Annotated in this window: 47 protein-coding genes (1 of these 47 running past the window's edge); 21 read left to right on the plus strand and 26 right to left on the minus strand. The window is 64.7% G+C overall.

Translation table 11 applies throughout. The features are described 5' to 3' along the window. On the plus strand, positions 1–1,931 hold a 1,931-nt coding region (locus tag AC1DUN_RS21570), incomplete at its 5' end, for an O-linked N-acetylglucosamine transferase, SPINDLY family protein (RefSeq protein WP_477715775.1). 119 nt (positions 1,932–2,050) lie between these two features. Next, positions 2,051–3,907, plus strand: a complete 1,857-nt coding sequence (locus tag AC1DUN_RS21575) for an O-linked N-acetylglucosamine transferase, SPINDLY family protein (protein ID WP_477715776.1) — start codon at positions 2,051–2,053, stop codon at positions 3,905–3,907. A gap of 182 nt (positions 3,908–4,089) precedes the next feature. Here AC1DUN_RS21575 and AC1DUN_RS21580 read toward each other — a convergent pair whose 3' ends face one another. The 9 genes from AC1DUN_RS21580 to sucC all read right to left on the minus strand — a co-directional run bounded on the left by AC1DUN_RS21580 (position 4,090) and on the right by sucC (position 17,072). Further along, positions 4,090–6,495 (minus strand): GspE/PulE family protein, encoded by a 2,406-nt coding sequence (locus AC1DUN_RS21580; protein WP_477715777.1) that lies wholly within the window; start codon positions 6,493–6,495, stop codon positions 4,090–4,092. Beyond that, positions 6,492–7,283 (minus strand): 3',5'-cyclic-nucleotide phosphodiesterase, encoded by a 792-nt coding sequence (locus AC1DUN_RS21585; protein ID WP_007870228.1) that lies wholly within the window; start codon positions 7,281–7,283, stop codon positions 6,492–6,494. Before AC1DUN_RS21585 ends, AC1DUN_RS21580 begins: the two co-directional genes overlap by 4 nt. A 35-nt stretch (positions 7,284–7,318) precedes the next feature. After that, the gene (locus tag AC1DUN_RS21590; protein WP_477715778.1) at positions 7,319–9,568 is read right to left on the minus strand and encodes a CHASE2 domain-containing protein; all 2,250 of its coding nucleotides are present in this window, start codon (positions 9,566–9,568) and stop codon (positions 7,319–7,321) included. 62 nt (positions 9,569–9,630) lie between these two features. Beyond that, the gene (locus tag AC1DUN_RS21595; RefSeq protein WP_477715779.1) at positions 9,631–10,290 is read right to left on the minus strand and encodes an FHA domain-containing protein; all 660 of its coding nucleotides are present in this window, start codon (positions 10,288–10,290) and stop codon (positions 9,631–9,633) included. Positions 10,291–10,328: 38 nt separating this feature from the next. Next, positions 10,329–11,114 (minus strand): Stp1/IreP family PP2C-type Ser/Thr phosphatase, encoded by a 786-nt coding sequence (locus tag AC1DUN_RS21600; RefSeq protein WP_074578987.1) that lies wholly within the window; start codon positions 11,112–11,114, stop codon positions 10,329–10,331. Between the two features lie 13 nt (positions 11,115–11,127). Next, positions 11,128–13,875: a CHASE2 domain-containing serine/threonine-protein kinase gene (locus tag AC1DUN_RS21605; RefSeq protein ID WP_477715780.1), complete on the minus strand. Its 2,748-nt coding sequence runs from the start codon at positions 13,873–13,875 to the stop codon at positions 11,128–11,130. A 315-nt stretch (positions 13,876–14,190) separates the two neighbouring features. After that, positions 14,191–14,892, minus strand: a complete 702-nt coding sequence (locus AC1DUN_RS21610) for a TerC family protein (protein ID WP_477715781.1) — start codon at positions 14,890–14,892, stop codon at positions 14,191–14,193. Between the two features lie 107 nt (positions 14,893–14,999). After that, entirely contained in the window at positions 15,000–15,893 is an 894-nt protein-coding gene (gene sucD / locus AC1DUN_RS21615; RefSeq protein ID WP_007870244.1) for a succinate--CoA ligase subunit alpha, read from the minus strand. An 18-nt stretch (positions 15,894–15,911) separates the two neighbouring features. Continuing rightward, on the minus strand, positions 15,912–17,072 hold the full coding sequence (gene sucC / locus AC1DUN_RS21620) for an ADP-forming succinate--CoA ligase subunit beta (protein ID WP_007870246.1): 1,161 nt from the start codon (positions 17,070–17,072) through the stop codon (positions 15,912–15,914). A gap of 287 nt (positions 17,073–17,359) precedes the next feature. Between sucC and argC the strand changes: the two genes are divergently transcribed. Beyond that, on the plus strand, positions 17,360–18,271 hold the full coding sequence (argC, locus tag AC1DUN_RS21625) for an N-acetyl-gamma-glutamyl-phosphate reductase (protein ID WP_477715782.1): 912 nt from the start codon (positions 17,360–17,362) through the stop codon (positions 18,269–18,271). Positions 18,272–18,273: 2 nt separating this feature from the next. On the opposite strand, the gene recX is transcribed toward argC, so the two are convergent. Together recX and recA are read right to left on the minus strand one after the other, a co-directional pair. After that, positions 18,274–18,762 carry a recombination regulator RecX gene (recX, locus tag AC1DUN_RS21630; protein WP_477715783.1) on the minus strand — a complete coding sequence of 163 codons (489 nt, stop codon included), beginning with the start codon at positions 18,760–18,762 and terminating at the stop codon, positions 18,274–18,276. Between the two features lie 71 nt (positions 18,763–18,833). Further along, entirely contained in the window at positions 18,834–19,967 is a 1,134-nt protein-coding gene (gene recA / locus AC1DUN_RS21635) for a recombinase RecA (RefSeq protein WP_477715784.1), read from the minus strand. A gap of 192 nt (positions 19,968–20,159) precedes the next feature. On the opposite strand from recA, the gene AC1DUN_RS21640 reads away from it, so the two are divergent. The 3 genes from AC1DUN_RS21640 to AC1DUN_RS21650 all read left to right on the plus strand — a co-directional run bounded on the left by AC1DUN_RS21640 (position 20,160) and on the right by AC1DUN_RS21650 (position 23,041). Next, complete coding sequence (locus AC1DUN_RS21640) at positions 20,160–20,642, plus strand: MarR family winged helix-turn-helix transcriptional regulator (RefSeq protein WP_477715785.1); 483 nt, start codon at positions 20,160–20,162, stop codon at positions 20,640–20,642. Positions 20,643–20,752: 110 nt separating this feature from the next. Continuing rightward, the gene (locus tag AC1DUN_RS21645; protein WP_007870259.1) at positions 20,753–21,427 is read left to right on the plus strand and encodes a response regulator; all 675 of its coding nucleotides are present in this window, start codon (positions 20,753–20,755) and stop codon (positions 21,425–21,427) included. Between the two features lie 207 nt (positions 21,428–21,634). Continuing rightward, positions 21,635–23,041 (plus strand): sensor histidine kinase, encoded by a 1,407-nt coding sequence (locus AC1DUN_RS21650; RefSeq protein WP_477662171.1) that lies wholly within the window; start codon positions 21,635–21,637, stop codon positions 23,039–23,041. A gap of 4 nt (positions 23,042–23,045) precedes the next feature. On the opposite strand, the gene AC1DUN_RS21655 is transcribed toward AC1DUN_RS21650, so the two are convergent. From AC1DUN_RS21655 to AC1DUN_RS21685, 7 genes are all read right to left on the minus strand, one after another. Continuing rightward, positions 23,046–25,454: a GcvT family protein gene (locus AC1DUN_RS21655; RefSeq protein WP_477715893.1), complete on the minus strand. Its 2,409-nt coding sequence runs from the start codon at positions 25,452–25,454 to the stop codon at positions 23,046–23,048. Further along, a complete protein-coding gene (locus AC1DUN_RS21660; RefSeq protein ID WP_477715786.1) occupies positions 25,454–26,212 on the minus strand; it encodes an FkbM family methyltransferase in 759 nt (252 codons plus the stop codon). Before AC1DUN_RS21660 ends, AC1DUN_RS21655 begins: the two co-directional genes overlap by 1 nt. Before the next feature lie 19 nt (positions 26,213–26,231). Beyond that, the gene (locus AC1DUN_RS21665; protein WP_477715787.1) at positions 26,232–27,089 is read right to left on the minus strand and encodes an EamA family transporter; all 858 of its coding nucleotides are present in this window, start codon (positions 27,087–27,089) and stop codon (positions 26,232–26,234) included. Continuing rightward, positions 27,079–27,648, minus strand: coding sequence for a phosphonate degradation HD-domain oxygenase (locus AC1DUN_RS21670; RefSeq protein WP_477715788.1), 570 nt, complete (start codon positions 27,646–27,648; stop codon positions 27,079–27,081). Before AC1DUN_RS21670 ends, AC1DUN_RS21665 begins: the two co-directional genes overlap by 11 nt. Before the next feature lie 16 nt (positions 27,649–27,664). Further along, positions 27,665–29,086 (minus strand): phosphonoacetaldehyde dehydrogenase, encoded by a 1,422-nt coding sequence (gene phnY / locus AC1DUN_RS21675; RefSeq protein ID WP_477715894.1) that lies wholly within the window; start codon positions 29,084–29,086, stop codon positions 27,665–27,667. A gap of 69 nt (positions 29,087–29,155) precedes the next feature. Beyond that, positions 29,156–30,394: a phosphonoacetate hydrolase gene (phnA, locus tag AC1DUN_RS21680; RefSeq protein WP_477715789.1), complete on the minus strand. Its 1,239-nt coding sequence runs from the start codon at positions 30,392–30,394 to the stop codon at positions 29,156–29,158. After that, positions 30,381–31,202 (minus strand): phosphonate utilization associated transcriptional regulator, encoded by an 822-nt coding sequence (locus AC1DUN_RS21685; protein WP_477715790.1) that lies wholly within the window; start codon positions 31,200–31,202, stop codon positions 30,381–30,383. The genes phnA and AC1DUN_RS21685 overlap by 14 nt, the downstream gene beginning before the upstream one ends. Before the next feature lie 188 nt (positions 31,203–31,390). On the opposite strand from AC1DUN_RS21685, the gene AC1DUN_RS21690 reads away from it, so the two are divergent. The 4 genes from AC1DUN_RS21690 (at position 31,391) to AC1DUN_RS21705 (ending at position 36,493) form a co-directional block, all read left to right on the plus strand. Beyond that, a complete protein-coding gene (locus tag AC1DUN_RS21690; protein WP_477715791.1) occupies positions 31,391–32,440 on the plus strand; it encodes a putative 2-aminoethylphosphonate ABC transporter substrate-binding protein in 1,050 nt (349 codons plus the stop codon). Between the two features lie 122 nt (positions 32,441–32,562). Then, a complete protein-coding gene (locus AC1DUN_RS21695; RefSeq protein WP_477715792.1) occupies positions 32,563–33,615 on the plus strand; it encodes a putative 2-aminoethylphosphonate ABC transporter ATP-binding protein in 1,053 nt (350 codons plus the stop codon). Next, the gene (locus tag AC1DUN_RS21700) at positions 33,615–35,330 is read left to right on the plus strand and encodes a putative 2-aminoethylphosphonate ABC transporter permease subunit (RefSeq protein ID WP_477715793.1); all 1,716 of its coding nucleotides are present in this window, start codon (positions 33,615–33,617) and stop codon (positions 35,328–35,330) included. Before AC1DUN_RS21695 ends, AC1DUN_RS21700 begins: the two co-directional genes overlap by 1 nt. Before the next feature lie 44 nt (positions 35,331–35,374). Continuing rightward, on the plus strand, positions 35,375–36,493 hold the full coding sequence (locus AC1DUN_RS21705; RefSeq protein WP_477715794.1) for a 2-aminoethylphosphonate--pyruvate transaminase: 1,119 nt from the start codon (positions 35,375–35,377) through the stop codon (positions 36,491–36,493). A gap of 113 nt (positions 36,494–36,606) precedes the next feature. Here the strand turns inward: AC1DUN_RS21705 and AC1DUN_RS21710 are convergent, their stop codons facing one another. Further along, the gene (locus tag AC1DUN_RS21710) at positions 36,607–37,572 is read right to left on the minus strand and encodes a helix-turn-helix domain-containing protein (RefSeq protein WP_477715795.1); all 966 of its coding nucleotides are present in this window, start codon (positions 37,570–37,572) and stop codon (positions 36,607–36,609) included. Positions 37,573–37,761: 189 nt separating this feature from the next. On the opposite strand from AC1DUN_RS21710, the gene AC1DUN_RS21715 reads away from it, so the two are divergent. The 8 genes from AC1DUN_RS21715 (at position 37,762) to AC1DUN_RS21750 (ending at position 46,725) form a co-directional block, all read left to right on the plus strand. Beyond that, positions 37,762–39,252, plus strand: a complete 1,491-nt coding sequence (locus tag AC1DUN_RS21715; RefSeq protein ID WP_477715796.1) for an amino acid permease — start codon at positions 37,762–37,764, stop codon at positions 39,250–39,252. Positions 39,253–39,271: 19 nt separating this feature from the next. Continuing rightward, positions 39,272–40,657: a glutamine synthetase family protein gene (locus tag AC1DUN_RS21720; RefSeq protein ID WP_477715797.1), complete on the plus strand. Its 1,386-nt coding sequence runs from the start codon at positions 39,272–39,274 to the stop codon at positions 40,655–40,657. Positions 40,658–40,678: 21 nt separating this feature from the next. Next, positions 40,679–41,188, plus strand: coding sequence for an N-acetyltransferase family protein (locus AC1DUN_RS21725; RefSeq protein ID WP_477715798.1), 510 nt, complete (start codon positions 40,679–40,681; stop codon positions 41,186–41,188). Between the two features lie 40 nt (positions 41,189–41,228). Further along, complete coding sequence (locus AC1DUN_RS21730; RefSeq protein WP_477662165.1) at positions 41,229–42,362, plus strand: iron-containing alcohol dehydrogenase; 1,134 nt, start codon at positions 41,229–41,231, stop codon at positions 42,360–42,362. A 226-nt stretch (positions 42,363–42,588) separates the two neighbouring features. Then, positions 42,589–43,389 carry a gamma-glutamyl-gamma-aminobutyrate hydrolase family protein gene (locus AC1DUN_RS21735; RefSeq protein ID WP_477662166.1) on the plus strand — a complete coding sequence of 267 codons (801 nt, stop codon included), beginning with the start codon at positions 42,589–42,591 and terminating at the stop codon, positions 43,387–43,389. Next, positions 43,386–44,759, plus strand: a complete 1,374-nt coding sequence (locus AC1DUN_RS21740; protein WP_477715799.1) for an aldehyde dehydrogenase family protein — start codon at positions 43,386–43,388, stop codon at positions 44,757–44,759. The genes AC1DUN_RS21735 and AC1DUN_RS21740 overlap by 4 nt, the downstream gene beginning before the upstream one ends. Next, positions 44,756–45,415 carry an HAD family hydrolase gene (locus AC1DUN_RS21745; protein ID WP_477715800.1) on the plus strand — a complete coding sequence of 220 codons (660 nt, stop codon included), beginning with the start codon at positions 44,756–44,758 and terminating at the stop codon, positions 45,413–45,415. The genes AC1DUN_RS21740 and AC1DUN_RS21745 overlap by 4 nt, the downstream gene beginning before the upstream one ends. An 89-nt stretch (positions 45,416–45,504) precedes the next feature. Next, on the plus strand, positions 45,505–46,725 hold the full coding sequence (locus AC1DUN_RS21750; protein ID WP_477715801.1) for an MFS transporter: 1,221 nt from the start codon (positions 45,505–45,507) through the stop codon (positions 46,723–46,725). 28 nt (positions 46,726–46,753) lie between these two features. On the opposite strand, the gene AC1DUN_RS21755 is transcribed toward AC1DUN_RS21750, so the two are convergent. Both AC1DUN_RS21755 and AC1DUN_RS21760 read right to left on the minus strand, forming a co-directional pair. Next, positions 46,754–49,717, minus strand: coding sequence for a DNA topoisomerase III (locus AC1DUN_RS21755; protein WP_477715802.1), 2,964 nt, complete (start codon positions 49,715–49,717; stop codon positions 46,754–46,756). After that, positions 49,714–50,235, minus strand: a complete 522-nt coding sequence (locus tag AC1DUN_RS21760; RefSeq protein ID WP_477715803.1) for a TlpA family protein disulfide reductase — start codon at positions 50,233–50,235, stop codon at positions 49,714–49,716. Before AC1DUN_RS21760 ends, AC1DUN_RS21755 begins: the two co-directional genes overlap by 4 nt. 174 nt (positions 50,236–50,409) lie before the next feature. Here AC1DUN_RS21760 and AC1DUN_RS21765 point away from each other — a divergent pair, with 174 nt between their 5' ends. The 3 genes from AC1DUN_RS21765 (at position 50,410) to AC1DUN_RS21775 (ending at position 52,627) form a co-directional block, all read left to right on the plus strand. Next, a complete protein-coding gene (locus AC1DUN_RS21765) occupies positions 50,410–51,024 on the plus strand; it encodes an SET domain-containing protein (RefSeq protein ID WP_477715895.1) in 615 nt (204 codons plus the stop codon). 62 nt (positions 51,025–51,086) lie between these two features. Further along, a complete protein-coding gene (locus AC1DUN_RS21770; protein ID WP_477715804.1) occupies positions 51,087–51,965 on the plus strand; it encodes a biotin--[acetyl-CoA-carboxylase] ligase in 879 nt (292 codons plus the stop codon). Then, positions 51,959–52,627, plus strand: coding sequence for an SPOR domain-containing protein (locus AC1DUN_RS21775; protein ID WP_477715805.1), 669 nt, complete (start codon positions 51,959–51,961; stop codon positions 52,625–52,627). The genes AC1DUN_RS21770 and AC1DUN_RS21775 overlap by 7 nt, the downstream gene beginning before the upstream one ends. Before the next feature lie 21 nt (positions 52,628–52,648). Here AC1DUN_RS21775 and AC1DUN_RS21780 read toward each other — a convergent pair whose 3' ends face one another. From AC1DUN_RS21780 to AC1DUN_RS21800, 5 genes are all read right to left on the minus strand, one after another. Beyond that, positions 52,649–53,704, minus strand: a complete 1,056-nt coding sequence (locus tag AC1DUN_RS21780) for a hypothetical protein (RefSeq protein WP_477715806.1) — start codon at positions 53,702–53,704, stop codon at positions 52,649–52,651. A gap of 26 nt (positions 53,705–53,730) precedes the next feature. Then, positions 53,731–54,984, minus strand: a complete 1,254-nt coding sequence (locus AC1DUN_RS21785) for a vanadium-dependent haloperoxidase (RefSeq protein WP_477715807.1) — start codon at positions 54,982–54,984, stop codon at positions 53,731–53,733. Positions 54,985–55,025: 41 nt separating this feature from the next. After that, on the minus strand, positions 55,026–56,300 hold the full coding sequence (locus AC1DUN_RS21790) for a vanadium-dependent haloperoxidase (protein ID WP_477715808.1): 1,275 nt from the start codon (positions 56,298–56,300) through the stop codon (positions 55,026–55,028). Between the two features lie 125 nt (positions 56,301–56,425). After that, on the minus strand, positions 56,426–57,265 hold the full coding sequence (locus AC1DUN_RS21795; protein WP_477715809.1) for an ABC transporter ATP-binding protein: 840 nt from the start codon (positions 57,263–57,265) through the stop codon (positions 56,426–56,428). 23 nt (positions 57,266–57,288) lie between these two features. Further along, positions 57,289–57,671, minus strand: partial view of an ABC transporter permease gene (locus AC1DUN_RS21800; protein ID WP_477715810.1) — the 3' portion only. 445 nt of this gene lie beyond the right edge of the window; the window shows 383 of its 828 coding nt (coding positions 446–828); the start codon falls outside the window, past its right edge — the gene reads right to left on this strand; it ends in the stop codon at positions 57,289–57,291.

The following is a 57,671-nucleotide window of genomic DNA, read 5'->3' on the forward strand; positions in this document are numbered from 1 at the left end:
GCGATGCACAGGATGCACTAGGGGCTTTTGCCAAGGCTGTGCAATATAAACCGGACTCGGCCGGCGCCCACTTCAACATCGGGGCCGCCCACGCACGGCTGGCTCAGCATGAGGCGGCCGCGCAGGCCTATCGACGGGCACTCGCACTCAAGCCAGAGTTCGTGGAGGCGGAAGTCGCCCTGGGGGCGGCGCTGGAAGAGATGGGGCAGGACGAAGCAGCCGTGGAGAGCTACCACCGCGCCTTGAAGATCAAGCCCGACCATGTCCCAGCCCTTGAAAAACAGGCCGACCTCCTGAAACGGCTTGGGCGCTCCAGCGAGCTGGTGATCGCTTACCGTCAGATGCTGGAACTCGAGCCCGACAATGTGGACATACTCTACAGCCTGGGTTTGGTCTTGCGCTCACTGGGCCAGTTGCGTGATGCCATGCCCGCCCTTCAACGCGCAGCGGAACTCAAACCTGATTTTGTCAACACCCATTGCCATCTCGGCGACATCTTCATGGGGTTGCAGTTATTCGACGAAGCTGCGGCAAGTTATAGCAAGGCGCTCGAACTCGAGCCCCAGAATGCCGAGGTGCACCACAACCTGGGTGCCGCCTTCAAAGAACTTGGCCAATTCGACGATGCGCTGAAAAGTTACCGCAACGCGCTGGCCATCAAGCCTGATTTCCCTATCGCGCAAAGCAACCTTTTGTTGACCCAGCATTTTTTACCGGACCTTTCACCCGACCAGTTGCGGGATGAGGCCCGGCGCTTCGGCACGATGGTTGCCGGATTGGCCCCGCCCCCCGTCAGCCTGAGGAACCACGCGGATCCCGACAGACGCCTGCGTATCGGCTTCGTCTCGGCAGACTTGCGCTCACATCCCGTGGGTTACTTTATCGAGAACGTGCTGGCGGCTTTATCGACCGAAGCGGCCGGACGGCTGGAACTCTTTGCCTACTCCAACTCGCCGGATGCCGACGATGTCACGGAGCGGCTCAAGGCCCACCTGCAAGGCTGGTACCTGACGGTGGGGCAACCCGATGAAGTCCTGGCCAAGCGTGTCCGCGACGACGAGATCGATATCCTGATTGACCTCTCCGGGCATACCGGCAAGAACCGCCTGCCGTTTTTTGCCTGGAAGGCCGCCCCCGTGCAGATCAGCTGGCTGGGTTATTTCGCCACCACGGGTGTCGCGGCCATCGACTACCTGATTGCCGATCCATGGACCCTGCCGGAAAGCGAAGAGGGCAATTTCACGGAGAAGATCCTGCGCCTGCCGGAAACCCGGCTGTGCTTCACGCCACCCGCGTTCGACGTGGGCGTCACGCCGCTTCCCGCTCTGAGTAATGGGTACGTGACCTTTGCCTGCTTCAATGCTCCGTCAAAGATGAACGATGCCGTTGTTGCACTGTGGGCTCGCGTGCTGCATGCCGTGCCTGGAAGTCGCTTGCATCTCATGGCGCCGCGCGACCACGAAGTCCGCGTGCAGCGCAGCGTTGCCGAACGTTTCGCCGTGCACGGCATCACTGCCGACAGGCTGATCGTACAGGGCGCGGTGCCCCGCGCGGCCTATCTTGCGACCTACCAGCAGGTCGATATCGCCCTGGATCCATTTCCTTACACGGGTGGAACCACCACGGCTGAGGCCCTGTGGATGGGCGTGCCGGTGCTGACACTGGCGGGCAAGAGCTTTCTGGCCCGCCAGGGTGTTGGATTGCTGATGACCGCCGGCTTGCCGGACTGGGTGGCTGACGATGCCGATGATTACGTGAGGAAGGCGGTCTCACATGCCTCCGACTTGCTGCGCCTGGCATCGCTGCGCGCCGGCATGAGGGAACAGGTGCTGGCCTCACCCCTCTTTGATGCGCCGAGGTTTGCCCGCCATTTTGAAGACGCCTTGCGAGGAATATGGCGAAAGTGGTGTTCCCATACCAATGACCGTTAACACTATCAGAGCCGATGGGATCACGCCCAAAACCCTGCAGGACCAGGCCGGGACGAACGCGCCGGCGTATCTACCGTGATAAAAGTGGTCGATCCCACTAAAAACCGAAAAGGCGAGAAATGAGGCTATTTGGTCGCTGGCTGAAAGCGGAAACTCACGATTCCAAAAGCGATCCCGGCACGATGGAGTTTGCGCAGGCAAACGCCGAGCGCAAGCTCGAAGAAGGCATGACCCTGGAAAAGCTGGGCCAGATTGACGAGGCCCTGCGCTGCTACGACTCGGCGATCGACCTGATGCCAGAGCTGGCAAGAGCACACTTCAACCGCGGCAATATTTTTTTAGATCGAGGCGATTCAGCAAAGGCGCTGGAGGCTTATGAAAAAGCCCTGGAATTCAAATCCGACTCGGCAGCCCTTCACTACAACGTCGGAAATGCGCACCTTCGGCTGGGACAGACAGATGCGGGAATCGCGGCCTGTCGGCGAGCCATCGCGTTAAAACCGGACTTTTCGGATGCGCATATAACGTTAGGCGTTGCGCTTCGGGAGCTTGGAAAGCCCTACGATGCACTTGCCTGTTACCAAACTGCGATCAAGATCACGTCAGATTCCGCCGAAGCCTACAACAATCTGGGTGCCATTCTCTGCATTCTGGGCCAACCTGAAAAGGCGCTTGTCAATTTCCGGGAGGCCTTGCGGGTCAATCCGAATTTTGCGGGAGCCTGCAGCAATTTGCTCCTGGTGCAAAATTTCCTGAGTGAACTTTCGGAAGATGAGCGGCTGGCCGACGCCAAGCAGTACGGCGAGCTGGTCATGCGCCTGGCTCACCCCTTTACGGCATGGGACCGCTCTCCCGACCCGCAGCGATGCCTGCGGGTGGGCGTTGTGTCGGCAAACCTGTGCGCGCATCCGGTGGGGTACTTTTTTGAGGCGGTTATCGCCGCATTCAGAACACAGACAGCCGGCAAATTTGAGCTGTTTGCGTATCCTGTTGTTCTCAATGCCGACGACACCACCACGCGAATCAAAAGCTGCTTCCACGGATGGCGTGAAATCACCGGGCTACCCGACGAAGTAGTAGCCCAGCAAATCCGCAATGACGGAATAGATATCCTTATCGATCTCTCAGGGCACACCGCATCGAACCGTCTGCCCGTGTTCGCATGGAAGCCGGCTCCGGTACAGATCAGCTGGCTGGGATATTTTGCAACCACGGGGGTTCCCGCAATCGATTACTTCATTGCCGATCCATGGACATTGCCGGCAAGCGAGGAATCCAACTTCACCGAAAAAGTCTGGCGGTTGCCGGAAACCCGGCTGTGCTTCACGCCACCCGCGGTCGATCTATGCGTCAACCCGCTTCCGGCAATTTCTTCGGGACGGCTGACTTTGGGTTGTTTCAACAATTTGACGAAGATGACAGACGCCGTAGTGGCCCTGTGGGCCGAAATTCTGCTGTCACTACCCGAGAGCCGCCTCTTCCTGATGGCCCCGCAGTTTACGGAGGTCTCCATACAAAAAGAGGTTATTGAAAAATTTTCGATACATGGCATCGACGCCGAACGCCTCACACTGGCCGAAGCGGTTCCACGCACAGAGTATCTGGCGGCCTATCACCGGGTGGATATCGCCCTCGACCCTTTTCCATACACCGGTGGAACCACGACGGTGGAAGCGCTGTGGATGGGCGTTCCGACGGTAACCATGGCCGGCAAACACCTCCTGGCACGCCAGGGCGTCGGCGTGATGATGAATGTGGGCTTACCTGACTGGATTTCCTCCGATCCTGAGGACTATGTTCGCCGCGTGATATTGCATGCCGGTGATCTGCAGAGCCTGGCATTGCTGCGCAGTGGTTTACGGCAGCGGGTTTTGGATTCGCCCATTTTTGACGCTCCCCGCTTTGCCAAACACTTTGAAGTTGCGCTCCGGGGGATGTGGCAGACATGGTGCGCAACACAGTCGCCTCAGGCATAAGCCACCCAAAGCAACCATTCCAAACTCCGCCGCTCAAACTATCAGGTCTAGGCCGCCCCACTTGAGCCTTGAACTATTCGTCTACAGATCCCACGTATTCCCAAGCAGCGCGTATTGCTCCTCAGCAGGTTCATCCTTAAACGCAATTGCATGGGCCGCAAAACATCGTTGAGCCCTCCTCGTCATTTGATGCAGACCGAGCGAACCATCTTCAAGTCAGTCAGGCCCATCAGCACTTTCTCCATGCCGTCCATCTTCAGCGTGTGCATGCCGCTGCTGACCGCGCTGGCGAACAGTTCCGCGACACGGGCGCGCTCCTGGATCAGTTTTTTCGCGGCGTCGTCGGCGATCATGAGTTCGTGCAGGCCGACACGGCCTTTGTAGCCGGTCTTGCCGCATTTATCGCAGCCCACGGCGCGGTACACGGTGAGCTTGCCGTCCTTGCCGTAGCGCTCCATCCAGTCTTCAAACAGCTTTTGCGACTCGCCGCCCTCATCGGCCTTCCAGGCGTCGGTGTGTCGCAGCTCTTCGGAATATTCCTTGATGAAATCCTTGATTTCCTGCGAACTCAAGACATGAGCCTCCTTGCAGTCGCATAATTTTTTGGCCAGGCGCTGCGCCAGGATGCCCAGCAGCGCGTCGGCAAAATTGAAGGGGTCCATGCCCATGTCAAGCAGGCGCGTGATGGATTCGGGCGCCGAGTTGGTGTGCAGGGTCGAGAACACCATGTGGCCCGTCAGCGAAGCCTCGACGCCCATGGCCACCGTTTCCTTGTCGCGCGACTCGCCGACCATGATGATGTCGGGGTCGGCCCGCAGGAAGGCGCGCATGACCAGCGCGAAGTCGATGCCGGCTTTGCGGTTGATCTGCACCTGGCGCAGGCCTTTCTGGGTGATTTCAACCGGGTCCTCCGCCGTCCAGATCTTGGTGTCCGGCGTGTTGAGGAATTTCAGGATGGAATGCAGCGTCGTGGTCTTGCCCGAGCCGGTGGGGCCGCAGACATAAAAGAGGCCGTAGGGCTTGGAGACGGTTTTTTCCAGCCGCTCCTTGTTATGGGCCGTCAGCCCGAGCTTTTCCAGCGGAATCGGCTCGCCCGCGGCCAGGATCCGCATGACCACGTCTTCCACGCCACCGGCCGAGGGAATCGTGGCCACGCGCAGCTCGATGTCGAGCGGGCCGTATTTCTTGAACTTGATCTTGCCGTCCTGCGGTTTGCGCTTTTCGGAAATGTCCAGGTCGCACATGATCTTGAGCCGGGTGACCATGGCCTGGCGGAACTGCGCCGGCACTTCGATATAGGGCTGCAGAGTGCCGTCCACGCGGAAACGGATGCCGGTCTTTGCCTTGCCGGGCATGGGCTCAATGTGGATGTCCGACACCTTCTGGTTGTAGGCGTCGATGATGACCTTGTTGACGAACTTGACCAGCTCGTTGTCGGCCGCCGCGGATTCCAGCGAGGAATCGTCGGCGGATTCGCCTTCCAGCGGCGAGTCCATGTCCGCCAGCAACTGGTCGATGGAACTGCTGTCCGCGCCGGCGCCGAACAGCTGGTTCAGCGTCTCCTCAAACTCGGTCTGGGTGGTGACGCGGTAGGCAAACTTGGTGATGCGTGGAAACACCTGCGGCACGACGCGCGCCCCGCGCACGGCTTCCGGGTCCATGCACATGATCACCAGGCCTTCGGTGGTTTCCTCCAGCGGCATCCAGCCTTGCTGCTCGATGAACTCGCGTTTGAGCGGGCCGTGCAGCATTTCGGAGCGTATGCGGCCGGTGTTGAAGGGCTCGTAGCCCACGCCGAAAAACTTCGCCAGGGACTGGCCGATCTGGTTGGGGCGGATGCGGTAGTTGGCCATCAGCACATGCTCGACCGACTTGCCTTCCTCGCGCGCCTGCTGGATGCATTGCTGCAGTTCGTCCTGCGACAGCACGCCTTCGGCAACCAGCCCGTCGTACTTGGTCGCCTTGCGGCGCTGGCCGTCCTCCGCCCTCTGCATGCGCTGGCGTATTGCGATACCCAGCGTTTTGCAGAGCTGGCGCGCGCCGTCCTCCTCGAGCTTGCCGAAGGGCTGGTCGCTGCGGTTGTTGATGACCTGAAGCACGCCGTACAGCGTGTCGCCGTCCATGACGGGCGCCACCAGCATCTGCTTGGTCCTGTAGCCCGAGCGCTTGTCGACCTCCTGGAGGAAGCTCAGGGCCGGGTGGATTTTCTTGAGGGCCTCTTCGTCGTAGACATCGGCGATGTTGACCATCTGCCGGGACATGGCCACATAGCCGGCGATGCTTTGCGCGCTGACCGGAAGCTTCAGGTCGCGGCTGGTGTTGAGGCCGGTCTTGACCTTGGAGACGATGGATGTGCGGTCCTCGTTGACGGCGTACAGGGTCAGCCGGTCGGCGTTGAAGAGCTTGCAGATGTCCTGGCTCGCCTCCAGCATGATCTGGTCGATGTTTTCGGTCTCATGGATGCGGTTGGTGACCAGCTGCAGCTGCCGGAAGTACAGTGCCTCGAAAGTAACGCCGCGCTCCTGCGGCGGCAGCATCTGCGAGTCGAAAAATTCGTCCTGGGGATCGCGTTGCAATACGGCGCTCATAGTTCAAACTCCTGGCCTGCCCGCAACCACCGGATGTCGTGCGTCACATTGGGGCCAAACGGCCGTGTCTGGTCGAAACGCTGTATCTCGGCCATGATGAGGTCGGTCTCGGCGGGCTTGGTGTGGGTGATGTAAATCGGATAATTTTTGCCGCGCTCTATGCAGTCGAGCTCGTTGGCCAGCGCATGGGGCGACAGATGCAGGCTGCGCTTGGCAAGGTCACGCTCGCGGTTGCTGAAGGCGGTTTCGATGACCAGCATGGCCACGTTCATCTGGTTGATGCGGGCCCACAGCGCCGGGTTCTGCTCGGTGTCGCCGGTGAATACCCAGCAGCCCTTGCCGGTGGCCACGGCGTATCCCACGGCCGGCACGGTGTGCACGGCGGGCAGCACTTCCACGTGCTTTCCCGCCAGCAGCAGGGTCTGCCCCACATCCAGGGGGTGAAAGCTGACGAACGGCGCCTGCGGCGTGGGAATCCTGGAAAAATCCGGCCAGATGGTGTTGTTGAAGATATGCGCCTTCAGCGCGTTGATCGTGCCTTGCAGTGCGTGTATCTGTATCGGCGTGGTGCGCCGCGCCGCGATAGCGTCCACCATCAGCGGCAGCGCGGCGACATGGTCCAGGTGCGAGTGCGTCAGCAGCACGTGGTCTATGCCGGCCATTTCGTCGAGCGTGAGGTCGCCCACGCCCGTGCCCGCATCGACCAGCAAATCATGGTCCAGCAGAAAAGACGTGGTCCGGCAGTCCTTGGCGATGGCTCCCGAGCAGCCTAGTACACGTACTTTCATGTGGTTTTCCGGTTGGCCCTGAGTTGGTCTTTGTATTATTTGGTCTCAAAATTGGTTGCGCCATCCCACTCCGGATCAAACGGCAGCAACCTCATCGAGGCTACACGCTCCGCATACAGCCGGTAAAGGAACTTTTTGCCATTTGCTCGCTGCAAATTTAGTAACTGCACGTCACATTGGTCCCAATCCTGGGCCCGGTAGGCCTTCAAAGCCAGGCCCCAAGTCTTCAATTCGTCGGCATTGTCCTTGTCAATCCGGTCCGCCGGCGCCAACGGCCAAAAAATGGCCACAGCCTGATCTTTGCCCTTCACGCGGACTTTGTCCAGCTCCTGCCATGCAAAGTCCCCAGCCAGTTTGCGGGTGGACTCGCTGACCACGATATCGACACCATAGGTTTTGGACAAGCCCTCCAGGCGCGAGCCCAGGTTCACGGCGTCGCCGATCACGGTGTAGCTGCGGCGGATGTCCGATCCCATATCGCCCACGCACATGGTGCCGGTGTTCAGGCCTATGCCGATGCCGATCTCGGGTAAACCCTTGGTCCTGTGCTCTTCATTGATCCTGCGCACGGCGTTTGACATCTCGAGCGCGGTTTTCACGGCCAGCGCGGCGTGGTCGGGCGTGTCGACAGGGGCACCCCAGAACGCCATGACGCAGTCGCCCATGTATTTGTCGATGGTGCCGCGGTTGCCGCGTATCAGGTCCGTCAGGCGGCTGAAGACGCTGTTGAGCAGCGCCTGCAGCTGGGTCGGCTCCATGGTCTCCGACATCTTGGTGAAGCCGCGCATGTCGCAGAACATGACGGTCAGCTCCTTGGTGGTCGCCTTCATGTTGTAACTGTCGGGGTCTTTCACCATCTCGTCGACCAGCTCGGGCGGTACATAGGTGCCGAACAGGTTGGCCAGCTCGCGCTTGGAGCGGCTTTCCACGAAATAGCCGTAGCTCATGTTGAGCGCGAAGGCCGTCAGTGCCATGACCAGCGCGCTGGCCAGCGGCAGCACCAGGCCGTAACCCGCATACAGCCAGAAATTCAGCCCGCCGATGGCGGCGATCACGGCCAGGCTGACCCCGACCGCACGGGAAGCCGAGAGCATGGGCAGCGCGAAAGCCAGCGTCAGGCCCGACAGCAGCAGGATGACAATCTCAAAGCCGACGGCGTAATCGGGCTTGACGAAGACCTTACCGTCCAGGAAACCCGAGATCACGTTGGCATGGGTTTCCACGCCGGGGTAGGTCTCCCCGACCGGCGTCACCCGCAAATCAAGCAGGCCGGGTGCCGTGGTGCCTATCAGGACGATTTTGTCCTTGAGCGCGCCGGGCGCCAGGCGCTTGCCCAGCACGTCGGCCGCCGAGATGTAACGGAAGGAGCCGCCGTTGGCACCGCCATGGCCCCGGAACGGCACCAAGGTGGCGACCCGGTCATCAACCGGAATCGCCAGGGTCTTGCTACCCTGCTTGAGCAATATGCTTTCCAGCCCCTGGTAATTGCGCGTAAGGAATTTTTCCGGCGGGAACCCGGGCTCGACCCGGGGCAGGCCCGCCAGCATGCGGAACATGGCCAGCGCCAGCGATTCGTAGTATTGCCCCTTGTATTCCGCCAGCAGGGGGATGGAGCGCACCACGCCGTCGCCCTCGGTGATGGAATTGAAAAAGCCGCCCAGCGGCGCGGCTTTGGCCAGTTGTTCGATGTTGGCGCCGTAGCCGTTCCAGCTGGTGAACTTGATGGGGCGGCCGGCCAGCGCATCGCGGCCCATGACTGGCGCCGGCAGGACGCCGTTGACGCGCCCGTCGCGGTCGCTGGTGAAGTAATAGCCCATCACGACGGGCCGCTTTTCGATCGCCTTGGCGAACACCGCGTCATAGTCCAGCCCGGCCTGCAGCTGGTTGAGTTTTTCAGCGAAACCGGGCTGGTCCTTGAGCTCGGCCAGCGCCAGCTGCTTGAGCCGTTTCAGGCCCGAGCTTTCATCGGCCTCGGCGAACACCACGTCAAAGCCCAGCAAGGCCGTCTTCTGGCGGTCCTGCAGTTCCTCGACCAGCTCCGCGAGCTTGTTGCGTCCCCAGGGCCAGCGGCCGACCTCGGCCAGGCTTTTTTCGTCGATGTCGACGATGACGATGCGTTCATCGAGCGTGCGCGGCATCGTTGCCCGAAGCCGCGCGTCGTAGATGATGTCGTCCAGCCGCTGCAGCACCCCGAGGCGCATGACTCCGCCGGCATGCAGCAGGGCAAACACAAGCGGGATCAGCGTGACAGCGATGCGGGGCCAGTGCCTGGAGAGGAGTCTCATGAGACCTCGGGTGTTGGGTGCTGACGGTCCGCGTTACGGCGAAGCCCGGGCGGGCACCCGGGTCAATGTTGGACGAACTGCATCTGCGTTCCGGCCAGCTCAAGCATGTCGCCGTTTTTCAGGACGACAGGCTCGGCCCCGATAGGCGCACCGTTGAGGGTCGGCTTCCCGGCCCCTTCCACGTGGGCCACGACAAAGCCCTGGGGTCGTTTGGTGATCGCGGCCACCGCGACGCCCGGCTTGCCGATGGTGGTCACCACCTTGACCAGCGCCACTTCGCGGCCGGCAGCGGCCCCCGACATGACCTTGATGGCGGCGCTGATGTTGCCGCCCACGTCGGCGGCGGGCGCCGCCGCCGGCGCACCGGCGGCAGGAGCGACCAGGCCCGCGGAGCCGGCCTTGATGATCATGGTTTTCTCAAAACCGGCAGGCTGGGCCTCGTTCACGTACTTGATCTTGTACTTGCCGATTTCCACCGTGTCGCTGTTTTGCAGCAACAGTTTTTTCACGGCCTTGCCGTTGACGTAGGTGCCGTTGGTGCTGTTGAGGTCTTCAAGATACACCTCGTTGCCGGACATCTGCAGGACGGCGTGCTCCCCGCTGACAGCGAGGTTGTCAATGACGATATCGTTGTAGGGCCTGCGGCCCAGGGACGTCCTGTCTTTCGTCAACTGGACTTCCTTGATCACAACGCCGTCAATAGAGACGATCATTTTCGGCATGGCCGACTCCTGTCTGTTTTTAAATTTTCAGTCACCGCTTATTTTCCCAGCATTCTCGACAAAAGGCCGCGCTTGGCCGAGTCTTCTTTCGCATAAGCCAGCAAGACGGAAATATTATCGCGTCCGCCGGCCTCGTTCGCCGCCGCAATCAGCTGCTTTGACTTCTGCTCCAGCGTCCCGGCGCCCGTCAGGATGGCGGCAATACCCGGGTCCACCACCATGTCCGACAGGCCGTCGGAACACATCAGGTAAAGATCACCCGGCTCCACGCGGTGCTCGTTGACCTCCACCAGCACGGTGTCTTCCACGCCCAGGGCGCGTGTCACCAGGTTCTTGTTCAGGGAGGTCAGCGCCTGCTCGGGCGTGATCAGCCCGGCGTCGATCTGCTCCTGGAGCAGCGAATGGTCCTTGGTGATCTGCTGGAGTTCCTGGCCGCGCAGGCGGTAGCAGCGCGAATCGCCGATATGGCCCAGCATCAGGCGCCCGTCCTGGAAGACGCCCACGACCAGCGTGGTGCCCATGCCCGTGTACTGGGGGTTGGAGTTGGCCGCGTTGAAAATCGAATGGTTGGCGTTTTCCACGCAGATTTCCATTGCCCGGCGCACTTCCTTGGCATTCGCATGCCGGCCGGCCTGGGACAGCCAGCGTCCCATTTCCGACTTGATGAAGGCCACGGCCATGCCGCTGGCGATTTCGCCGGCGTTGTAGCCGCCCATGCCGTCCGCCAGGATGCAAAGCCGCGTCGCCGGGTCAAACGCCACCGCATCTTCGTTGTTGTCCCGCGTCAGCCCTGGGTCGGTATGTGTACAAATCTCGTAAATCATCTTGTTCGTGCTGTCACTGGGTATCTTTGTCGGCGGCGGGCGGCCTGGAGACAACGGTTTTTTCGAAGGTCTGGGCGCCGCCGGCATTCAAGGCCTGGGTGGCATCATAGGCCCTGGGCTCGGCCGCCTGTGCGGCGGGGGCGGATTGCACCACCGTGGCGTCGAATGTGGCCGCGGGCGCGGCCGGCGGGGCGGAATGGGGAGACGGCGCGGGGGCGGACAGGGGTGCGCCGCCGTCCATGGCCGCGATGATTTCGCGCAGGTCGGCGGCGAAACGGTCGCCGTCCTGGTAGCGAAGCTCGGGCTTTTTGGCCAGCGACAGCGCGACCACCTCGGCCAGCCGGGCGGGCAGCTCCTTGCGGATGATGCGGATGTCCGGCGCCTCTTCGTTGGCGATCTTGTACATCAACTCGGCCATCGAATCGCCCCGGAAAGGCAACACGCCGGCCAGCATCTGGAACAGCATGACCCCCAGCGAATACAGGTCCGAGCGCCCGTCGACCTTCTTGCCGGCGATCTGCTCGGGCGACATGAAGCTGGGCGTGCCCAGCACCAGGCCGGTCTTGGTCTTGCTGGAGTCGGTGATGCGGGCGATGCCGAAGTCGGTCACCTTCACCGTATCGCTGTCGATCTCATACATGATGTTGGCCGGCTTGATATCCCGGTGCACCACGTTCTGCTTGTGCGCATAGGCCAGGGCTTCGGCCACCCGCGCCACGATGGACAGGACCTTGGGCACCGGCAGCAGGCTTCCGTCCTTGGTGACGTCGGCCAGGTCCTTGCCCTTGAGGAATTCCATTGCGATGTAGGCCAGGTCATGCTCCTCGCCCGCATCAAAAATCGTCACGATGTTCTGGTGCTGCAGGCGCCCGGCCGTCTCGGCCTCGCGGAAGAAGCGCTCGCGCGCGTCGTCGAGTTCCTCGCCCTCGAACTCCTGGCTCAGCGCCATGGTCTTGATGGCCACGACACGGCCTATCTTGGGGTCCTTGCCGAGATAGACCACGCCCATGGCGCCCTTGCCCAGCTCTTTTTCCACCTGGTAGCGGCCCAGCATGGGTTTTTCGACGGCTCCGCCGTCCAGCAGCATGGTGCCGCCGGGGTGGGAACCGCCGCCGCCCAGGATGACCGTCTCCGACAGGTTTTTGGCGCGGTTGAGCTTGGACTGCAGGTCCTTGTGGTTCTTGTTATAGGTGGCCATGTACTCATACACGGCCTGGGCCTTGTTGAACTGCCGCTTGCGCTCGAAGTCCAGCGCGAGGTTGTTCATGTTGTCCATCAGCGCGTCGGTGAAGGGCACGCGGCGGAAGCGGTCAAAAGCCATGTCCAGCTGGCCCTGGCCTTGCAGCGCCAGGCCCATCATGCGGTTGGTTTCGGCCGACTCTTCGTCGGACTTGAGCTTGCCCGCCTCGGTCATGAGGAAGCGCTTGGTGGTCAGCGCCAGGTGGCCTATGACCAGCAGCGAAGCAGGAAACACGAATTGAAGCCAGCGAGCTGACGCCGACAGCAGGGTGAATTCGGTTACTAGCAGAACCACGAAGAGAGCCAGCGTAATGATGGCCGCTTTGCCTGCGGACAAACGGGGCAAGCCCGCGATCAAATAGGCCGACACTACCAGCATCGCCCCCAACGTGACCCACAGGCCCCACGCGGGCTGCACGATAAAGTGCTCGCTCAGAATACTGGAGGTGATGTGCGCCATGGTTTCAACGGGTGAAAGCCCTGGGCCGGCAGGCGTAGTGAACCGAGTTCCTTCGCCGGTAGCCGTTGAGCCGATGATCACGATCTTGTCGGCATATTTGCTGGCTGGGATCTTGCCGGACATCACGTCGTAGAAGGAGTCCACAGTAAATGCGGGGCGACCATCTTTGCCGCGATAAAACTGCGGAAGCATCAGGGCAGCTTCGTCCGTCTTGATGATCAGTTTGCCGATTTGCACCGATTCACCCGTATTGAGCTTGATATCGGCCGGCCCAAGGTTCAGGCTCTTAGCCGCCACCAGAAGACTCATGGACGGTACCGCTTTGCCGAAGTAATTGACGAGCAGCGGCTCTTGCCGCACTGCACCATCCACATCGGTGATCTGGTTCAGATGCGCTATGCCCGCAGCCGCATTGCCGATGATTTCTATGGGCTGCTGTCCGCGCAGCGCCGCCAGCGAAAAGCCGTTGGTCTCATCCAGAGCACTCTTCAGGGCATAAGGCGGCAGCGGGTTGTCGGGACGGCCCTGCGGCACCCCCAACTGAAAAACCGAGGACACCAGGACATTGCCGGCCTTGCTCATACTGGCCGCGAGCTTGGCATCTGTGTCCAGGGCGACTTCGGCCTCGGCGATGACCTTGCCGAGCTGCTCGGGCAGCCCACCCTGAGCCGCCGTCGCCGGATCGGCGGCCGGGCCGAGCGCTTCCTTCATCTTGCGGATGAACACCAGCCCGCGGTCCGTCTGCGGCTCAAAGAAAAAGGCCGTGTGCGCGATGGTTTTGGCCTTGGCGGCCGAAAGCTGGTCGATCAGCTGCGCATGCACGTCGCGCGGCCAGGGCCAGCGGCCGATGTTGGCAATGCTCTGGTCGTCAATGGCGATGATCGCGATGCGGTCGGAAGGCTGGCGCGAGGTGCTGGTGCTTGCGTAGTCGTAATAGCGGCGCTCCAGCGTGCCGAAGAAATCGGTCAGCCCGTGCAGAAAAAGGACGGCCAGCACCACCAGGACCCCGACAAACCAGTCGGCCCGCCAGAACTGACTCAGCTTTCTAGATGATTTGGCCACTACCCGTCCCTTGTCCTGTTTCGCTGTGCATAAGCTAGACGATTTTTAATTGCTTTGTATTACCGGCCGCCCGGCGACGCCGTCGTTTTGGCGCACCAAGCACCGCCCGCCGCCCTTTGTTTCGGCAGGTTACAAGTCTCCTGATAAGGGACATTAACAGACGGGGTGCGGCTGGACAAGGGACTTTTGCACGGCAGCCATGCCGACTGTTGCAAATAAGTGGTATTTCGGCAGATGTGCAAAAGCCCGCGGCATGCGGGCTTCTGACAAGTGCAGGCCTTCCGCCCCGCGGCTGCGGGACGGGCGGGCGGATATTCAGGCGGAGGGGGCGTTTTTTTGCTGCCGTTTGGTGAGGTAGGTGCCCAGCGCCACGACCAGCACGGCACCCAGAATTCCGCCAAAGGTCACGGTTTGCTCGCTGACGGGGCCGAAATAGCCGGCCACGGCCGGGTCGGTGAGCAGCATTTCGCCGGCCAGGAAGCCGAGCAGGGCGGCGCCTATGGTGATGATGATGGGGAAACGCTCCATGACCTTGGTCAGCAAGGTGGCGCCGAAAATGATCAGCGGGATGCTCACCAGCAGGCCCAGGACCAGCAGCGGCAGGTTGCCCTTGGCGGCGGCGGCCACGGCCAGCACATTGTCCAGGCTCATGACCAGGTCGGCGATCAGGATGGTGCGGATGGCGGCCATCATGCCGTTGATTTCATGGCCTTCACCGTCTTCGTCTTCCTCGCCCTTGAGCAGGTCCACGCCGATGTAGACCAGCAGGATGGCGCCTATGAGCTTCAGGTAGGGCAGGGTCAACAGCTGGATGGCCACAATGGTCAGCACGATACGCATGACGATGGCTGCGGCGCTGCCCCAGAAGATGGCCTTGCCGCGCTGCTCGGGCTTGAGCGTGCGCGCCGCCATCGCGATCACCACGGCGTTGTCGCCCGACAGCACGATGTTGGCGAGGATGATGGAGCCAAAAGCGCTCCAGAAAAGCGGGGACGCGAGGTCCAGTCCGAAAATCATGGCTATCTCCTGTTATGAATGAAAAAAAGCGCCAATGAGCGCTTTCTTTCAAGTTGCTTTCAGTTTACGCCCCGGCTGCCTCCGCCGGAATTCGTATTACTGCTTATTCACAGCAGCCCTTTGAGCAGCTTGCCCATTTCCGAGGGATTGCGCGTCACCGTGAAGCCGCAGGCTTCCATGATGGCCAGCTTGGCATCGGCCGTGTCGGCGCCGCCGGAGATCAGCGCGCCCGCATGGCCCATGCGCTTGCCGGCCGGAGCCGTCACGCCGGCGATGAAACCGACGATGGGTTTTTTCATGTTGGCTTTGCACCATTGGGCGGCTTCGGCTTCATCGGGGCCGCCGATTTCGCCGATCATGATGACAGCGTCGGTGTCCGGGTCGTCATTGAAGGCCTTCATCACGTCGATGTGCTTGAGGCCGTTGATCGGGTCGCCGCCGATGCCGACGGCGCTGGACTGGCCCAGGCCGATTTCGGTGAGCTGCGCCACGGCTTCATAGGTCAGCGTGCCGGAGCGGCTGACCACGCCGATGCGGCCCTTGCGGTGGATGTGGCCGGGCATGATGCCGATCTTGATTTCGTCGGGCGTGATCAGGCCGGGGCAGTTGGGGCCCAGCAGCAGGGTTTTCTTGCCGCCGGCGGCTTCCTTGGCCTTCATGCGGTTGCGCACTTCCAGCATGTCCTTGACCGGAATGCCTTCGGTGATGCAGATCGCCAGGTCCAGGTTGGCCTCCACGGCTTCCCAGATCGCGGCGGCCGCGCCCGCGGGCGGCACATAGATGACGGACACCGTGGCGCCGGTGGCCTTGGCGGCCTCGGTCACGTTGGCGAAAATCGGGATGCCTTCGAAGTCTTCGCCGGCTTTCTTGGGGTTCACACCGGCCACAAAGGCCTCTTTGCCGTTCGCGTAGTCGCGGCACATGCGGGTGTGGAACTGGCCGGTCTTGCCGGTGATGCCCTGGGTGATGACTTTGGTGTGTTTGTTGATGTAGATCGACATGCTTGTGTTCTCCTGGGCTTACTTGACGGCGGCCACGATTTTGGTCGCGGCTTCGGCCATGGTGTCTGCGGCAATGATGGGCAGACCGGAGTCGGCCAGCATTTTCTTGCCCAGGTCTTCGTTGGTGCCCTTCATGCGCACGACCAGCGGCACGGAGAGGTTCACGGCCTTGCAGGCGGTGATGACGCCGTCGGCGATGGTGTCGCACTTCATGATGCCGCCGAAGATGTTGACCAGGATGCCTTTGACATCGGGGTTCTTCAGCATGATCTTGAAGGCTTCGGTGACTTTTTCAGCCGTTGCGCCGCCGCCCACGTCCAGGAAGTTGGCCGGCTCGCCGCCGAACAGCTTGATGGTGTCCATGGTCGCCATGGCCAGGCCCGCGCCGTTGACCAGGCAGCCGATGTTGCCGTCCAGGCTGATGTAGGCCAGGTCGAACTTGCTGGCTTCGACTTCGGCCGGGTCTTCCTCGTCCAGGTCGCGGTAGGCGACGATTTCGGGGTGGCGGAACAGCGCGTTGGCGTCGAAGTTGAACTTCGCGTCCAGCGCCATGACTTCGCCCTTGCTGTTGCGGTTCAGCGGGTTGATTTCAACCAGCGAGGCGTCGGTGTCCATATAGCACTTGTAGAGCTTTTGCAGGATGTCGACGGTCTGCGGCACGGAGTCGGCGGGCATGCCGATGCCGCTCGCGATTTCCTTGGCCTGGGCGTCCGTCATGCCGACCAGCGGATCGACAAACACCTTGATGATTTTTTCGGGGTGGGAGTGGGCCACCTCTTCGATGTCCATGCCGCCTTCGCTGGAGGCGATAAAGGCCACTTTTTGCGACTCACGGTCGGTCACGGCCGAGACGTAATATTCTTTCTGGATGTCGGCGCCGTCTTCAATATAGAGGCGGCGGACCTTCTGTCCTTCGGGGCCGGTCTGGTGCGTCTTCAGCTGCATGCCCAGGATTTCGCCGGCGATGCGCTTGACGTCCTCAATGGTCTTGGCGACCTTCACGCCGCCGCCCTTGCCGCGGCCGCCCGCGTGGATCTGCGCCTTGACCACCCATACCGGGCCGCCTAGCTTCTGGGCGGCTTCCACCGCTTCCTGCACCGTGAACGCCGGAATGCCGCGCGGCACAGGCACACCAAAATTGCGCAAGATTTCCTTGCCCTGGTACTCGTGAATTTTCATGAAAAACCTTCAGAATTCAGTAAAAGAGGGGGTGCAACTGGGATTTGGACAGGGCTGTGGGGTGTCGGAAACAGGCCACACCGGCCCAAAAAACCACGTCGGCGGTCACTGCAGGCAGCAACGCAGAACTGTATCATGGTGCGACGCACAATTCTTGTGCCCGGCTTACACCCCAAAATAGCCCCGAATTGGGCATTTTTGAGGTGTTTTTGGCCTGCCAAGGCGCCCCCTGTGTTTGCCTTATTGGCATATTTCTTTTTTCTCGCAGTCCCTGGAAGTCCTCATTCATGCCCAAAGTTTTTATTGACGGAGAAGCCGGCACCACAGGCCTGCAAATCCGCGAGCGGCTGCAAGCCATGCCGCAGATCGAGCTGGTCAGCATCGCGCCCGAACTGCGCAAGGATGCGGCGGCCAAGCGCGCGCTGATGGCGCAGGTGGATATGGTGATCCTGTGCCTGCACGACGACGCGGCACGCGAATCGGTGGCCATGATCGACTCGCTCACAGGCAAAAAACCCAAGGTCATAGACGCCTCCACCGCGCACCGTACCGTGACCGGCTGGGTCTATGGCTTTCCCGAACTCACGCAGACGCAGCGCGCCGCCGTGGCCGCCGCTGATCGTGTCGGCAACCCCGGCTGCTATGCCACCGGTGCGATCGCGCTGATACGCCCGCTGGTCGACGCCGGCGCGATACCGGCCGATTTCCCCCTGAGCCTTCCCGCCGTGAGCGGTTACTCCGGCGGCGGGCGGCAGATGATTGAAGACTACGAAGCCGGCACCGCGCCCGCGTTTGAGCTCTACGGCCTGGGCCTGAAGCACAAGCACCTGCCCGAAATCATGAAATACACCGGCCTGTCACGCCGCCCGGTGTTCATTCCCTCGGTCGGCAATTTCAAGCAGGGCATGCTGGTGCAGCTGCCGCTGCACCTGGACCTGCTGCCCGGCAAGCCGACCGGCGCGCAGCTGCAGGACATGCTGGCCAAACATTACGCCGGCAGCGAATGGGTGACCGTGGAAGCCGCGCCCGAATCGAACAAACTCGATGCGCTGGCGCTCAACGACACCAACAAGATGGAACTGCGCGTGTTCGCCAATGAAGAGCACCGCCAGGCCGTGCTGGTGGCGCGGCTGGACAACCTGGGCAAGGGCGCTTCAGGCGCCGCTGTGCAGAACCTCAAGCTGATGCTCGGGTTGTAAGCTCAATCCTCATCTGCCTGCACCACGCGGCGTATCACCTCGCCGCCAAAGCCCCGGGCCGCCAGAAAGCGCATCTGTTTGGCGCGGCCGGCCGCATCGGGCGCCGGCCCCTCGAACTTTTTGCGCCAGATTTCGCGGGCGCGTTCCAGCTCGCTGCCCTTGAGGCTGTCCATGGCGCCGGCCACGCGCTCCGCGCTGAGGCCTTTGCCCAGCAATTCATGCTTGATACGCGCCGCGCCAAAACGCCCCGCGCGCCGGTTGATCACCGATTCGACCACACGCGCTTCACTGATGAAATCCTTGGCCTGCAAGTCGTCCAGCACCTGGGCCAGCTGGCCCGGCGTTTCCTCATGGGACGCGAGTTTGCGTTCCAGCTCGGCGCGTGAATGCTCGCGCCCGGCCAGGTAGCGCAGGGCGCGGCCCTTGAGCGAAAGGCCAAAACCCGCACGGGTGGCGGGTTTCGGGGGTTTGCGATCTGAGGGCTTGTCCATGGTCAATATGGGGGTCGCACAAGCGCCGCCTTTGACAGCCGCTTGTCCGCTCCCAGGCTGGCTACCAGCTATCAGGCTGCGGCTTTGGCGGGCTTTTCAGTTTTTTCGGCCTTGGCCGGCTTCTCGGCCGGGGCGTCGACACTGCCGGCAACCTGCACCAGAGGGATGCCCAGCGATTCACGCACCTTGTTTTCAATCTCGATTGCGAGTTCGGGGTTTTCCTTAAGGAATTCACGCGAGTTGTCGCGGCCCTGGCCGATTTTTTCGCCGTTGAAGGCGTACCAGGCGCCGGCTTTCTCGACGATGTGGCCGGCCACTCCCAGGTCCAGCACCTCGCCCAGGCGGCTGATGCCCTCGCCGTAAAGAATGTCGAACTCCGCCGTCTTGAAGGGAGAAGCCACCTTGTTCTTGACCACCTTGACGCGGGTCTCGTTGCCGATCACCTCTTCGCCCTTCTTGATCGAGCCGATGCGGCGGATGTCCAGGCGCACCGAGGCGTAGAACTTCAGCGCATTGCCGCCGGTGGTGGTTTCGGGCGAGCCGAACATCACGCCAATCTTCATGCGGATCTGGTTGATGAAGATGACCGTGCAGTTGGCCTTCTTGATGGTGGCGGTGAGCTTGCGCAGCGCCTGGCTCATCAAACGGGCCTGCAGGCCGGGCAGCGAGTCGCCCATTTCGCCTTCAAGCTCGGCCTTGGGCGTGAGCGCCGCCACCGAGTCGACGATGATCAGGTCCACCGCGCCGGAGCGGGTCAGGGAGTCGACGATTTCCAGCGCCTGCTCGCCGGTGTCGGGCTGGGAAATCAGCAGGTCCTGCAGGTTCACGCCCAGCTTTTGCGCGTACTGGATGTCCAGCGCGTGCTCGGCATCCACAAAGGCGCAGGTGCCGCCCAGTTTTTGCATTTCGGCGATGACCTGCAGGGTCAGCGTGGTCTTGCCCGAAGATTCCGGGCCATAGATCTCAACCACCCGGCCGCGCGGCAGGCCGCCCACGCCCAGGGCGATGTCCAGGCCCAGGGAGCCGGTGGAAACGACCTGGATGTCTTCAATCACTTCGCCGTCGCCCAGCTTCATGATGGTGCCCTTGCCGAACTGCTTTTCGATCTGGGCCAGCGCGGCTTGCAAGGCCTTGGCCTTTTCGGTGTTCAGGGCGGCGCTTTGCACGGGGTTCTGGGCGGGGTTCAGCTTGTTGGTCAGTTCCATGAAAAACTCCTTGAAAATCAATGATGTAAAACTTGTTGCCTGGATTCCGGCCTCTGCTTTTAATCACAGCGCTGGATGCATGACCAGTACTTTATGGGCGCTATAAAAATAAGTAAACCCTATTTTTAGTCAGTTTGCCTGATCAAATGGCTTACCATGGTTTTTATGGCAGAAACGACACTCCCAGCCCCCATGCCCAGCCCCTTCGGCGCGACCGAGGCCGGCTGGCGGCAGACCCACCTGGGTCGGCTCATGGGCCATGCGCTGCGCCGCTTCGACGAGCGCGTGCTCTCCCTGATGGCCAGCAGCGTGGAAGTGCCGTTGGCGCTGTCCAACCTGGCGGCGCGCGACCAGGTCGGCGCCGCCCACATCCACATCACGCGCCACCTGGCCGTGGCCGGCTCGCGCCTGACCGAGCTGGCGCACAGCGCCGGCATGAGCAAACAGGCCATGGGCGACCTGGTCGACCAGTGCGAGGCCTGGGGCCTGGTCACGCGCCAGCCCGACCCGCATGACAAACGCGCCCGCCGGGTGGTGTTCACCGAGTCAGGCCTGCTCTGGCTGGAAGCCTTCCACCAGGCGGTACGCCAGGCCGAGGACGAATTCCGCCAGGCCGTGGGGCATGATGTGGCCACCGTGGTGGCGCTGGGGCTGGAGGCTTATGCCGGCGCTTGACCGTGCCGGCGTGTCAGCAAAGCTGAAGCCGCAAAAGCCTAGAATTTGCCGAAGAACACAAACCCACCCGCAGGCCGCAACAGGCCGGCAAATGGAGACTGGAGACAACCATGCGTATTCTGATTGCCGAAGACGACCAGGTGCTGGCCGATGGCCTGCTGCGCACTTTGCGCGCCTCCGGTGCGGCGGCCGACCACGTGGCCAGCGGCACCGAGGCCGATGCCGCACTGCTCACCAACACCGAATTCGACCTGCTGATCCTGGACCTGGGCCTGCCGCGCATGCACGGCCTGGAGGTGCTCAAGCGCCTGCGCGCGCGCGGCTCGGCCATGCCGGTGCTGATCCTGACGGCCGCCGACAGCGTGGAAGAACGCGTCAAAGGCCTGGACTACGGCGCCGACGACTACATGGCCAAACCGTTTTCGCTGCAGGAACTCGAAGCCCGCGTGCGCGCGCTGATACGCCGCGGCATGGGCGGCGCCAGCAGCACCATCAAGCACGGCCCGCTGGTCTACGACCAGGCCGGCCGCGTCGCCACCATAGACGGCCAGATGCTGGAGCTGTCGGCGCGCGAACTCGGCCTGCTCGAAGTGCTCCTGCAGCGCGCCGGCCGGCTGGTCAGCAAGGACCAGCTGGTGGAGCGTCTTTGCGAATGGGGCGAGGAGGTCAGCAACAACGCGATCGAGGTCTACATCCACCGCCTGCGCAAAAAGATTGAAAAAGGCCCGGTGCGGATCGCGACCGTGCGCGGCCTCGGTTACTGCCTCGAAAAAATACCAGGGTGAACGATGCCCCCACGGTCGCTCACTTCGTGTAGCTTCCTGCCCCCCGAGGGGGCCGCTGCGCCTGCGGCCCGGCAAAGCCGGTTCCGCGGCCCCTGCTGGCGTGAAGAAAACGCCCAGCGGACAAACGCTTCCCACGTTTGTTGATCTGTGGCTCTTAGACTCTTCCAGCGCGAACGCCGCAGCCTCTTCGGCGAGATCCTCGACTGGATGCTCACGCCGCTGCTGCTGCTGTGGCCCATCAGCCTGGCGCTGACCTGGCTGGTGGCGCAGAACATCGCGGGCAAGCCTTTTGACCGCGCGCTCGAATACAACGTGCAGGCGCTGGCCAAGCTGGTGGTGGTCAAGAACAACCAGGTGCAGTTCACCCTCACGGCGCCCGCGCGCGAAATCCTGCGCGCCGACGACACCGACCTCGTCTACTACCAGGTGGTGGGCACGCAGGGCGAGCACCTGAGCGGCGAACACGACCTGCCCGCGCCGCCCGACGAAGACAAGCCCACCAACGGCGAGGTGCGGCTGCGCGAGGACGTGATCCAGGGCGAGGACGTGCGCGTGGCCTACACCTGGCTCAAGGTGGACGTGAAGGCCACGCCCGCCGGCTCGCAGCCGGTACTGGTTCTGGTGCAGGTGGCCGAGACGCTGGAAAAACGCAAGACGCTGGCCACCGAAATCGTCAAGGGCACCATGGTGCCGCAGTTCGTCACGCTGCCGCTGGCCGTGCTGCTGGTGTGGCTGGCGCTGGTGCGCGGCATCAAGCCGCTGGCCCAGCTTGAAAAGCGCATACGCGCGCGCAAGTCCGACGACATGAGCCCGCTGGACGAGACCGCGGTGCCCGAGGAAGTCGCGCCGCTGGTGTCCTCCATCAACGACCTGCTGAGCCGGCTCAAGGTCTCGCTGACCACGCAAAAACGCTTCCTGGCCGACGCGGCCCATCAGCTCAAGACGCCGCTGGCGGGCCTGCGCATGCAGGCCGACCTGGCGCAGCGCGAGACCGATGCCGACGAACTCAAGAAGTCGCTCAAGCACATAGGCCGCGCCAGCATTCGCGCCACCCACACCGTCAACCAGCTGCTGGCCCTGGCGCGGGCCGAAACCACGGGCCGCAGCCTGGCCAAGCAGCATATCGACCTGGTGCACATCGTCTCGGAAGTCATGGCCGACTCGGTGCCGCGCGCGCTCGAAAAGCAGATAGACCTCGGCTACGACGGCCCCGACGCCGGCGAGCAGGCCACGCAGCTCGAAGGCAACGCCACCCTGCTCAAGGAGCTGGTGCGCAACCTGCTGGACAACGCCATCAACTACACGCCCGAAAAAGGCCAGGTCACGCTGCGGCTGATGACGGACCGTTTCAGCGGCGTGCTGGTGCTGCTGGTGGAAGACTCGGGGCCCGGCATCCTGGAGTCGGAACGCGAGCTGGTGTTCCAGCCTTTTTACCGCGCGCTGGGCACCAATGTGGACGGCTCGGGCCTGGGCCTGGCAATCGTCCTGGAAATCGCCAAGCAGCACGGCGCGACGATTTCGATCGAGGATGCCGCCCTGCCGGGCCATCCACAAACCCCGGGCACGCGTGTCACCGTGCGTTTTGTCGGCATGGATCTGCCCGAGGGTGTATAGGCGCTCAGGGCTTTGCGGGCCAACGGTCGTAAAGCTTCACGCCCACACGCTCGCCCCACAGCTCAATCTGCGCCGGCGTACCGTCATGCGACTGGTTGGCGCCGGCGCCGCGTACATAGCCCAGCGCCACGCAGGCGCCGGCCAGCGGGCTCCAGCCGACCGAGGAGATCTCGCCCACCGATTGCCCGCCCAGCACGATGGCCTCGCCGCCCCAGGCAAAAGCATCGCCGGTGTCGAATACCAGCGTGACCAGTTTTTTGCGCAGCGCCAAGCCCTGTGAATTGAGCAGCGCGGCCTTGCCGATGAAATCGGCCGGCTTGTCCAGCTTGACGCTGAAAGCCAGTCCGGCCTCCCACGGCGTTTCGTCCGGCCCCAGCTCCGCGCCCCAGGCGCGGCGGCCCTGTTCTATGCGCAAGGCATCCAGCGCGTAGTAGCCCGCGTCGCGAACGCCCAGTGCCCGGCCCGCCTCCATGAGCGCCAGGTAAACATGGCGCGCCATTTCCACCGGCACGTACAACTCAAAGCCCGGCCCGCCCACATAACTCATGCGCGCCGCGCGCACGCGCGCAAAACCCAGGTCTATTTCTTTCGTCCATGAGAACTTCAAGGCCTCGGGCGACAGGTCGTCGGGGCTGACCCGTGCCAGCAGCTCGCGCGCTTTCGGGCCCATGAGCGAGAGCACCGAATACAGGGCCGACACATCGGTCAGCACCGCGTGTTCGGTGTCGGCTATGTGCCGCGTGATCCAGTCGAAGTCGCGCACGGTCTGCGCCGAGCCGGTGATGACCATGAAGCGGTCCACGGCTTGCCGCATCACCGTGAGGTCGCTTTCAAAACCGCCGCGCTCATTGAGCATGGCGGTATAGACCATCTTGCCGACGGGCACGTCCATCTCGTTGGCACACAGGCGCTGCAACACGGCCAGCGCGTCGCGGCCCTGCAGCAGGTATTTGGAGAAGGACGTCTGGTCGTAGAGCGCCACAGCTTCGCGTGTGGCCTTCTGCTCTTCCATCATCCAGGGCAGCCAGCCGGGTTTGCCCAAGGTGTATTCAGGCCTGGGCAGGCCTTGAGGCCTGAAATAGCTTGCCCGCTCCCACCCGTTCTTGCTGCCGAACTCCGCGCCCTTGGCGGCCAGGATGTCATACAGCGGTGAGGTGCGCAGCGGCCTTGCCGTTTCCAGCTCCTGCCTCGGCCAGCGCATGGCGTAATGCAGGCCCAGGGTTTCGCCGGTGCGCTCGGCCAGTGCCTTGCGGTTGCCGGTGAAACCGCCGAAACGGCGTATGTCCACGTCCCACAGATCGGCGCCGGGCTCGCCCCCCACAATCCATTCGGCCATGAGCCGGCCCGCGCCGCCGCTGTTGGCGATGCCGGCCGAGTTAAAACCCGCGCAGACAAAATAATTGCGCAGCTCAGGCGCTTCCCCGAGGATGAAATTGCCGTCGGGCGTGAAACTTTCCGGGCCGTTGAGCAGCATCTTGACCTCGGCCGTCTCCAGGCAGGGCGTGCGATGCAGCGCGGCGGTCATCAGGGGCTCGAACTGGTCCCAGTCCTCGTCCAGCAGTTCGAACTGGAAGGTCGAAGGAATCGGGTCCATCTTCCAGGGCTTGGCTTGGGGCTCGAAGCCGCCCATCACCAGGCCGCCGACTTCTTCCTTGTAGTAGATGTAGCCGTCCGGGTCGCGCATCACCGGCAGCATGGGGTGCACCCCGGGAATCTTGCCGGTGACGATGTAAAAATGCTCCGCCGAATACAAGGGCACGTTCACACCCGCGAGCTGGCCGAACTGGCGCGCCCACTGGCCGGCGCAGTTGACGAGGACCTCGCAGCGCACCTCGCCCTGCGCGGTGCGCACGCCCACCGCCCTGCCGTTTTCGGTGATGACGCCCGTCACTTCGATGCCTTCCAGCATCTTCACGCCGCGATTGCGCGCGCCCTTGGCCAGCGACATGCACAGGTCGGCCGGGTTGGCCTTGCCGTCGCCCGGCAGCCAGATCGCGCCCTGCAAGTCGTCGGTGCGCATGATGGGGTATTTGTCGCCGGCTTCCCGGGGCGATATCTCGTGGCATTCGACGCCAAAGCTGTTGGCCATGGCCACCTGCTTCCTGAGCACCTTCATGCGCTCGGGCGTGCGCGCCACGTTGACGCTGCCGCATTGCTTCCAGCCCGTGGCCAGGCCCGTCTCGGCCTCCAGCGAGGCGTACAGCTCTATGCCGTACTTGCTCATCTGCGTCATATTGCGATTGGGCCGCATCTGGCCGACCAGGCCAGCCGCATGCCAGGTGGTGCCGCTGGTGAGCTTGCCTTGCTCCAGCAACAGCACGTCGGTCTTGCCCATTTTGGCCAGGTGGTAGGCCACCGAGCAGCCGGCGATGCCGCCGCCGACAATCACGACCTGTGCGTGCGAAGGGAGCATCAAGGTGCGCGCTGCCTCAGCTGTTCCAGCTCGGCGCGCGCCTGCGCCAGCTCGCTGCGCGCCGTGACCAGGTCGATGTGGATGAAGTCGTCCCAGACGCAGGGGCCGCACGCAAAGAATCGCTTCAGATGCAATTGCTCCTTGGCAACATAGAACCGGTTCACCTCATCGAAATAGACGAACTCATAGTCACGGGCGAGCAGCAAGGGTTCCCAGCCCATATGGTTGGGCACAGGCCGTCCCGGCTCGACGCTCTCGAGCATGATGACCCAGGGCCGGTACCGCCGCAGGTCCAGCCCCTCCAGCACGGCCCGCTCACCGCCCTCCACGTCGATGCTCATACAGTGAATGTCGCCGCTGGGGCGGTGCCTGGCGAGCACGTCGTTCAGGGGAACCAGAGGGACCATCGTTGTCTTGACCGGCGCGCCCTTGGAACGATGCTGGTCGGCGGTCTGGGGTGTCGTCGTCGAATACTGCTGAATGTCACCGAAGGTGAAAAACGTGGTGTGGCCGCTTGCCGCGCCGGCCGCGGCCTGTACCAGGACGTCGTCGGGACGCAATTCGGCCCACAGGCTCGCCATGGCAGGCGCCGGTTCGATCGCCACGCCGCGCCAGCCGCGCAGATACATCGCGTAGGTATTGCTGTCAATGGCCGGGTGATAGGCGCCCACATCGACATAAAAGCCCTGCGGGACCGAGTCGAATACGCGATTGAGCATCACGTCCTCGAAGTTGCGTGTGTATGAGACGAAAGGCATAGTGTCAGTATAGAGAGGGTCATCCCATGCGCAGCGCCATCACACCCGCGACGATGGCGGCCGTGCCGATGGCGCGCCGCGCGGTGAAGGCTTCTTTCAGGAACATCGCGCCGAGCAAGACGGCGAACAGCACCGAAGTTTCGCGCAGCGCCGCCACTGTCGCAACCGGCGCGCGCGTCATGGCCCACAGCGCTATGCCGTAGGAGCCCAGCGAAGCCAGCGCGCCGCCGGTGGCCACCGGCCAGCGGTGGCGCGCGTAATCGGCCATGGCCCGCCCGCGGCGCGCCATCATCAGCAGGCCGAAGGGCCAGCCGTCGAGCAGGAACAGGGTGGCGACATATTGCAGCGCATTGCCCGAAGCCCGAACGCCCAAGCCATCGACCACGGTGTAGATCGCGATGATGACCGCATTGGTCAGCGCGAAACCGACCGCCTTACGCGCATGCAGCGCGTGGCGGCTCAGGCCCAGCACCAGCACGCCGCAGCAGATGCCCAGGATGCCGGCCCAGGCCAGCGGCGTCAAAGTCTCACCCAGCGTGAAGGTGGCCGACAGCGCCACCAGCAGCGGCGCCACGCCGCGCATCAAGGGATAGGTCAGGCCCAGGTCGCCATGCTTATAGGCCTGGGTGGTGGCGATGTAATAGCCGATGTGGATCAGCACCGAGGCGCCTATAAAGGGCCAGGCTTCCATGCGCGGCAGGCCCGCCAGCAGCACCAGCGGCAAGGCCAGCACCGAGCCGATCAGGTGGATGACCGCCATGTCCATGGACTTGTCGGCGCTGGACTTGACCAGCGCGTTCCAGCCCGCGTGCAACAGCGCGCCGAACAGCACGGCGCACAGCACCGGCCAGGTCAGGGCCAGGATTTCAGGCGGCAAGCGAAGGCTCTGCGGCGGGAAGGGCGCAGCGCAGCGCCCGCGCCAGGTAATGCGCCAGCGGCGGCGTGGCCTTGTTCGCGTCCTTCGCGAGGTCGTCCCAGAGGCGCAGTTTTACCGCGTCTTCCGCGCCGGGCTGGGCCATGAAACGCGCGGCTTCCTCGGCCGTAAAAATGCCGCCCTGCAGCAGCAGGCTGCGCTTGGAGTCCGCCGAAAGGCTGGAATGGTAGCCGCGCCGTGCCGCGCACAGGTAGCGCTTGGCATCCACATGCAGCTTGATCGCGTCCAGCACCGCATCCGGGAAAAGCCCACGCAGGAATGGCAGGGCCCGGTACTGGTGCACGTCGTCCACGCCGCGCAGCGAAGGCGTCTCGCCCAGGTCATGCAGCAAATGGCCCAGGTCGTGCAGCAGGGCGGCGGTGACCAGCGCGTCGCCCGCGCCTTCAGCCTCAGCCAACGCGGCGGTCTGCAGCGCGTGCTGCAGCTGCGTCACGGGTTCGCCGCTGTATTGTTCGCCGCCGCGCTCTTCGAAGAGTCGTTCGATGTCATCAAAGCTCAGCATGTGAGTTCCTCAGAAGTCAGGCATCCCAGGGGAGCGAGTAGGTTTTCAGATTGGTGAAGCTCTTGATCGCCTCCTGCACACCTTCCTTATACCCCAGGCCCGAATCCTTGATGCCGCCGAAGGGCGTGAGCTCCAGCCGATAGCCCGGCACTTCGCGCACATTGACCGTGCCGACGTGCAGCTCGCTCACGAAACGGTTGATGTAGTCCAGGCGGTTGGTGCACACCGCGCTCGACAGGCCATAGGCCGTGCCATTGGAAATTTCAATGGCTTCGTCGATGCTTTTAAAACGTATTACCGGCGAAACCGGCCCGAAGGTTTCCTCGCGCGCCACCGTCATCTGCGGCAACACGTGGTCCAGCAGCGTGGGTGAATACAGCGCGCCGCGGCGCTGGTTGCCGGCCAGCAGTTTCGCGCCCTGCGCCACCGCCTCGTTGACGCGCGACTCGAACAGCATGGCGGCCTGCTCGTCGATCACCGTGCCCATGTCGTTGGCTTTGTCGGTGGGATCGCCGTACTTCCAGGCCAGTGTCTTGGCCCGTACCTGTTCCACGAACTCGCCGGCCACCGCCTCGTGCACCAAAAGCCGCTTGATGGCGGTGCAGCGCTGGCCCGAGTTTTTGTAGGAACCCTGCACGGCCAGGGTGGAGGCTTCGTCAATGTCGGCGTCCTCCATCACGATGATGGGATCGTTGCCGCCCAGCTCCAGCACCACGCGGCGGTAGCCGGCTTTGGCGGCGATGTACTTGCCTATGGCCACGCCACCGGTAAAGGTCACCAGGTCGACCAGCGGGTTGGTGATCAGCTCATCGGCAATCTCGCGCGGGTCGCCCGTCACCACGCTGAGCATCTCGGGCGGCAGCCCCGCCTCGTACAGGATGTCGGCGAACAGCAGGGCGGAGAAAGGCACCTTCTCGGACGGCTTGAGCACCATGCGGTTGTTGGTCGCGATGCTGGGCACCACCTTGTGCGCCACCTGGTTCATGGGGTGGTTAAAAGGCGTGATCGCGGTGATCACGCCCAGCAGCGGCGAGCGGTGCGTGTAGACCCGGCGCTTTTTGCCGTGAGGCGTGAGGTCGCAGCTGAATATCTGGCCGTCGTCCTTGAGCACCTCGGTCGCGCCGAACAGCAGCACGTCGCTGACGCGGCCGGCTTCATAAATTGCGTCCTTCAGGCACAGGCCCGCTTCGGCGGTGATCAGGTTGGCGACCTCGGACAAGCGCGACTGGATGATGGCGGCCGCGCGGTTCAGGATGGCGGCGCGTTCGTAGCGCGTGAGCTGGGGCTTGTAGGCATGGGCCCTGGCGAAGGTCTGCCGCACCTCCTCCAGCGTGGCCTTGGGCACGGTGCCCAGTTTTTTTTCGGTGTAGGGGTTGAACACCGCGATGGAGCGGTCGCCGCCCCGGCCCGAGCCGACCTTGCGGCCCGACAGGCGCATGGCATTGAGCTGGTGGTCGCGGATGTATTGGTCAATCACTCTGCGGCTTTCATGGCGTGGGACCTGGACTTACTGGGCGTAATTGAGCGCCAGGTCAAAAGCATCAAAATTGCGGAAACGCCGGTTGCGGTCCAGCCTGGGCAGCGCGCGGTTCACGATCAGCGGCACGCGCTGCTCGCTCATGCCGCCGTGCGAGCGCAGCGGCACTTCCAGCGCCGAGAGGTCATGGCGCGACACCGAGGTGCCTATCACGGTGAAGCGCTCGGACACCGCCACGATGTCGCCGATCCGGTCGGCCGGCAGTTCGAAGCGTTCGGCGGCCTGCTCGCGCGAAAGCACCAGCTCCATGCCCTTGAGCGCCGCCAGCCGCTTGCGCGCGACCTCGATGTTGGTGCCCTCCGGCAGGTAGACCGTGGCAAAAGAGCCCAGGGCGCCATGGTGCACCACATAGGGGTCGGTGATGGGCAAGATCACGCGCGCGATGGTGGCGCCAAGCCAGTTGTCGAACCAGTCCTGCAGGTAGATCACGTCGGGCGTGCCGTCCATGGCGACCTTGGCGTTCATGCCGTGGTCGGCAGTGAGCACAATCACGCAGCCCAGGTCCTCGAGCTGCTGCATGTAGCCGTCCATCATGCGGTAGAAGGCATTCGCCCCTTCGGTGCCCGGCGCGTGCTTGTGCTGCACATAGTCGGTGGTCGAGAGGTACATCACGTCGGGCTTGTGCTTTTGCATGATCTTCACGCCGGCCGCGAAGACGAACTCCGACAGGTCGGCGCTGTAGACGCTGGGCAGCGGCAGCCCCACCAGCCCCAGCACGTCCTCGATGCCGTTTTCCTCCAGCGACACCTGGTCGGCCTTCTCCGACGAAAAGCAGATGCCCTTCATCTGGTGGCCCAGCAGCTTGCGCAGCTTGTCCTTGGCCGTCACCACCGCCAGGGATTTGCCGGCACCGGACAGCGCGGCCAGCAAGGTGGGCGCGCGCAGCCACTTGGGGTCGTTCATCATGACCTCGGTGCCGCTGGCCGTGTCGAACAGGTAGTTGCCGCAGATGCCGTGCACGCTGGGCGGCGCGCCGGTCACGATGGACAGGTTGTTCGGGTTGGTGAAACTGGGCACCACACAATCGCCCGTCAGGCCGGAGCCCAGCGCCAGCGTGCGCTTGAGCCAGGGCATCTGGCCCGTGGCCACGGCCTGCGCCAGGTAGTCGGGCTCGCAGCCGTCCACACAGACCACCACCGTGGGCTGGGTCGGCAGCTTGTAAGTCCTGCCGTTCACCGTCAGTTCGCCATTCGGCTCAGTGTTTGCCACGTGACGGTCCTTCCTTGTTTTTGTCCTTGCCCTTGCGCGCGGCCGTGGTGCTGGAGACCAGCTTGACCGGAACCGGCTTGCTGGCCGCGGCTTTTTCCGCTCCCGCTTCCGCCGCATCGGCTTGCCCGGCCTGGCGCCGCAGGTCGTTTTCTATCGTGCGCTCCTTGCTTTCGATCACATGCTGGAACATCGCGCGGCCGGCCGCGTCGGCGTCGCCCGAGGCAATGGCCTTGACGATCAGCCGGTGCTCGTTGGCCGACATCGGCATCAGCCAGCCGTCAGCGAGGTTCAGGCGCCGGAACAGCGACAGCTCCTTGATCAGCTTGCGGTAGATCTCGGTCATCTTGCGGTTACCCGCCATCTCGACCATGCGGTCGTGAAAGCTCAGGTTCAGCAGGTGGTAGGCCTGCGGGTCTTCGGCCTTGACGGCTTTTTCCATGGCGTCGACCAGGGCCTTGAGCTCCTTGACCTGGGGCCCCGTGATGTTTTCCGCGAGCCGGCGGCCCACGAGTTCATCCATGGCCGCGCGCAAATCGAATATCTCGACGGCTTCGTCGATCGGGATGTCGCGCACAAAGACGCCGCGGTTTTTCTCGGTGCGCACCAGGCCGGCCTCTTCGAGCATGCGAAAGGCCTCGCGCACCGGGCCGCGCGAGACGCCCATTTTTTCGGCCAGCGTGGCCTCAATCAATTTGCTGCCGGGCTCGTACTCGCCGGCAAGAATCGCGCGCTCGATTTCCTGTTGCACCACTGTGGTGAGGGAGCTGTTCTGGAGTTGCGCGATGGTGGGATGCAAAGCAGCGTTCATGCCCTGAATTGAAGCACAGAAATGTAGATTGTCAACAATCTGCAATAAACAATTGACAAGATAGAAGGGTCGGCGTTAAATAAAAAACGAGCTGGGTTGACGGGCCTGCACTCAGGTTGGTCATCGCAGTGTCAGCGCCGACACGAACGAGTCAACAACATTGCAGGCTTTGCCACAAAGGACTTTTTATGCAACTGGCTTCCCATCTCAAATCCCTGTCAAAGGCGATCGCTCTTCTTGGCCTGCTGGCCGCCTCCACCGGCGCCTTCGCCCAGAAAACCCAGTTGCTGGTTTACACCGCGCTGGAAACCGACCAGATCAAGGCCTACCAGGAAGGCTTCAACAAGGTGTATCCCGACATCGAAATCAAATGGGTGCGCGACTCGACCGGCGTGATCACCGCCAAGCTGCTGGCGGAAAAATCCAACCCCCAGGCCGACACCATCATGGGCGTGGCCGCCTCCAGCCTGGCGCTGCTCGACAAGCAGGGCATGCTCGAGCCCTATGCGCCCATCAATCTTGACGGGATCATGAGTCAGTACCGTGACAAGAAAAAAGTCCCCGCCTGGTTCGGCATGGACGTGTGGGGCGCCACTGTGTGCTTCAACACCGTCGAGGCCAAGAAGAAAAACATCCCCACGCCCGAAACCTGGCAGGACCTGACCAAGCCCATCTACAAGGGCCAGATCGTCATGCCCAACCCCGCCTCCAGCGGCACCGGCTACTTCGACGTGACCGCCTGGCTCACGCTGTTCGGCGACAAGGACGGCAAGGGCGGCGGCTGGAAGTACATGGACGCGCTGCATGAAAACATCGCGCAGTACACCCACTCGGGCTCCAAGCCCTGCAACATGGCGGCCGCCGGCGAGTTCCTGGCCGGTATCTCGTTCGAGTACCGCGGCAACACCAACAAGGCCAAGGGCGCGCCCATAGACCTGGTGTTCCCCAAGGAAGGCCTGGGCTGGGACCTGGAAGCCTTTGCCATCCACAAGGGCACCAAAAAACTGGACGCCGCCAAGAAGCTGGCCGACTGGGCTTCGAGCAAGGACGCCATGATGCTCTACGGCAAGAACTTCGCGATCACCGCGCAGCCCGGCCTGGCGCCGCCGCTGGCCAATGTGCCCAAGGACTATGAGGCCCGCCTCGTCAAGATGGACTTCAACTGGGCCGCCGACAACCGCGAGCGCATCCTCAACGAGTGGACCAAGCGCTATAACTCCAAAACCGAGAAGAAGTAGCCCCCTGTCAGCGGCCTTCGGCCGCTGTCTCCCCCTCAGGGGGACAGCCGCTGTGGCCCGGCTAAGCCGGTTCCACGCGGCTGCCTGCTTGGTACTGTGCCGCTCGTCCAGGTAATCCACGAATGAACAATGACATCTTTCTGAACCTGCGCCATATCCGCAAGGAGTTCGGCGGTTTCACCGCGCTGCAAGACATCAACCTGGACATACGCAAGGGCGAGTTTGTGTGTTTCCTCGGGCCCTCGGGCTGCGGCAAGACGACCTTGCTGCGCATCATCGCGGGGCTGGAAGTGCAGACCTCCGGTGAGGTGCACCAGGGCGGGCGCGACATCTCGCGGCTGCCGCCGGCGCTGCGCGACTACGGCATCGTGTTCCAGAGTTATGCGTTGTTCCCCAACCTCAGCGTGGCCGACAACGTGGCCTACGGCCTGGTCAACCGCAAGACGCCCAAGGCCGAAGCCGCCAAACGTGTGAGCGAGCTGGTCAAGCTCGTCGGCCTGCCGGGCAGCGAAAGCAAATACCCCAGCCAGCTCTCGGGCGGCCAGCAGCAGCGCATTGCGCTGGCGCGGGCGCTGGCCACCTCGCCGGGCCTGCTGCTGCTGGACGAGCCGCTGTCGGCGCTCGACGCGCTGGAGCGTGTGCGCCTGCGCCAGGAGATACGTGCGCTGCAGCAAAAGCTGGGCGTGACCACCATCATGGTCACGCACGACCAGGAGGAAGCGCTCAGCGTGGCCGACCGCATCGTGGTGATGAACCACGGCCTGATCGAGCAGGTCGGCACGCCCATGGAGATTTACCGCGAGCCGGCTTCGCCCTTTGTGGCCGACTTTGTCGGCAAGGTCAATGTGATGCCGGTGCGCGTGAGCGAAGGCCAGATGAAGTTCGGCGCGCTGTGCCTGCCCTGCGACGGCGCCGACCGCGAAGCCAAGATCTACCTGCGGCCCGAGGACGTGCTGGCCCGGCCGATTGCCGCCGGCGACCCCCATGTGTTTGACGCCACCATAGAGAAGATCGAGTTCCTGGGCTCCTTCTGCCATGTGCACGTGGCCTCGCCCGCGCTGGGCGGCCACAAGCTCACGGTCTACCTCTCGCTCAATTTCCTGTCGGAGCAGTCGCTGCAGGTGGGCTCCTCGCTGCCCCTGAAGCTGCTGCCCGAGCGCATCAAGGTATTCTGATGCCGGTCTTTACGCCCCCCGCGCCGCCCATGGTCAGGCAGCGCGCGCACTGGATAGACCACCTTGCCTACGCGGCCCTGGCGCTGGCCGCGCTGGTCCTGGTCGCGTTCCTCGCGGCGCCGCTGCTGGCCATCCTGCAGCAGGCGCTGCTGGGCAAGTCCGGCGACTTCATCTGGTTCGACAACTTCATCGAGTACGCCAAGACCCCGGCGCTGCTCGAAAGCCTGTGGAACAGCCTGTGGGTCTCCAGCGTGGTCACGCTGGTCGCCGTGCCGCTGGCTTTCGGTTTTGCCTATGCGCTGGCGCGCTCCTGCATGCAATACAAGGCGCTGTTTCGCGGCATCACGCTGATCCCGCTGCTGGCGCCTTCGCTGCTGTCGGCGATTTCGCTGATCTACTGGTTCGGCAACCAGGGCGTGCTCAAGGGCTGGATGCAGGGCCTGGGCATAGAGCAGATCTACGGCGCGCCCGGCATCGTGGTGGCCGAATGCTTCGCGGTATTCCCGCATGCGCTGATGATTCTGGTCACGGCGCTCACGCTGTCGGACGCGCGCCTGTACGAAGCCGCCAACGCCATGGGCACCAGCGCCAGGCGCAAGTTCTTCACCATCACCCTGCCCGGCGCCAAGTACGGCCTGATCTCCGCCGCGCTGGTCACCTTCACCCTGGTCATGACCGACTTCGGCATTCCCAAGGTGATAGGCGGCAACTTCAACGTGCTGGCCACCGACGTCTTCAAGCTGGTCATAGGCCAGCAGGATTTCGCCAAGGGCGCGGTCGTCGCCATCCTGCTGCTGGCACCCGCCGTGCTGACCTTCGCGGTCGACCACTACGTCAGCAAGCGCCAGACCGCCATGCTGACGGCGCGCGCCGTGCCCTACCGGCCCACGCCCTCGCGCGGCTACGACGGGGTCATGACGCTGTATTGCTGCGCCATCGCTTTCCTGGTGCTGGCCATGCTGGGCATGGCGGTGTTCGCCTCTTTTGCCAGCTTCTGGCCCTACAACCTGACACCCAGCCTGCGCCACTACACCATGGGCCTGGTCGATGCGGAAGTCGGCGTCGGCTTCGTCAACAGCCTGAAGATGGCGGCGGGCACGGCCTTCTTCGGCACCGCGCTGGTGTTTTGCAGCGCCTACCTGCTCGAGAAAACCAAGGGCATGGACGGCCTGCGCGGTTTTGTGCGCATGCTGGCCATGCTGCCCATGGCGGTGCCCGGCCTGGTGCTGGGCCTGGGCTACATCTTCTTTTTCAACGCCCCCGGCAACCCGCTGAACGGCCTGTACCACACGCTGACCCTGCTCACGCTGTGCACCATCGTGCACTTCTACACCACCGGCCACCTGACGGCGGTGACGGCCCTCAAGGCGCTGGACGGCGAATTCGAGGCCGTCAGCGCCTCGCTCAAGGTGCCTTTTTTCAAGACCTTCTGGCGCGTCACGCTGCCGATCTGCACGCCGGCCCTGGTCGACATCGCGCGCTACTTTTTCATCAACGCGATGACGACCATCTCCGCCGTGGTCTTCCTCTACTCGCCTGGAACCAAGGTCGCCTCCATCGCCATCCTCAACCTCGATGAGGCCGGCGAAATCGGTGCGGCCGCGGCCATGGCCGTGCTGATAGGCGTGGCCTCCACGATCGCCACCTTGCTGTTCATGGCGCTGGCCTGGTGGGTCAACCGCCGCACCCAAGCCTGGCGCACCAGTTCACGCTGACGTCCACCCTTTTCGCGACTTCATAAAAGAGAAGAGACAAACCCATGGACAGAGACAAAATCCTTTTGACACCGGGTCCGCTGACCACCACGCTGCGCACCAAGCTCGCGATGCTGAAAGACTGGGGTTCCTGGGACAGCGATTTCAACGCCGTCACCGCCAGCGTACGCAAAAGCCTGCTGGCCATCATCCATGGGCAGGATTCGCACGTCGTTGTGCCGCTCCAGGGCAGCGGCACCTTCAGCGTGGAGGCGGCGGTGGCCACCGTGGTGCCGCGCGACGGCCATGTGCTGGTGATGGACAACGGCGCTTATTGCAAGCGCGCGGCCAAACTCACCACGCTGATGGGCCGGCGCTGCACCGTCATGCCTTTTGACGAAGCCGCCCAGGTGTCGCCGGCCGCGCTGGACGCCATGCTGGAAGCCGACACCAGCATCACCCACGTGATGCTGATCCACTGCGAGACCGGCGCCGGCGTGCTGAACCCGCTCCAGGAGGTGGCCGACGTCTGCAAGACCCACGGCAAGGGCCTGCTGGTCGACGCCATGAGCTCTTTCGCCGCAATAGACATCGACGCGCGCAAGGTGCACTTCGACGCGCTGGTGGCCGCCAGCGGCAAATGCCTGGAGGGCGTGCCCGGCATGGGCTTTGTGTTTATCCGCAAGGCGGTGCTGGAGGGCTGCGCCGGCCGCAGCCAGTCGCTGGCCATGGACCTGCACGACCAGTACACCTACATGGAAAAAACCACGCAGTGGCGCTTCACGCCGCCCACCCATGTGGTGGTGGCGCTGGCCGAGGCGATTGCCCAGTTCGAGGAAGAAGGCGGCCAGCCCGCGCGCCTGGCGCGCTACGAGAACAACTACCGCACGCTGGTCGCGGGCATGGCCAAACTTGGCTTCAAGCCCTTCCTGGACCCGGCCATCCAGGCACCCATCATCGTGACCTTCCACGCGCCGGCCGACAACCGCTACGACTTCAAGGCCTTTTACGCCGCCGCGCGAAATCGCGGCTTTGTCCTCTACCCCGGCAAGCTGACCCAGGTGGAGACTTTCCGCGTCGGCTGCATAGGCGCCATAGGCCCCAACGAAATGGCGCAGGCGGTGCAGGCCGTGGCCGCAGCCCTCCAGGACATGGGCATACGCTCCGCCGCCCCCGCTGGTTGAACCCCCTGAACTCTTAAACCCAGCCGGGGCCGCGGGACTGGCTTTGCCAGACCGCAGGCGCAGCGGCCCCCTCGGGGGGCAGGGAGCTACACGAAGTGAGCGACCGTGGGGGCCTAATGGAATCGGCGAAATGCTTCCGAAGGAAGCTCGCCAAACATTTGCTGGTAGTCGTGCGCGAAATGACCAAAATGCCAAAACCCCAGGTCGGTTGCAGCCGCCGTCACGGACGTAGCGGTCTTCAGCGCCTGCCTGGCGGCATTCAGGCGCACAGCGCGCAGATAAGCCAATGGGCTGATGCCCAGTGCCGTCTGAAAGCCGTTCTGCAGGGTTCGCCGGCTCACGCCGAGCTGCTCGCACAGCGCCAGGACGGTGGGCGGCTGGTCGAGCTGCGCATGCACCAGTTCACGCGCGCGGCGCGTCAGCGTCCAATGCCCGTGGATGCCCACCGAATCGACGCCGCCCGTCGGCGCAAGAACGCGGCCGAGCTGCTCCACCACGCTGTCGAGCATGGCGGCTTGCACGGCGGGCGACTGCAGCAGCGCCGGGGCCGCCTCCACCGTATCCAGCACCCCAACAAGGCACTGCCTGAGCCCCGCCTGCGCCGCGCCGTCGAGCCGACGCAAGCCGGCCTGCGCGCCCAGCCGGGCCTGCAGCGCCGGGTCATGCTCGCCGCAGCGGCGCCAGGCGGCCTCATCAAGCTCCAGCCCCAGCATCACATGGCGCCGGGACGAGCGGAACTCAAAACCCGACGCACCCGAAAACACATGCAGCGCATCAGCATCGCTGGGCGCACCACAAAACACACTGGGCCCTTGGACCTGCAGCGGCAGACCCAGGGCCAGTGCACCGTCACGGATCTGGCCTGTCTGGTACACCGACTCCCGCAGGCTTTCCACAAAGAGCCGCAGGCCCGCGAATTCCAGCTGCCGCACCTCGCCGCCAAAGGCGCCGCGCGAGAGCTGGAGGTAGCTCTGATTCCAGCCCGTGAGCGCTGCCGCCTGCTCGTCCGCATCGGCAAACGACGCGCGGGACAGCAGGGCCGGTGGGGCCGGCTCAGCGGTATCGGAAGGATGTGCCATCGCCGCATTCTTGCAGGATTCGTGCCGCATGCAAGCTACGCTTTGAAACAGTTCGACTTACTTGCGCTCACTTCGCTGGCATCTCTTGCGCATCATTTGCCGAAATGGGATTTCAGCGCGCCCGCCCCCGCCCTAGGATGCAAGTCGGCCCCACCGGGCCGCCCATCCAGCCATCTTTAGGGAGCCACCATGTCAGAACGTTCCAGCGTCCAGTACGCGAAAGTCGACGGCAGCTACTTTGAAAAGAGGGGACTGCGCCGCTATGCCGGCGTCTGGTCGCTCTGGGCCCTGGGGGTGGGCGCCGTGATCTCCGGCCACTTCGCGGGCTGGAACCTGGGCCTGGCCAACGGCTGGGGCAGCATGCTGCTGGCCACCATCATCATTTCGGTGATGTACCTGGGGCTGACGTTTTCGCTGGCCGAGATGTCGCCCGCGCTGCCGCACACCGGCGGCGCCTATTCCTTCGCGCGCACCGCCATGGGGCCCTGGGGCGGTTTCCTGACCGGCCTGGCCGAGAACGTGGAATACGTGCTGACGCCGGCCGTCATCGTGTTTTTCATCGGCAGCTACATGGGCAGCATCTTCGGCACGCCGCCGGCCTGGCAGCCGCTGTGGTGGATAGGCTTTTACGTCGTCTTCATTGGCCTGAACATCGTCGGCGTCGAGCTGTCCTTCAAGATCACGCTGGCCGTCACGCTGCTGGCGCTGGCCTGCCTGGTGGCCTTCTGGGTCAGCGCTTTCCCGCGCATAGACTTCGCGCGCTGGGCCATGAACGTGGGCGCCGGCGGCGCCGCGCTGCCCGAGGGCCGCGGCCCCTTTCTGCCGCTGGGCCTGGGCGGCGTGCTCGCGGCCCTGCCTTTTGCCGTGTGGCTGTTCCTGGCGATTGAGCAGCTGCCGCTGGCAGCCGAGGAATCGGTGGACCCGCGCCGCGACATGCCGCGCGGCATCATCGCCGGCATCTTCACGCTGATCCTCTCGGCCTTCATGATCCTGTGGCTCAACCCCTCGGTCGCGGGCATAGGCTCGCACGCGCTGAGCACCTCGGCCGAGCCGCTGCTGGACGGCTTCAAGGCCATCTACGGCGGCGGCATCGCCAAGGTGCTGGCGCTGGTCGCGGTGCTGGGCCTGGTGGCGAGTTTCCACACCATCATCTTCGCCAAGGGCCGGCAGATCTATTCGCTGAGCCGGGCCGGCTACTTCCCCTCGGCGCTGTCGGTCACCCACGGCAGCCGCAAGACGCCGCACATCGCCATGGTCGTGGGTTCCGTGGTCGCGCTGGTGGTGATGTTCGTTCTGTGGTTTTCGCTGGGCGTGGACAAGGGCTCGGCCGTGATTGGCGGCACGCTGCTCAACATGGCCGTCTTTGGCGCCATGTTTTCCTATGTGATGCAGGCGCTGTCCTTCATACGGCTGCGCAGCAAGCTGCCGCACATGGAGCGCCCCTACCGCAGCCCGCTGGGCGTGGCGGGCGCCGTGCTGACTCTGCTGATCGCGCTGGTCACCATTTACTTCCAGCTCAGCGACCCGGTCTACAGGGTCGGCGTGCTCTGGGTCGCGCTGTGGTTCGCCATCGGCGTGAGCTACTTTGCCGTGGCCGGCCGGCACCGCCTGATCCTCTCGCCCGAAGAAGAATTCGCGATCAGCCTGGCCGAAAAAGGCCGGGCTGCCGCCTCTACCTGAACCACAAGGCGCACACACCATGGCCAAAAAAGCTCCCACCCCTTCCGCATCCCGCGGCGTGCTGGACTCCCTGCGCAAGTCGGGCGCCAACAAGATGAAGGTCGCCGTCAGCGACATCGACGGCGTGCTGCGCGGCAAATACCTGCACCGGGACAAATTCCTGGGCGCGGCCGAACCCTACCCGGCCGGCGGCTTCGGCTTTTGCGACGTGGTCATGGGCTGGGACATGATGGACAGCTGCTACGACAACACCACGGTCACCGGCTGGCAGCACGGCTTTCCCGATGCGCTGGCCCGGCTGGACCTGGCCACTCTGCGCCACGTGCCCTGGGACAACCAGGTGCCCTTTGTGCTGGGCGAGTTCGTCAACGCCGACGGCTCGCCGCATGCCGTCTGCCCGCGCCAGACGCTCAAGCGTGTCCTGAAGCGCGCCGAAAAAATGGGCTTCATGCCCATGACGGGCATGGAATTCGAGTGGTTCAACTTCCTGGAGACGCCCCACAGCTGGGCCGCCAAAAACGGCGTGGGCGCCGAAAAACTCACGCCCGGCATGTTCGGCTATTCGCTGCTGCGCATGAACCAGAACCAGGGCTTTTTCAACGCCATCATGGACGAGATGCTGGCCTTCGGCATCCCCATCGAGGGCCTGCACACCGAAACCGGCCCCGGCGTGTATGAAGTCGCCATCGCCTTCAGCGAGGCGCTGGAGCAGGCCGACCGCGCCATCCTGTTCAAGACCGGCACCAAGGAAATCGGCTCACGCTTCGGCATCATGCCCAGCTTCATGGCCAAGCCCCACCAGCAGCTGCCGGGCTGCAGCGGCCACATCCACCAAAGCCTGTCCGACGGCAAGAACAACCTGTTCTACGACGCGAAGAACCCGCGCAAGATGAGCAAGCTGTTCGAAAGCTACATCGCCGGCCAGGTCGCCTGCATGATGGAGTTCGGCCCCATGATCTGGCCCACCATCAACAGCTACAAGCGCCTGGTCGACGGCTTCTGGGCGCCGGTGAAGCCGACCTGGGGCATGGACAACCGCACCGCGAGCTTTCGTGTGATCGCCGGCAGCCCCAAGGCCACCCGGCTGGAGACCCGCTGCCCGGGCGCCGACGTGAACCCCTACCTGGCCATGGCGGCGGTGATCGCGGCCGGCCTGCACGGCGTCGAAAAAGGCCTGAAGCTGGGCGCGCCCATCACCGGCACCAATGCCGGGGCCGAGCACATCCCGCGCGCGCCGCGCACCCTGATAGAAACCACGCGGATTTTCCAGAAATCGGCCATCGCGCGCGACTGGTTGGGCGATACTTTCGTGGATCACTTCGCGGCCACGCGCGAGTGGGAGTGGCGGCAATGGCTGGACGCCGTGACCGACTGGGAAATGAAACGCTATTTCGAGATCATCTGATTGAACCATCCGAACCCCCTGATGCAGATTCGCCGCCTTGAAGTCTCCGACGCACCGGTGTACCGGGAACTGCGCCTGCGCGGCCTGCGCGAGCACCCCGACGCCTTCACCTCCAGCTTCGAGGAAGAAAACCTGCGCCCGCCGGCCGACACCGAAAAGAGGCTGTCGCCCGCCTCGGACACCATCATGTGGGGCGCTTTTGTGGGCGGCACGCTGGCCGGTGTGGTCGGCATGACGCGCGAGACGCGCCTGAAAAACCGCCACAAGGCCACCCTGGTCGCGATGTACGTCGCGCCCGAGTACAGCGGCCAGGGCCTGGGCCTGGCCCTGGTCAACACCGTGGTGCAGGCCGCCAAGGCCGCGGGCGTGGAGCTGCTGGTGCTGACCGTGACCGAGGGCAACAAGCAGGCCGCGGCCCTCTATGCCCGCGCCGGCTTCGCGCCCTTCGGCATAGAACCCGACGCCATACGCGTGAACGGCGTACCGTTCGGCAAACAGCATATGGTCCTGCAACTGCCTTCCGCCACCTGACCCCATCTGACCCTTACAGCCCTTCCAAAGAAGACACCCCATGAGCACCACCAACTTCTCCTTCCCCACCGCCATCCGTTTCGGCGCCGGCGCGCGCAAGCAGGTCGCCGAAACCCTGCTGGCCGCCGGCTGCAAGCGCCCGCTGATCGTGACCGACAAGGCGCTGGCCGCGCTGCCGGTGCTGGCCGAGTTCAAGACCCACCTGGGCGGGCTGGACGTGGCCGTGTTCTCGGGCGTGTTCGGCAACCCGACCTGCAGCCAGGTCATGGACGGTGCCGCGGCCTACAAGGCCCACAAGGCCGACTGCGTGATCGGCTTCGGCGGCGGCGCGGCGCTGGACGTGGCCAAGGTGGTGGGCATTGCCGCCACGCACGAGGGCGACATCCTCGAATACGTCTGGGACCACCCCCAGGTGCGTCCCATCGTCAACGAGCTGCCCTACTTCGTGGCCCTGCCCACCACCTCGGGCACGGGCTCCGAGGTCGGCCGCTCCTCGGTGGTGAGCGAAAACGACACGCACCTCAAACGCGTGGTCTTCAGCCCCAAGATCCTGGCCAAGGTGGTGTTCGCCGACCCGGAACTCACGCTGGGCCTGCCGCCCCATGTGACGGCTGCCACCGGCATGGACGCGCTGACCCACAACATCGAGAGCTACCTCTCGCCGGCCTACCACCCGCTGTGCGACGGCATCGCGCTCGAGGGCACGCGCATTGCGGCCCATGCCCTGCTCAAGGCCGTCAAGGAGCCGTCCAACCTGCAGGCGCGCAGCGACATGATGATGGCCTCCATGATGGGCGCCATCGCCTTCCAGAAGGACCTGGGTGCGGTGCACTCCTGCGCGCACGCGCTGGGCGCCGTCTGCGACCTGCACCACGGCCTGGCCAATGCGCTGATGATCGACACCGTGCTGGCCTGGAACTACGAATCGGCGCCCGCCAAGTTCGACGAACTGGCCCATGTTTGCGGCGTGGCCGGCGGCGGCAAGGCCCTGGTGCCCTGGCTCAAGCAGCTGAAAGAAAGCGTGGGCATCACCGGCCCGCTGTCGGCCCATGGCGTCAAGCGCGAACAGCTGCCGCGCCTGGTCGAGATCGCCACGGCCGATATCTGCCACCAGACCAATCCACGGCCGTGCAAGGCGGAGGACTTCCAGCGATTGTTTGAGGCGGCTTTATGACCCCCACGCTTTTCACTTCGCCTTCGGTTCCGTGTAATGCGCGAGGCCTTGCAGGCCGCGGCTCGCGAGACGCTTCGCCTCTGTCGCCCGTCCAAGCCTGCGCAGGCAGGCTTGGAGCCGCGGGCTCCAGCCCCTCGGGGGCCGCTGCGCCTGCGGCCCGGCAAAGCCGGTTCCGCGGCCCCTGCTGGAATGGAAATACACGCGCCCTTTTAAGGAGGGTTCATTCATGATCGCGGCGAGTCGTTTAAAAATCGGGCTTTCGGCTTGCTTCTCGCATGCCGACCCGACGCGCTCCTTCTTCACCGGCAAGACGCTGCAATACGTCGAGCAATCCATCGCGCACTGGGTCATGTCCTCGGGCGCCATGGTGGTCATGGTGCCCTGCCCCACGGGCAGCACGCAGCGCGGCGACGTGACCTATGAACACTATGCGCAGTGGCTGGACGGCCTGGTGCTGCATGGCGGCGCCGACGTCTGGCCCGGCAGCTACGGCGAGGAGCCGCTGGACGAAAAATGGTCGGGCGACCGCATCCGCGACGAATACGACAAGGCCCTGGTGGCCGCGTTCGAAAAAGCCGGCAAGCCGGTCTTCGGCGTCTGCCGCGGCCTGCAGCTGCTCAACGTCGCCTTCGGCGGCACGCTCTACCAGGACATCAACACCCAGGTGCCCGAGTCTTTTGTGCACCGCGACGCCGCGACCTACGACCTGAACTTTCACAGCGTCAACATCGTCCAGGGCTCCAGGCTGTCGGCGCTGTACCCCGGCGTGGAGCGCGTGCGCGTCAACAGCATCCACCACCAGGGCATCAAGGACCTGTCGCCCGAGTTCGAGGCCGAGGCCTTCAGCGTGGACGACGGCATCGTGGAAGCCATACGCCGCAAGGACAAGAGCAAGAGCTATATCGCCGCCACCCAGTGGCACCCCGAATTCCACAAACCCGGCTCCGACACGATTGACGACGCCGCCGTGCTCGACGACTTCCTCACGGCCGTGGCCGCCGCCAAACACAAGGCAAAACAAGCATGAACACACTCGCCGTCCACAATCCCGCCACCGGCGCGCAGATCGCCGAATTGCCCGCCGACGACGCGGACTCCGTCGCCGCCAAGGCCAGGCGCGCCCGCGCGGCGCAACCCGCCTGGGCGGCCGTGCCCATGGCCGAACGCAAGGCCTGCATCACGCGCTTTCGCGCCGGCATCGTGGCCGAGCTCGACGCACTGGCCGCCGTCATGACGCGCGAGACCGGCAAGCCGCTCAAGATGTCGCGCAACGAATTGAACGGCCTGCTGGGGCGCATAGACTTTTTCCTGGCCGAGGTCGGCGGCGCCACCGGCACGCAGACCGTGTTCAACGAGGGCGGCATGACCGAGCAGATCGAGCACACGCCGCTGGGCGTGGTCGCCAACATCTCGGCCTGGAACTACCCCTGGTTTGTGGGCGGCAATGTCTTCATCCCCGCGCTACTCACGGGCAACGCGGTGCTCTACAAACCATCCGAATACGCCGCGATGTCGGGCCTGGCCATGGCGCGCCTGCTGCATGCCGCCGGTGTGCCGCAGGACGTGTTCATCCCACTGATAGGCGGCGGCGCGGTGGGCGCGGCGCTGATGGAGCAAAAGATCGAGGGCCTGTTTTTCACCGGCTCGCACGCCACCGGCGCCAAAATCGCGCAGGCGCTGGGCCCGCGCCTGGTCAAGCTGCAGCTCGAGCTGGGCGGCAAGGACCCGACCTATGTCAGCGAAGACGCCAACGTCAAGAACGCGGCCGAATCGCTGGCCGACGGCGCGATGTACAACACCGGCCAGAGCTGCTGCTCGGTTGAGCGCATCTATGTGCACGAGAAAATTTACGACGCCTTTGTCACCGCCTTCCTGGAAACGGTAAAAACCTTCAAGACCGGCGACCCCATGAGCGAAGACACCTACATAGGCGCGATCACGCGCGCGCCGCAGCTGGCCGTGCTGGACGCCCAGGTGGCCGACGCCAAGGCCAAGGGCGCCACCCTGCTGGCAGGCGGCAAGCGCGGGGCCGGCCCCGGCAACTGGTACGAGCCCACGGTGTTCAGCAACGTCAACCACAGCATGGAGCTGATGCGCGAGGAAAGCTTCGGACCGCTGATCGGCATCCAGAAGGTCTCGGGCGATGCCGAGGCCGTCAAGCTCATGAATGACACGCGCTACGGCCTGACGGCCGGCGTCTTCACGCCCGACGAGGCACGCGCCAAGGCCTTGCTGGCCCAGGTCCATGCCGGCAGCGTCTACTGGAACTGCTGCGACCGCGTGAGCCCGCGCCTGCCCTGGAGCGGTTATGGCGATTCGGGCGTGGGCCTGACGCTTTCCACCTACGGAATACAGACCTTCACAAGGCCCAAGGCCTGGCACCTGCGCCAACCATGAAGCTGACCCTTTTCGACCTGGACCACACCGTGCTCAACGGTGACAGCGATGTGCTGTGGTGTGACTTCCTGATCGAGAAGGGCTTGCTGGGGAAAACCGAATTCACCGCGCGCAATGCCGACATGGCGGCGCGCTACAAGGCCGGCACCGTCGGGCTCAAGGAGTTCGCCGATTTTTACGTGGGCACGCTGGCCGGCCGCACCGTGCAGCAGTGGGAGCCGCTGCGCCAGGAGTTCCTGGCCGACTGGATAGTGCCGCGCATCACGCCGGCCGCCGTCGCGCTGGTCGACAAACACCTGGAGGCGGGCGACCTGGTGGTCATGACCACGGCCACCAACCGCTTCATCACCGAACTCACGGCGATTTACTTCAACATCGAGCACCTGATCGCCACCGAACCCGAGATGCGCGGCGACCTGTTCACCGGCAGCACCACCGGCGTGCTCAATATGCGCGAGGGCAAGGTCGAACGCCTGCATGCCTGGCTCACGGCGCGCGGCCTGCGCTTCAAGGACTGCAAGAGCACGGCCTACAGCGACTCCATCAACGACCTGCCGCTGCTCGAAGCCGTCAAGCACCCGGTCATGGTGAACGCCGACGCGACGCTGGCCGCGATTGGCGGCGAGCGCGGCTGGCCGGCATTGCAGCTGCATTGAGCGCGGCGCCGGGGCCATCGCAAGTCCGTTAACGGCCAGCAGGGCCAGGCCATCGCGGGCAGAATGGCAGCCTCATCCGGCTTCCCCCTATGCACCCTCCACTTCCTCTTTCCTTCCAGCGCCTGGCCTGGTCCAACCTCGCGGCCCAATCGGCCGAACAGCTGAGCCTGGCGGCCGTGCCGCTGGTCGCGGTGCTGATGCTGGGCGCGGGGCCTGGCGAAATCGGCCTGCTCGCGGCGCTGCAGACCTTGCCCTTTTTGCTGCTGGCCATTCCGCTGGGCCTGCTGGCCGACCGCGTCTCGCGCTGCCGCCTGATGGTGGCGGCCGAGAGCCTGCGCGCGCTGTCCCTGGTGGCGCTGCTGGCCATGGTGCTGACGGGCCGGCTGTCCATCGCCGGGTTGGCGCTGCTGGGTTTTATAGGTGCCGTGGGCACGGTCTGCTTCAGCGTGGCGGCGCCGGCCCTGGTGCCCGCCATCGTGCCGCGCACGCTGCTGGCGCGCGCCAACGGCCGCCTTGAACTGGCGCGCAGCATGGCTTTCGCGGCCGGGCCGGCGCTGGCCGGGGCGCTGGTGGCCTGGGCCGGCGCATCCTCGGCCTTTGTGCTGGCGACCCTGCTGTCCGGCGCGGCCGTGGCCCTGCTGCTGCAACTGGCCGAGCCGGCGCGCGCGCCCACCGCGAGGCGCCATGCGCTGCTCGAGATCCGCGACGGCGCGCAGTTTGTCTGGCGCCAGACCTATCTGCGGCCCATGGTGATCGCCGGCACGGTCTGGAACATCTCCTGGTTTGTGCTGCAGGCCGCCTATGTGCCTTATGCGGTGCGCGTGCTGGGCCTGACGGCGCAGGGCGTGGGCATCACACTGGGCGCTTATGGGGCGGGAATGGTCGTAGGCGCGCTGCTGTCGCCGCGTGTGGTGGCGGCCATGCCTTTTGGCCGCGCCATCCAGCTGGGCCCGGCCGTCTCGGTGCTGGCCGCCGCGGCCATGGCGGCCACGCTGTTTGTTCCCAGCGGCGTGCTGGCGGGCACGGCGTTTTTCCTGTTCGGCGTCGGGCCCATCGTCTGGACCATCACCTCGACCACCTTGCGCCAAAGCGTCACGCCGCACGCCATGCTGGGCCGGGTCTCGGCCGTGTTCCTGGCCGTCAATGCCGGCTCACGCCCCCTGGGCGCGGCGCTGGGCGGTGTGGTGGGCGCGTCCATGGGTGAAGCCGCCTGCCTGTGGCTGGCGCTGGCCGGCTTTGCGCTGCAGGCGGCGGTGATTTTTGCGTCGCAGCTGCACGCGCTGCGGCAGCTGCCCGAGCCGGTGGCCTGAAAGGCCGCCGGCGCGCGGCGCTTGCGCCTTACTCGGCCGTCAGGTGCTTGCCGACAATCCCGGCCAATTCAAACATCGTGACCTGCGGCTTGCCGAACACCGGCAGCAGCTTGGCGTCGGCATTGATGGCGCGCTTGTTGGCCGCGTCCTGCAGGCCTTCAGCCTTGATGTAGTCCCAGAGCTTTTTGATGACCTGGGTGCGCGCCACCGGCTCGGCGCCTATCACCGCGGCCAGCGCATCACTGGGCTTGAGGCCCGCACCCGGCTTGGCGACACGCGGCGCCTTGGGCTTGGCGGTTTTGGCGGCCGGTGTTTTCTTGGCGGCGACCTTCTTCGCAGCCGGTGCTTTCGAGGCCTTGGCCGCGACGGTCTTGCCGAAAGGCGTTTTCACCGTGCCGGTCTTGGCGGCCGCCGGCTTGCGCGGCGGGAACTTGGAGGGCGCGAATTCAAAGTTCACCTTGTCGGCCTCCTTGTCCCAGGCCAGCATGGCCTTGAAGGGCCGGCGCGTGCGCATGGAGACAAACTTGTCGAGCAGGTCGGTCTTGCCGGTTTCCAGCAGCTTGTGCATCTGCTCGCGCTCTATCGGCTGCTGCAGGATGACCTGGCCGGTCTTGAAGGTGCAGCTGGGTGTCGGCTGGGCCAGCGTGGGCACGGATTTTTCGCAGACATAGTTCTTGCCGAGCTCGAACACGCGCGAGGCGCAGCGCGGGCAGGGGCCCAGCGACTGCTGGCCGGCGAAGTCGACGATCTCGCCGGTTTCGGCGTTCTTGTCGTCGCCGAAATCAAACTCGAGCTTGTAGTTTTTCGTCTCTTCGTCGAACTTGATCACCATCTCGGCGGTGAAAGGCCAGCCGGCCTTGGAACGGAAGCCGTCCAGCGGGCCGATTTTTTTGTCGCGCAGGAACTGCTCGACCTCGGCCACCTCGAAGGTGCGGCCGGCCGGCGTCTTGCCGAAGCTGAAGCCGCAGCCGTCGTCGCCGTTTTTGCCGGTGCAGGTGTAGCGCCGGTAGTTTTCCTTCATGACGCCGCCGCAATTGGGGCAGGGCGCGGACAGCGTGGCGTAGTCGCCGGGAATCGTGTCCTTGTCGTAGCCCTTGGCCTTGTTGACCAGGTTTTCCGTCATGGCGGCGATCTCGGCCATGAATTTTTCGCGGCTGAGCTTGCCGTGCTCCATCTGCGCGAGCTTGTGCTCCCACTCGCCGGTCAGCTCGGCCTTGGAGAGTTCCTCCACGCCCAGGCCGCGCAGCAAGGTCATGAGCTGGAAGGCCTTGGCCGTGGGGATCAGCTCGCGGCCTTCGCGCAGCATGTATTTCTCGGCGATCAGGCCTTCAATCGTGGCGGCGCGCGTGGCCGGCGTGCCCAGGCCTTTTTCCTGCATGGCTTCGCGCAGCTCGTCGTCGTCAATCGTCTTGCCGGCGCCTTCCATGGCGCCCAGCAAGGTGGCTTCCGAATAACGCGCGGGCGGCCGGGTCTTCAGGCCCTTGGCCTCGACCACTTCGGCGCGCACCATCTCGCCGGGCTTGACCGGCACCAGGCTCTGGCCCTTGTCGCCATCCTTGGCGTCGGCCACCTCGTCGGCCGCTTCCTTGCCGTAAATCGCGAGCCAGCCCGGCTTGACCAGCACCTTGCCCTCGGTCTTGAAGCTGTGGCCCACGGCCTGCGAGATGCGCGTGGTCACCAGGTATTCGGCGCTCGGGAAGAACACCGCCATGAAGCGGCGCACCACCAGGTCGTAGAGTTTTTGTTCGGCCTCGCTCAGGCCGCTGGGTGCCTGCAACGTCGGGATGATGGCGAAGTGGTCGCTGACCTTGGCGTTGTCGAAGATGCGCTTGCTGGGCTTGATGTAGCCGCCCTTGAGCGCCGTCGCCGCATGCGGCGCCAGGTGTTTCATGCCGCTGTCGGCCAGCATTTCAAAGGTCTGCCTGACCACCGGCAGGTAGTCTTCGGGCAGCGCGCGCGAATCGGTACGCGGGTAGGTCAGCGCCTTGTGGCGTTCGTACAGGCTTTGCGCGATCGCCAGCGTGGTTTTGGCCGAGAAGCCGAACTTGCCGTTGGCCTCGCGCTGCAAGGAGGTCAAATCGAACAGCAGGCCGGCCGCCTGGGTGGTGGGCTTGCTTTCTTCCGTCACCGTGGCGGCCTTGCCGCGCACGGCCTCGGCAATCGCCATCGCCTCGCGCTCGGACCAGACACGGTCGGCCTTCAGTTCGGGGTCGGGCTCCGCACCCTCGCCGTTGGCGGCATTGGCCGCGGCTTTTTTCCATTTGGGGTCAAACCACTTGGCCGGGTATTCGCCGGCCTCGGCCAGGAAGGTCGCGTGGATTTCCCAGTAGTCGCGGCTCACGAACTTGCGGATTTTTTCCTCGCGCTCGACCACCACCGACAGCGTCGGCGTCTGCACGCGGCCCACGGTGGTCAAGAAGAAACCGCCGTCGCGCGAGTTGAAAGCCGTCATGGCGCGGGTGCCGTTGATGCCGACCATCCAGTCGGCCTCCGAGCGGGACCGCGCCGCGTCGGCCAGGCCCTGCATCTGCTTTTCGCTGCGCAGGCTGTCAAAGCCCTCGCGGATCGCGGCCGGCGTCATGGACTGCAGCCACAGGCGCTTGACCGGCAGCTTGCTGCTGGCGTACTGCTGGATCAGCCGGAAGATCAGTTCGCCCTCGCGGCCCGCGTCGCAGGCGTTGACCAGCGCGCCCACATCCTTGCGCTTGGCCAGCTTGACGATGGCGTTGAGCCGCGTCTTGGTCTTGTCGATAGGCTTCAAGTCAAAGTAGGGCGGGATCACCGGCAGGTTGGCAAAACTCCATTTGCCGCGCTTGACGTCGAACTCCTCGGGCGCCTGGATCTCGACCAGGTGGCCCACGGCCGAGGTCACCAGCCACTCGTCGCTCTCGAAATATTCATCGTGTTTTTCGAACTTGCCCGCCGTCGGCGTGATGGCGCGGACGATGTCCTGCGCCACCGAGGGCTTTTCTGCAATCACCAGGGTTTTCATATGTACTTCTTCAAACCTTCTACATCTTCGGGGAACATTTCCCCGCTTTCCGCGAATACGACTTTGCCTTCACGGCCGTCCGCCGACACCTTGAGCACCACCACCACGGGCAGTCCGGCCGGCTTGGGCAGGCGCCTGGCGACTTCCGGCGTCAGCATCCCGGCGGGGAAACTGTAGCCCTTGGCCTTCATATAGGCCGCGGCGGCGGCCGGCTGCTTGTCGATGGACAGCGCCAGCACCTCCAGCCCCTTGGCCTTCTGGGCCCGCCACAGCGCTTCTATATGGGGCGATTGCACCGCGCAAAAAGGGCACCAGCTGGCCCACCAGTACACCACAAGCGTCTTTCCACCCACATCGGCGGGCTTCCAGGCGCTGCCGTCCAGCAGCGCCACGGCCGGCAAAGCCAGGCTGCTGCCGACCTTGGGCAGGGGGCTTTCCCCGTCCTTGGCCCACGCCGGCAGGCCCAGCCCGGCCACAAGGGCGGCAGTCGTCTGCAACAGGTTTCGGCGCTTGAACATGAGGGGCTCCTGGGGTGCGTCACGATGCATCACTACAATAGCGGCTTCTCGCGCATGTACGCGCGCGGGTGCGCACGCATACGCGCGCACGCGCACATGCATGAATTAACCATACCAAAAAAATATCCCGTGTCAAAAAACCAGGCCAATGCGCCCATCGCGCCCCTTTCTTCCATGCCCCCCGCGCCGGCGCCCGCCGCCGACGGCCGGCGTATCCAGACACGGCGCTCCGGCGTGCACGGCAAGGGCGTGTTCGCCGTGCAGGACCTGGCCGAGGGCGAGACCCTGATCGAGTACGTGGGCGAGGTCATCAACTGGAAGGAAGCGCTGCGCCGCCACCCGCACGACCCCAAGGACCCGAACCACACCTTCTACTTCCACATCGACGAAGACCATGTGATTGACGCCAAGCACGGCGGCAATTCCTCGCGCTGGATCAACCACAGCTGCAAGCCCAACTGCGAAGCCGACGAAGTGGACGGCCGGGTCTTCATCAAGGCGCTGCGCAACATCAAGGCCGGCGAAGAGCTGTTCTACGACTACGGCCTGATCATCGACGCGCCCTATACCAAGAAGCTGCTGGCCGAATACCCCTGCTGGTGCGGCGCCAAAAACTGCCGCGGCACCCTGCTGGCGCCCAAGGACGACGAAAAGAAAAAAGCCAAGGGCAAGAAAAAGTCCGCCAAGAAGTCCGACAAAAAGGCCGAAGCCAAAGCCGACAGGAAAAAAGCGGAAAAAAAGGCTGACAAGAAAGCCGACAAAAAGCCCAAGAAGAAAAAGAAGGACTGAGCCGGTCCTTCAGCCGCCCCAGGGCCGGCCCCACCGCCGGCCAGGCCCTCCCTGAGCTTTTCATGAGCATCCCCTCACCAACCCCCATCCGCTGGCCCGCCGAGGCCCTCTGGGAGGCCCTGGCGCCCTCGCTGCCGGGCTTCACGGTCGAGGTGCTGCCCGAGATCGATTCCAGCAACACCGAACTCATGCGCCGCTTCCGCGGCAGCCCCACGGTAGAACCCCGTCCCGAGCCATTGCTGCTGGTCGCCGAGCAGCAGACCGCCGGGCGCGGCCGCCTGGGCCGGCAGTGGCAAAGCCGGCGCGGCGACAGCCTGATGTTTTCCCTGGGCCTGCCGCTGGCGCCCACCGACTGGTCGGGCCTGTCGCTGGTGGCCGGCGTCAGCGTGGCCGACAGCCTGGAGCCCCTGGCAGCGGGCGGCGGTGGCAAACCCCGCATCGGGCTGAAATGGCCCAACGACCTGTGGCTGTCCACACCCGACGGCGAGCGCAAGCTGGCCGGCATCCTGGTCGAAACCGCCAGCTGGGAAGGCCTGCGCTATGTGGTGATCGGCATCGGCATCAACATCCGCGCGGTGGCGCTCGATCCGGCGCTGCCCGCGTCGGCCCTGCCCAGCGTCCCGCCAGGCGGCCTGCAGGAGTTGCTGCCGGGACTGGACGCGCCGGCCACGCTGCTGCGCGTTGTCCCGCCGCTGGTGCAGGCGGTGCAGGCCTTTGAGCGCTTCGGTTTCGCGCCCTTCCAGGCGCGTTTCGCGGCGCGCGACGTGCTCGCGGGCCGGGCCGTGCAGCTGTCCGACGGCACCACCGGCACGGCCCACGGCGTCGCCGAAAACGGCGCGCTGCTGGTGCATACTGCGGCTGGCATGAAAGAAATCACCAGTTCCGAAGTCAGCGTGCGGCCCGTGGCGGCCCACCACCCGCAAGGCGCGCGCCCATGCTGAGGCTGCTGGTGCTGGCCCTGCTGCTGGCCAATGCCGGCTACTTCGCCTGGACGCAAGGCCTGCTGGCCGACTACGGTTTTGCCCCGGCCGTCCAGGCCGAGCCGCAGCGCCTGGGCCAGCAGATCCGGCCCGAGGCCATGCGGCTGCTCACAAGCGCCGAGGCGCGCCAGATCGAAAGCGAGCCCAGCCCCGCGCCCGCGGCGCAGCCCGCCCCCGAATGCCTGCAGGCCGGCCTCTTCAGCCCCGAACAAAGCAGCGCGCTGCGCGCCGGCCTTGAAAGCAGCTTCCCCATAGGCAGCTGGACGCTGGAAAGCGGCGTGGAGCCGGGCCGCTGGATCGTCTACATGGGCAAGTACGGCAACGAGGACGCCCTCAACAAAAAACGCAGCGAGCTGCGCGGCATGGGCGTGTCCTTTGAAGCCCTGGTCAATCCCGCGCTGGGGCCCGGCCTGTCACTGGGCCACTACACCTCCCAGGCCGATGCCGAACGCGAGCTGGCCAAGGTCGCCACGCGCGGCGTGCGCACCGCCAAGGTGGTGCTGGAGCGGCCCGAATCGCGCGGCCAGCTGCTCAAGCTGCCGGCCGCCGATGCGGCGCTCAAGGCCAAGCTCGAGGCGCTCAAGCCGCAGCTGGCGGGCAAGCCCCTGCAGTCCTGCTCCTGAGCCCGGCCGACCGCGGCACCCCTATTTCACAGCCGGCGGGGCCTTGCCCAGGGCCAGCGCCGAATCCGATTCCCAGCGGCGCGCCGATTCCACGGTTTTCTCGAACACCGCGCCCAGCTCCAGCAGGTTTTTCTTGAGCTGCGGATCCAGCGCCTTCTCGATGCCGGCTTCGTCCAGCGGCATGCGGTCGTTGCGCACGCTTTTGAGGATGCGCGAAATCTCGCCGGCCGCATGCGCCGGCGTCTGCAGCAGCACCAGGCGCTTCATCTTGTCGGGGTTGTTGGGCACGTGGCAGGACAGGCATTGCCCGTCGCGCAGGCTCACGGCCAGCGCGCGGTAGTCTTTTTCGAGCTGGCGCTTGTAAGGGTTCTGCGCTGAAAACAAGCCGTCAAACAAGGTCACCGCGGGCTGCGTCTGCCCCTGGCTGTCCGTCCACAGCCACTGGCCGTCGAACTTGCCGTGCGCCACCGGCGTGACCTGGATGCCGGCCAAAGGGCCGTCCTGCCACGAGAACTGCGCGACCTTGACCTTGTCCGCCCCGGGCGCCACCCACAGCAGCAGCGCGTTGGCGTTCTCATAAGCGCCCCACTTGGCCGCGTCATGCCAGAAGGGGTAGGGGAACTGGCCCGGCGCGAGCCGGTTGCGAAAGGTCGCGCCCAGCCTGACCTGGTAGAGCTGTTCGCGCTCCACCCAGCTGACCTGGTGGCTGCCGTCGAACATGAAGACCGGCGCATACAGGCCCACCCAGACCTCGGGCGCGAACTGCGTCAGCGAGGTCTCCTTGAGCGGCGTGGCCGGATCCTTGGCCTGGCGGCCCCAGAGCAGCACCGGCGGCAGGCTTTGCCGCAGCCGGGAATCGCCGAACAGCGCCTGCCGGCAGCGGTCAAAAGCGGCCTGGCCGGCTGGGTCGGCAATGGGGCAGACCGCGCGCAGCTCGGCGGCGATCCGGGCCGCCAGGTTTTCCACGGCCTGCCGTTCGGCGACGGAAGGCGCGGCCCACACCCTCGCGCAGGCCAACCCGGCAAGCAGGGCAAACGCCGCGCCGCGTCTGAACCGGGAAATCAAGGGTTTTCTCATGGTGAATGCCGTCAAAGGGAACGCCATCAGCTCTTGCCCGCCAGCAGCCAGTTCCTGACCGCGTAATCGCCGAGCTTGCGGCCCTGGTCGGCGCCGCCGCGGCCCACGGTCTGGCGTGTGTGGATGCCGCCCCAGACGCGGCCGTTGTCGTTCTCCTCGGCGATCTCCGAAATCCGGCTGTAGCGCCGCGTGATGCCGTTGGCGGGGTAGGTGACGCTGACCGGCGGGATCGCGTCGGTGGCGAACACGCCCTGCAGCACCTTCTCGGCGGCGCCGGCATAGATCGAGTGGCCCGAGATGTAGTCGGGGTGGTTGGGCGTGACCAGCACCGGCTCCCAGGCCGGGTCGGCCTTGAGTTCCGGGTTGCCAAGCCTGTCGGCTTCGCGGATCAGGGTGATGGGCCGCGCCGTCGGGTATTTGTACTTGACGGCCCAGCCCGAGATATAGGCATCGGCCGTCGCGCCGTTGAGCAGCGCGAACAGCCGGGCGTTGTCGTGCAGGTCGAGCTTGCGCGCCTCGCTGAGCTGGCGCGCGACCGCGCTGAACACCACATAGCTGGGCGCCGTCCAGAAAACCGCGACCGCGGTCTGGTCGGGCGTGCGCTCCGTGCTGTTCTTGCCGCCCAGGCGCTTGACCTCGTTGAACTCCTCGACAAACTGTTTGCTCGAGGGCGGCACCGGCGCGCCCGGGTCGAACTGCAACGCGTCCCTGGCAAAAAAGGTTCTCACCTGGCCGAATTGCGGCAGCAAGGCCGGCAGGTAGGCCGGGAAGGTCGGCTTCCAGGCCTGCGGAATTTGCGGGGCCAGGTACTCGGCCTTGGCCTCCACGCCGTCGCCCTGGCGTGCCGCCAGGTGGCGCTGGGCCGCCTGCTGGCCCAGCTGCGTGCCGCGCGCCTTGGCGTCGCCTTCGGCGATTTTGGCGAGGTCGCGGCCCAGGGCCGCGTCCAGCACCGCCTTCTGCCCCGGGTACAGGCCCGCCAGCACGCCGTGCGCCGCCGCCAGGGCCGCGGCCTCGGGCGATGCGCCCGGCGCTGCCGCCAGGTCCTTCAAATAGGGCTGGTAGCGCGGCTGGGCGGCATTGACGGCGTCATGCACCGCCAGGTGAACAATCGCCAGATTGCGGATGCTGGTGAGGCCGCCGGGCGGGTTTTCCTGCACGGTCTTGATGGCGGTCTGGTTCCAGTCGGTCACCACGTCAGCGCGCGAGGGCCAGGCGGCCGCCACGGCCAGCACCGCCAGCGACAGCCGGGCCAGGGTTGCGAGGAAGTATCTTTTTTTCATGAAGTGCTCGTTTCCTTGAAGGAGGTTTTTGAAAAAGCGGCTCAGCGCGCCACCGGCCGCAGCAGGTTGGCGGCCACGTACTCGCCGATCTGGTAGCCCAGCGCGTCGCCGGCATTGGTGGCCGAGCGCGTGTGGATGCCGCCGAAGATGCGGGCGTCGTTGTCTTCCCGGGTCAGTTCGGACCAGCGCGTGTAGACGCGCCGCACCGTGCCGGCCGGCCATTCGGCCGCCGCGGGCGCCGACAGCTGGTCGCCGCCCAGCAGCTTTTGCAGCACGCGTTCATAGCCGCCGGCCTGGATGGCGTGACCCGACACGTAGTCGGGGTGCTGCGGCGTCTGCACCAGCGGCAGCCAGTCGGGCGCCGCCTGGATGCCGGGGTTGCCCAGCGTGGCGGCCTCGCGGATCGCGGTGATGGGGCGCTGCTGGTTGTAGACCAGCTTGACGCCGTAACCCGCGATGTAGGTGTCCAGGCTGATGCCGTTGAGCAGCGCATACAGCCGCGCGTTGTCGTGCACGCTGAGGTTTTTGCGCTCGGCCTCCTGCTTGAGCACCGCGAGGTAGGGGTGCCAGGTCGGCGCGACCCAGAAGATCGCCAGCGCGGTCTGGTCGGCGGTGCGCTCGGTGCTGTTGACGCCGCCCAGGCGTTTGACCTCGTTGACCTCGCGCGCATAGGCTTCGCTCCTGGGGTCCAGCGGCGGCGGCGCCTTGAACTGGTCGCCCGACTTGAGGAACAGCGGCTTGACGCCAGGCCAGCGCGCGATGCTCAGCGGACCGGGCGCGGGCGGCGTGGGCTTCCAGGCGCCGGGCGTGCCCAAGGGGGTGTAAGCCACGTCGGTGGCCGAGCCGTCGTCCTTGCGCAGCACCACCAGCTTCTCGCCGACGCCGCGGCCGAACTCGGCGCCCTGCGCCTTGCCCGGCCCTTCCGGCAGCTTGGCCAGCGAGGCCTTGAGCGCATTGTCGAGAAAGGCTTTTTGCACCGGGTACAGCGCCACCAGCGCACCGTGCGCGGCGCCCGCGGCGGCGGCCTCGACCGAGCTGCCGGCCGGCGCGCGCGTGTCCACCGCATAAGGCTCGTAACGCCGGTCCACCGCGTTGACCGCGTCGTGGATGGCCAGGTGCACCAGGGCCAGGCTGCGCGGCACGAACACGCCGCCGGGGTTGTTGGCGGCCGTGACCGCGGAGGCGGTGGCATACCAGTCGGTGACGACGTCGGCATGCGCCGCGCCGCCCGCCAGCAGCAGGGATGAGAGGGAAAAGGTGATGTGCCCGAGCGCACGCAGCGCGCCCCGCACACCTGGCAAAAGAGGTGTGTTCATGGATGTGTTGTCTGGATAAAAAAGGAAAGAAACGGCCGGGCGCGGCCGTCAACATCGGCGGCGCAGCATGGATGCGGCGGCCGGCTGTTGGGGGAAGGGGGTTGGCGTGCGGCGCATGGCGGCTCTCAAAACGCGAAGGCGATGCCGGCCGGCAGGCCGCCCCCGCTCCCCGGGCCTTCGCGCAGGGGGCGCTCTATCAGGTCGGCCGCCGGATGGCCGGCAAACTCGCGCAGCACGCTGTCCTTGACGCCCGCGAAGCTGAAGCCGGCGCGGTCGCGCGGGTGCGCCAGCGGCACCGGCACGATGCGGCGTATGCGGCCCGGGCGCGGCTCCATCACCACCACCTTGTCGCCCAGGTAGATGGCTTCTTCCACGTCGTGGGTCACCAGCACCATGGTGATGCCCTCGCGCTGCCAGATGCGGTGCAGCTCCTGCTGCAGGTGGGCGCGCGTGAGCGCGTCCAGCGCGCCGAAGGGCTCGTCGAGCAGCAGGATTTCGGGCCGGTTCACCAGCGCCCGTGCGATCGCCACGCGCTGCGACATGCCGCCCGAGAGCTGGTAAGGGTGGGCTTTCTCAAAGCCCTTGAGGCCCACGAGTTCCACATGCTCGCGCACCGTCATGCGCTTCTGGCCTTCGGTCAGGTCCGAGTTCTGCAGCCCCAGCGCGATGTTCTGCTCCACGGTGAGCCAGGGGAAAAGCCGGTGCTCCTGGAACACGATGCCGCGGTTCAGGCTGGTGCCCGCGATGCGCCGGCCGTCCAGCAGGATTTCGCCCTGGTAGTCCTCCTCCAGGCCTATCACCAGCCGCAGCAGGGTGGACTTGCCGCAGCCGCTGGAGCCCACGATGCTGACGAACTCGCCGGGCGCAATCGTCAGCGTGATGTCCTTGAGCACTTCCAGCCTGTCGCCCTTGACCTCGTATTGCTTGCTTAAATTTTTCAGCGCCAGGGTTCCCGCGTGGGCCATGGATATTTCCTCTTCTTGATGCGTTACTGAAACCGGGCCACCGAGCGGCCGCGCCAGGCCAGCAGCCTGGCCTCGATGCGGCTGGCAATCCAGTTGAGCGTGAAACCCACCAGGCCGACCACGATCACGCCGAACAGCACCAGGTCCATCCAGAAATGCTCGCGCCCGTCGATCATGGTGTTGCCTATGCCCTTGCCGGCCACCAGCAGGTACTCGGCGCCCAGCGTGGCCAGCCAGGCGTAAATCAGGCCCAGGTGGATGCCGGCAAAAATCGAGGGCGAGGCCGAGGGCAGCACCACGCGGCGCAGCAGCTGCCAGCGCGAAAACTCGAACACGCGCGCCACCTCGATGAACTCGCGCGGCACGCTGCGTATGCCTTCAAAGGTGTTGAGCACCACCGGGAAGA

Source organism: Polaromonas sp. P4_F6 (assembly GCF_056401275.1).

Coding starts and splice junctions, on each gene's coding strand:
- argC (WP_477715782.1), top strand. CDS start 17,360: ATGCCCAAAGTTTTTATTGACGGAGAAGCCGGCACCACAGGCCTGCAA.
- AC1DUN_RS21640 (WP_477715785.1), top strand. CDS start 20,160: ATGCCCAGCCCCTTCGGCGCGACCGAGGCCGGCTGGCGGCAGACCCAC.
- AC1DUN_RS21750 (WP_477715801.1), top strand. CDS start 45,505: ATGCACCCTCCACTTCCTCTTTCCTTCCAGCGCCTGGCCTGGTCCAAC.
- AC1DUN_RS21715 (WP_477715796.1), top strand. CDS start 37,762: ATGTCAGAACGTTCCAGCGTCCAGTACGCGAAAGTCGACGGCAGCTAC.
- AC1DUN_RS21765 (WP_477715895.1), top strand. CDS start 50,410: ATGCCCCCCGCGCCGGCGCCCGCCGCCGACGGCCGGCGTATCCAGACA.
- AC1DUN_RS21705 (WP_477715794.1), top strand. CDS start 35,375: ATGGACAGAGACAAAATCCTTTTGACACCGGGTCCGCTGACCACCACG.
- AC1DUN_RS21595 (WP_477715779.1), bottom strand. CDS start 10,290: ATGCCGAAAATGATCGTCTCTATTGACGGCGTTGTGATCAAGGAAGTC.
- AC1DUN_RS21725 (WP_477715798.1), top strand. CDS start 40,679: ATGCAGATTCGCCGCCTTGAAGTCTCCGACGCACCGGTGTACCGGGAA.
- AC1DUN_RS21755 (WP_477715802.1), bottom strand. CDS start 49,717: ATGAAAACCCTGGTGATTGCAGAAAAGCCCTCGGTGGCGCAGGACATC.
- AC1DUN_RS21650 (WP_477662171.1), top strand. CDS start 21,635: ATGCTCACGCCGCTGCTGCTGCTGTGGCCCATCAGCCTGGCGCTGACC.
- AC1DUN_RS21780 (WP_477715806.1), bottom strand. CDS start 53,704: ATGAGAAAACCCTTGATTTCCCGGTTCAGACGCGGCGCGGCGTTTGCC.
- AC1DUN_RS21685 (WP_477715790.1), bottom strand. CDS start 31,202: ATGAACGCTGCTTTGCATCCCACCATCGCGCAACTCCAGAACAGCTCC.
- AC1DUN_RS21690 (WP_477715791.1), top strand. CDS start 31,391: ATGCAACTGGCTTCCCATCTCAAATCCCTGTCAAAGGCGATCGCTCTT.
- AC1DUN_RS21775 (WP_477715805.1), top strand. CDS start 51,959: ATGCTGAGGCTGCTGGTGCTGGCCCTGCTGCTGGCCAATGCCGGCTAC.
- AC1DUN_RS21720 (WP_477715797.1), top strand. CDS start 39,272: ATGGCCAAAAAAGCTCCCACCCCTTCCGCATCCCGCGGCGTGCTGGAC.
- phnY (WP_477715894.1), bottom strand. CDS start 29,086: ATGCGCCTGTCGGGCCGCAAGGTCGGCTCGGGCCGGGGCGGCGACCGC.
- AC1DUN_RS21735 (WP_477662166.1), top strand. CDS start 42,589: ATGATCGCGGCGAGTCGTTTAAAAATCGGGCTTTCGGCTTGCTTCTCG.
- AC1DUN_RS21670 (WP_477715788.1), bottom strand. CDS start 27,648: ATGCTGAGCTTTGATGACATCGAACGACTCTTCGAAGAGCGCGGCGGC.
- AC1DUN_RS21660 (WP_477715786.1), bottom strand. CDS start 26,212: ATGCCTTTCGTCTCATACACACGCAACTTCGAGGACGTGATGCTCAAT.
- AC1DUN_RS21760 (WP_477715803.1), bottom strand. CDS start 50,235: ATGTTCAAGCGCCGAAACCTGTTGCAGACGACTGCCGCCCTTGTGGCC.
- AC1DUN_RS21575 (WP_477715776.1), top strand. CDS start 2,051: ATGAGGCTATTTGGTCGCTGGCTGAAAGCGGAAACTCACGATTCCAAA.
- AC1DUN_RS21730 (WP_477662165.1), top strand. CDS start 41,229: ATGAGCACCACCAACTTCTCCTTCCCCACCGCCATCCGTTTCGGCGCC.
- recX (WP_477715783.1), bottom strand. CDS start 18,762: ATGGACAAGCCCTCAGATCGCAAACCCCCGAAACCCGCCACCCGTGCG.
- AC1DUN_RS21785 (WP_477715807.1), bottom strand. CDS start 54,984: ATGAAAAAAAGATACTTCCTCGCAACCCTGGCCCGGCTGTCGCTGGCG.
- sucD (WP_007870244.1), bottom strand. CDS start 15,893: ATGTCGATCTACATCAACAAACACACCAAAGTCATCACCCAGGGCATC.
- AC1DUN_RS21695 (WP_477715792.1), top strand. CDS start 32,563: ATGAACAATGACATCTTTCTGAACCTGCGCCATATCCGCAAGGAGTTC.
- AC1DUN_RS21795 (WP_477715809.1), bottom strand. CDS start 57,265: ATGGCCCACGCGGGAACCCTGGCGCTGAAAAATTTAAGCAAGCAATAC.
- sucC (WP_007870246.1), bottom strand. CDS start 17,072: ATGAAAATTCACGAGTACCAGGGCAAGGAAATCTTGCGCAATTTTGGT.
- recA (WP_477715784.1), bottom strand. CDS start 19,967: ATGGAACTGACCAACAAGCTGAACCCCGCCCAGAACCCCGTGCAAAGC.
- AC1DUN_RS21655 (WP_477715893.1), bottom strand. CDS start 25,454: ATGCTCCCTTCGCACGCACAGGTCGTGATTGTCGGCGGCGGCATCGCC.
- AC1DUN_RS21790 (WP_477715808.1), bottom strand. CDS start 56,300: ATGAACACACCTCTTTTGCCAGGTGTGCGGGGCGCGCTGCGTGCGCTC.
- AC1DUN_RS21585 (WP_007870228.1), bottom strand. CDS start 7,283: ATGAAAGTACGTGTACTAGGCTGCTCGGGAGCCATCGCCAAGGACTGC.
- AC1DUN_RS21745 (WP_477715800.1), top strand. CDS start 44,756: ATGAAGCTGACCCTTTTCGACCTGGACCACACCGTGCTCAACGGTGAC.
- AC1DUN_RS21645 (WP_007870259.1), top strand. CDS start 20,753: ATGCGTATTCTGATTGCCGAAGACGACCAGGTGCTGGCCGATGGCCTG.
- AC1DUN_RS21710 (WP_477715795.1), bottom strand. CDS start 37,572: ATGGCACATCCTTCCGATACCGCTGAGCCGGCCCCACCGGCCCTGCTG.
- AC1DUN_RS21700 (WP_477715793.1), top strand. CDS start 33,615: ATGCCGGTCTTTACGCCCCCCGCGCCGCCCATGGTCAGGCAGCGCGCG.
- AC1DUN_RS21740 (WP_477715799.1), top strand. CDS start 43,386: ATGAACACACTCGCCGTCCACAATCCCGCCACCGGCGCGCAGATCGCC.
- AC1DUN_RS21580 (WP_477715777.1), bottom strand. CDS start 6,495: ATGAGCGCCGTATTGCAACGCGATCCCCAGGACGAATTTTTCGACTCG.
- AC1DUN_RS21610 (WP_477715781.1), bottom strand. CDS start 14,892: ATGATTTTCGGACTGGACCTCGCGTCCCCGCTTTTCTGGAGCGCTTTT.
- AC1DUN_RS21770 (WP_477715804.1), top strand. CDS start 51,087: ATGAGCATCCCCTCACCAACCCCCATCCGCTGGCCCGCCGAGGCCCTC.
- AC1DUN_RS21590 (WP_477715778.1), bottom strand. CDS start 9,568: ATGAGACTCCTCTCCAGGCACTGGCCCCGCATCGCTGTCACGCTGATC.
- AC1DUN_RS21600 (WP_074578987.1), bottom strand. CDS start 11,114: ATGATTTACGAGATTTGTACACATACCGACCCAGGGCTGACGCGGGAC.